This window comes from Pseudazoarcus sp. NS36 (assembly GCF_059703705.1).
This window is the reverse complement of the sequence record NZ_BAAKJA010000005.1, coordinates 227,357-283,996: the sequence shown is the minus strand read 5'-3', so window position 1 is coordinate 283,996 and position 56,640 is coordinate 227,357. Positions and strand designations below refer to the sequence as shown.

General features: G+C 63.5%; 51 protein-coding genes and 1 pseudogene (1 of these 52 running past the window's edge). 16 read left to right on the top strand and 36 right to left on the bottom strand.

The features are described from left to right. Window positions 1-26: 26 nt before the first annotated feature. The 7 genes and pseudogenes from AC6H0R_RS10080 to AC6H0R_RS10050 all read right to left on the bottom strand — a co-directional run bounded on the left by AC6H0R_RS10080 (window position 27) and on the right by AC6H0R_RS10050 (window position 3,957). A complete protein-coding gene (locus AC6H0R_RS10080; RefSeq protein WP_497581230.1) occupies window positions 27-986 on the bottom strand; it encodes a FecR domain-containing protein in 960 nt (319 codons plus the stop codon). Beyond that, on the bottom strand, window positions 983-1,498 hold the full coding sequence (locus AC6H0R_RS10075) for a sigma-70 family RNA polymerase sigma factor (protein WP_497581229.1): 516 nt from the start codon (window positions 1,496-1,498) through the stop codon (window positions 983-985). The genes AC6H0R_RS10080 and AC6H0R_RS10075 overlap by 4 nt, the downstream gene beginning before the upstream one ends. A 422-nt stretch (window positions 1,499-1,920) precedes the next feature. Next, window positions 1,921-2,115, bottom strand: a complete 195-nt coding sequence (locus AC6H0R_RS10070) for a hypothetical protein (RefSeq protein ID WP_497581228.1) — start codon at window positions 2,113-2,115, stop codon at window positions 1,921-1,923. Further along, window positions 2,115-2,270 (bottom strand): hypothetical protein, encoded by a 156-nt coding sequence (locus AC6H0R_RS10065; RefSeq protein WP_497581227.1) that lies wholly within the window; start codon window positions 2,268-2,270, stop codon window positions 2,115-2,117. Before AC6H0R_RS10065 ends, AC6H0R_RS10070 begins: the two co-directional genes overlap by 1 nt. Window positions 2,271-2,772: 502 nt before the next feature. Next, entirely contained in the window at window positions 2,773-2,928 is a 156-nt protein-coding gene (locus tag AC6H0R_RS10060; protein WP_497581279.1) for a hypothetical protein, read from the bottom strand. A 60-nt stretch (window positions 2,929-2,988) separates the two neighbouring features. Beyond that, a pseudogene (locus AC6H0R_RS10055) lies at window positions 2,989-3,150 on the bottom strand (DUF4124 domain-containing protein); the annotation flags it as partial. A gap of 69 nt (window positions 3,151-3,219) precedes the next feature. Further along, a complete protein-coding gene (locus AC6H0R_RS10050; RefSeq protein ID WP_497581226.1) occupies window positions 3,220-3,957 on the bottom strand; it encodes an S-methyl-5'-thioinosine phosphorylase in 738 nt (245 codons plus the stop codon). A gap of 143 nt (window positions 3,958-4,100) precedes the next feature. On the opposite strand from AC6H0R_RS10050, the gene typA reads away from it, so the two are divergent. Continuing rightward, complete coding sequence (gene typA / locus AC6H0R_RS10045; RefSeq protein ID WP_497581225.1) at window positions 4,101-5,915, top strand: translational GTPase TypA; 1,815 nt, start codon at window positions 4,101-4,103, stop codon at window positions 5,913-5,915. Between the two features lie 111 nt (window positions 5,916-6,026). Here the strand turns inward: typA and galU are convergent, their stop codons facing one another. From galU to smc, 4 genes are all read right to left on the bottom strand, one after another. Continuing rightward, entirely contained in the window at window positions 6,027-6,902 is an 876-nt protein-coding gene (galU, locus tag AC6H0R_RS10040) for a UTP--glucose-1-phosphate uridylyltransferase GalU (protein WP_497581224.1), read from the bottom strand. 21 nt (window positions 6,903-6,923) lie between these two features. Then, window positions 6,924-9,272, bottom strand: coding sequence for an NAD-dependent DNA ligase LigA (gene ligA, locus AC6H0R_RS10035; protein ID WP_497581223.1), 2,349 nt, complete (start codon window positions 9,270-9,272; stop codon window positions 6,924-6,926). A gap of 11 nt (window positions 9,273-9,283) precedes the next feature. Beyond that, entirely contained in the window at window positions 9,284-10,408 is a 1,125-nt protein-coding gene (locus tag AC6H0R_RS10030; RefSeq protein WP_497581222.1) for a cell division protein ZipA, read from the bottom strand. Window positions 10,409-10,500: 92 nt separating this feature from the next. Beyond that, the gene (gene smc / locus AC6H0R_RS10025) at window positions 10,501-14,025 is read right to left on the bottom strand and encodes a chromosome segregation protein SMC (RefSeq protein ID WP_497581221.1); all 3,525 of its coding nucleotides are present in this window, start codon (window positions 14,023-14,025) and stop codon (window positions 10,501-10,503) included. Window positions 14,026-14,127: 102 nt separating this feature from the next. Between smc and dapC the strand changes: the two genes are divergently transcribed. The 5 genes from dapC to prmB all read left to right on the top strand — a co-directional run bounded on the left by dapC (window position 14,128) and on the right by prmB (window position 19,553). After that, window positions 14,128-15,330: a succinyldiaminopimelate transaminase gene (gene dapC, locus AC6H0R_RS10020; RefSeq protein WP_497581220.1), complete on the top strand. Its 1,203-nt coding sequence runs from the start codon at window positions 14,128-14,130 to the stop codon at window positions 15,328-15,330. A 26-nt stretch (window positions 15,331-15,356) separates the two neighbouring features. Then, entirely contained in the window at window positions 15,357-16,178 is an 822-nt protein-coding gene (dapD, locus tag AC6H0R_RS10015) for a 2,3,4,5-tetrahydropyridine-2,6-dicarboxylate N-succinyltransferase (RefSeq protein WP_497581219.1), read from the top strand. Between the two features lie 68 nt (window positions 16,179-16,246). Next, window positions 16,247-17,407, top strand: a complete 1,161-nt coding sequence (locus AC6H0R_RS10010; RefSeq protein ID WP_497581218.1) for a PilT/PilU family type 4a pilus ATPase — start codon at window positions 16,247-16,249, stop codon at window positions 17,405-17,407. 45 nt (window positions 17,408-17,452) lie between these two features. After that, a complete protein-coding gene (dapE, locus tag AC6H0R_RS10005; RefSeq protein ID WP_497581217.1) occupies window positions 17,453-18,601 on the top strand; it encodes a succinyl-diaminopimelate desuccinylase in 1,149 nt (382 codons plus the stop codon). Between the two features lies 1 nt (window position 18,602). Beyond that, a complete protein-coding gene (gene prmB, locus AC6H0R_RS10000) occupies window positions 18,603-19,553 on the top strand; it encodes a 50S ribosomal protein L3 N(5)-glutamine methyltransferase (protein WP_497581216.1) in 951 nt (316 codons plus the stop codon). A 29-nt stretch (window positions 19,554-19,582) separates the two neighbouring features. Here prmB and iscX read toward each other — a convergent pair whose 3' ends face one another. The 11 genes from iscX to AC6H0R_RS09945 form a co-directional block, all read right to left on the bottom strand. Next, on the bottom strand, window positions 19,583-19,777 hold the full coding sequence (gene iscX / locus AC6H0R_RS09995; RefSeq protein WP_497581215.1) for a Fe-S cluster assembly protein IscX: 195 nt from the start codon (window positions 19,775-19,777) through the stop codon (window positions 19,583-19,585). Beyond that, window positions 19,777-20,115, bottom strand: coding sequence for an ISC system 2Fe-2S type ferredoxin (gene fdx, locus AC6H0R_RS09990; RefSeq protein WP_497581214.1), 339 nt, complete (start codon window positions 20,113-20,115; stop codon window positions 19,777-19,779). The genes iscX and fdx overlap by 1 nt, the downstream gene beginning before the upstream one ends. Next, window positions 20,112-21,980 carry a Fe-S protein assembly chaperone HscA gene (gene hscA, locus AC6H0R_RS09985; protein WP_497581213.1) on the bottom strand — a complete coding sequence of 623 codons (1,869 nt, stop codon included), beginning with the start codon at window positions 21,978-21,980 and terminating at the stop codon, window positions 20,112-20,114. Before hscA ends, fdx begins: the two co-directional genes overlap by 4 nt. Beyond that, a complete protein-coding gene (gene hscB / locus AC6H0R_RS09980; RefSeq protein WP_497581212.1) occupies window positions 21,980-22,513 on the bottom strand; it encodes a Fe-S protein assembly co-chaperone HscB in 534 nt (177 codons plus the stop codon). The genes hscA and hscB overlap by 1 nt, the downstream gene beginning before the upstream one ends. A 6-nt stretch (window positions 22,514-22,519) precedes the next feature. Then, on the bottom strand, window positions 22,520-22,843 hold the full coding sequence (gene iscA / locus AC6H0R_RS09975; protein WP_497581211.1) for an iron-sulfur cluster assembly protein IscA: 324 nt from the start codon (window positions 22,841-22,843) through the stop codon (window positions 22,520-22,522). 14 nt (window positions 22,844-22,857) lie between these two features. Beyond that, complete coding sequence (gene iscU / locus AC6H0R_RS09970) at window positions 22,858-23,241, bottom strand: Fe-S cluster assembly scaffold IscU (RefSeq protein WP_497581210.1); 384 nt, start codon at window positions 23,239-23,241, stop codon at window positions 22,858-22,860. 30 nt (window positions 23,242-23,271) lie between these two features. Next, entirely contained in the window at window positions 23,272-24,483 is a 1,212-nt protein-coding gene (locus AC6H0R_RS09965) for an IscS subfamily cysteine desulfurase (RefSeq protein WP_497581209.1), read from the bottom strand. Window positions 24,484-24,517: 34 nt separating this feature from the next. Beyond that, complete coding sequence (locus tag AC6H0R_RS09960) at window positions 24,518-25,666, bottom strand: cysteine desulfurase family protein (RefSeq protein ID WP_497581208.1); 1,149 nt, start codon at window positions 25,664-25,666, stop codon at window positions 24,518-24,520. A gap of 8 nt (window positions 25,667-25,674) precedes the next feature. Further along, the gene (gene iscR / locus AC6H0R_RS09955) at window positions 25,675-26,157 is read right to left on the bottom strand and encodes a Fe-S cluster assembly transcriptional regulator IscR (RefSeq protein WP_497581207.1); all 483 of its coding nucleotides are present in this window, start codon (window positions 26,155-26,157) and stop codon (window positions 25,675-25,677) included. A gap of 98 nt (window positions 26,158-26,255) precedes the next feature. Continuing rightward, window positions 26,256-27,068, bottom strand: coding sequence for a serine O-acetyltransferase (gene cysE / locus AC6H0R_RS09950; protein WP_497581206.1), 813 nt, complete (start codon window positions 27,066-27,068; stop codon window positions 26,256-26,258). 40 nt (window positions 27,069-27,108) lie between these two features. Next, window positions 27,109-27,837 carry an RNA methyltransferase gene (locus tag AC6H0R_RS09945; RefSeq protein ID WP_497581205.1) on the bottom strand — a complete coding sequence of 243 codons (729 nt, stop codon included), beginning with the start codon at window positions 27,835-27,837 and terminating at the stop codon, window positions 27,109-27,111. 137 nt (window positions 27,838-27,974) lie between these two features. Between AC6H0R_RS09945 and AC6H0R_RS09940 the strand changes: the two genes are divergently transcribed. From AC6H0R_RS09940 to AC6H0R_RS09930, 3 genes are all read left to right on the top strand, one after another. Then, window positions 27,975-28,763, top strand: coding sequence for an inositol monophosphatase family protein (locus AC6H0R_RS09940; protein ID WP_497581204.1), 789 nt, complete (start codon window positions 27,975-27,977; stop codon window positions 28,761-28,763). Window positions 28,764-28,840: 77 nt separating this feature from the next. Beyond that, window positions 28,841-31,372, top strand: coding sequence for a DNA mismatch repair protein MutS (mutS, locus tag AC6H0R_RS09935; RefSeq protein ID WP_497581275.1), 2,532 nt, complete (start codon window positions 28,841-28,843; stop codon window positions 31,370-31,372). A gap of 4 nt (window positions 31,373-31,376) precedes the next feature. Further along, window positions 31,377-32,129: a fused MFS/spermidine synthase gene (locus AC6H0R_RS09930; RefSeq protein ID WP_497581203.1), complete on the top strand. Its 753-nt coding sequence runs from the start codon at window positions 31,377-31,379 to the stop codon at window positions 32,127-32,129. 1 nt (window position 32,130) lies between these two features. Here the strand turns inward: AC6H0R_RS09930 and dnaQ are convergent, their stop codons facing one another. Genes dnaQ through AC6H0R_RS09915 form a run of 3 tightly spaced genes read right to left on the bottom strand, consistent with a single transcriptional unit; the run spans window position 32,131 to window position 34,050 of the window. After that, window positions 32,131-32,850 carry a DNA polymerase III subunit epsilon gene (dnaQ, locus tag AC6H0R_RS09925; RefSeq protein WP_497581202.1) on the bottom strand — a complete coding sequence of 240 codons (720 nt, stop codon included), beginning with the start codon at window positions 32,848-32,850 and terminating at the stop codon, window positions 32,131-32,133. 13 nt (window positions 32,851-32,863) lie between these two features. Beyond that, window positions 32,864-33,307 carry a ribonuclease HI gene (rnhA, locus tag AC6H0R_RS09920; protein ID WP_497581201.1) on the bottom strand — a complete coding sequence of 148 codons (444 nt, stop codon included), beginning with the start codon at window positions 33,305-33,307 and terminating at the stop codon, window positions 32,864-32,866. A gap of 8 nt (window positions 33,308-33,315) precedes the next feature. Beyond that, on the bottom strand, window positions 33,316-34,050 hold the full coding sequence (locus AC6H0R_RS09915; RefSeq protein WP_497581200.1) for a class I SAM-dependent methyltransferase: 735 nt from the start codon (window positions 34,048-34,050) through the stop codon (window positions 33,316-33,318). Here AC6H0R_RS09915 and gloB point away from each other — a divergent pair. Continuing rightward, window positions 34,049-34,840 carry a hydroxyacylglutathione hydrolase gene (gloB, locus tag AC6H0R_RS09910; RefSeq protein ID WP_497581199.1) on the top strand — a complete coding sequence of 264 codons (792 nt, stop codon included), beginning with the start codon at window positions 34,049-34,051 and terminating at the stop codon, window positions 34,838-34,840. The genes AC6H0R_RS09915 and gloB overlap by 2 nt on opposite strands. A 6-nt stretch (window positions 34,841-34,846) precedes the next feature. Here the strand turns inward: gloB and AC6H0R_RS09905 are convergent, their stop codons facing one another. The 3 genes from AC6H0R_RS09905 to AC6H0R_RS09895 form a co-directional block, all read right to left on the bottom strand. Beyond that, a complete protein-coding gene (locus tag AC6H0R_RS09905) occupies window positions 34,847-35,791 on the bottom strand; it encodes a GGDEF domain-containing response regulator (RefSeq protein WP_497581198.1) in 945 nt (314 codons plus the stop codon). A 188-nt stretch (window positions 35,792-35,979) separates the two neighbouring features. Next, complete coding sequence (locus tag AC6H0R_RS09900) at window positions 35,980-36,459, bottom strand: FKBP-type peptidyl-prolyl cis-trans isomerase (protein WP_497581197.1); 480 nt, start codon at window positions 36,457-36,459, stop codon at window positions 35,980-35,982. Between the two features lie 11 nt (window positions 36,460-36,470). After that, a complete protein-coding gene (locus AC6H0R_RS09895) occupies window positions 36,471-36,884 on the bottom strand; it encodes a peroxiredoxin (protein ID WP_497581196.1) in 414 nt (137 codons plus the stop codon). Between the two features lie 316 nt (window positions 36,885-37,200). Here AC6H0R_RS09895 and lexA point away from each other — a divergent pair, with 316 nt between their 5' ends. The 4 genes from lexA to AC6H0R_RS09875 are packed head-to-tail and all read left to right on the top strand — an operon-like array spanning window position 37,201 to window position 40,617. Further along, complete coding sequence (gene lexA, locus AC6H0R_RS09890; RefSeq protein WP_497581195.1) at window positions 37,201-37,815, top strand: transcriptional repressor LexA; 615 nt, start codon at window positions 37,201-37,203, stop codon at window positions 37,813-37,815. Between the two features lie 13 nt (window positions 37,816-37,828). Next, a complete protein-coding gene (imuA, locus tag AC6H0R_RS09885; RefSeq protein WP_497581194.1) occupies window positions 37,829-38,581 on the top strand; it encodes a translesion DNA synthesis-associated protein ImuA in 753 nt (250 codons plus the stop codon). 23 nt (window positions 38,582-38,604) lie between these two features. Further along, the gene (locus AC6H0R_RS09880; RefSeq protein WP_497581193.1) at window positions 38,605-40,035 is read left to right on the top strand and encodes a Y-family DNA polymerase; all 1,431 of its coding nucleotides are present in this window, start codon (window positions 38,605-38,607) and stop codon (window positions 40,033-40,035) included. Window positions 40,036-40,065: 30 nt separating this feature from the next. Next, window positions 40,066-40,617 carry a hypothetical protein gene (locus AC6H0R_RS09875; protein WP_497581192.1) on the top strand — a complete coding sequence of 184 codons (552 nt, stop codon included), beginning with the start codon at window positions 40,066-40,068 and terminating at the stop codon, window positions 40,615-40,617. Window positions 40,618-40,750: 133 nt separating this feature from the next. On the opposite strand, the gene AC6H0R_RS09870 is transcribed toward AC6H0R_RS09875, so the two are convergent. The 5 genes from AC6H0R_RS09870 to ada all read right to left on the bottom strand — a co-directional run bounded on the left by AC6H0R_RS09870 (window position 40,751) and on the right by ada (window position 46,799). Further along, window positions 40,751-41,380, bottom strand: coding sequence for a hypothetical protein (locus AC6H0R_RS09870; protein WP_497581191.1), 630 nt, complete (start codon window positions 41,378-41,380; stop codon window positions 40,751-40,753). 579 nt (window positions 41,381-41,959) lie between these two features. Beyond that, window positions 41,960-43,036 (bottom strand): hypothetical protein, encoded by a 1,077-nt coding sequence (locus AC6H0R_RS09865; protein WP_497581190.1) that lies wholly within the window; start codon window positions 43,034-43,036, stop codon window positions 41,960-41,962. A gap of 96 nt (window positions 43,037-43,132) precedes the next feature. Next, window positions 43,133-43,651 (bottom strand): gamma-glutamylcyclotransferase family protein, encoded by a 519-nt coding sequence (locus tag AC6H0R_RS09860; protein ID WP_497581189.1) that lies wholly within the window; start codon window positions 43,649-43,651, stop codon window positions 43,133-43,135. A 227-nt stretch (window positions 43,652-43,878) separates the two neighbouring features. Beyond that, window positions 43,879-45,681, bottom strand: a complete 1,803-nt coding sequence (locus AC6H0R_RS09855) for a M61 family metallopeptidase (RefSeq protein WP_497581188.1) — start codon at window positions 45,679-45,681, stop codon at window positions 43,879-43,881. Next, window positions 45,678-46,799 (bottom strand): bifunctional DNA-binding transcriptional regulator/O6-methylguanine-DNA methyltransferase Ada, encoded by a 1,122-nt coding sequence (gene ada / locus AC6H0R_RS09850; RefSeq protein ID WP_497581187.1) that lies wholly within the window; start codon window positions 46,797-46,799, stop codon window positions 45,678-45,680. Before ada ends, AC6H0R_RS09855 begins: the two co-directional genes overlap by 4 nt. A 189-nt stretch (window positions 46,800-46,988) precedes the next feature. On the opposite strand from ada, the gene AC6H0R_RS09845 reads away from it, so the two are divergent. Continuing rightward, window positions 46,989-49,877 carry an autotransporter outer membrane beta-barrel domain-containing protein gene (locus tag AC6H0R_RS09845; RefSeq protein WP_497581186.1) on the top strand — a complete coding sequence of 963 codons (2,889 nt, stop codon included), beginning with the start codon at window positions 46,989-46,991 and terminating at the stop codon, window positions 49,875-49,877. Window positions 49,878-49,880: 3 nt separating this feature from the next. Here AC6H0R_RS09845 and AC6H0R_RS09840 read toward each other — a convergent pair whose 3' ends face one another. Then, complete coding sequence (locus AC6H0R_RS09840) at window positions 49,881-50,825, bottom strand: helix-turn-helix domain-containing protein (protein WP_497581185.1); 945 nt, start codon at window positions 50,823-50,825, stop codon at window positions 49,881-49,883. A gap of 179 nt (window positions 50,826-51,004) precedes the next feature. Here AC6H0R_RS09840 and AC6H0R_RS09835 point away from each other — a divergent pair, with 179 nt between their 5' ends. Beyond that, complete coding sequence (locus tag AC6H0R_RS09835) at window positions 51,005-54,160, top strand: error-prone DNA polymerase (RefSeq protein WP_497581184.1); 3,156 nt, start codon at window positions 51,005-51,007, stop codon at window positions 54,158-54,160. On the opposite strand, the gene AC6H0R_RS09830 is transcribed toward AC6H0R_RS09835, so the two are convergent. Then, the gene (locus AC6H0R_RS09830) at window positions 54,157-56,313 is read right to left on the bottom strand and encodes an EAL domain-containing protein (protein ID WP_497581183.1); all 2,157 of its coding nucleotides are present in this window, start codon (window positions 56,311-56,313) and stop codon (window positions 54,157-54,159) included. The genes AC6H0R_RS09835 and AC6H0R_RS09830 overlap by 4 nt on opposite strands. A gap of 25 nt (window positions 56,314-56,338) precedes the next feature. Then, window positions 56,339-56,640, bottom strand: partial view of an ATP-binding protein gene (locus AC6H0R_RS09825; protein ID WP_497581182.1) — the final stretch only. It continues 2,683 nt past the right edge of the window; only the last 302 of its 2,985 coding nucleotides appear in the window; its start codon lies beyond the right edge, outside the window; it ends in the stop codon at window positions 56,339-56,341.

Here is a 56,640-nt window from a genome sequence, read left to right as displayed (position 1 = left end):
GCAAGAATACTTTCAGACATCCGCGGTCAGCCAACCGGCTCCAGCGAAACCCACCAGCGAGAAAAGCTCGCGAGTCGGACGGGCAGGGAGCGCACCAGCAGATTGAGGCTCTCTTCGGGGTCATCCAGCGCGAACACGCCAGATACTGCGAGTGTGGCCACGGCATCGTTGCAGCCCAGGTGTCCGCGCCGATAGGGCGCAAGCCGGGCCAATACCTCTCGCAGTGGCATCTCGCGCGCCACGAGCAGGCCGTGCTCCCACTGTGATGAGCCCGGTGCAAGTGCCGTGGGGGTGCCAATGACGCGTGTATCGAACAGCGTTTGCTTGCCTGCAGGCAATGCCAGTTTGCTCCCGCCGGCGGTGGCGATCTGAAGGGCGCCTTCGAAGACCGAAACGTGCGTAATCGATGCATCGGTGCGTACCGAGAAACGCGAATTCGTCGCCTGCAGATGACCGTGGCTGGTTGCAAGCAGCAAGGGCGATGCAGTTTGCAGCGGGGTTCGTGGTGTGGTCAGCAGGATCTCGCCCTGCAGCAGTTCGAGACGCTGCGCTCCGTTATGAACCGAGCTTCTGAGCGCACTGCGGGCGTTCAGGATCAGTGCTGTGCCGTCGGTCAGATTCATGCTCCGTCGCTCGGCGGTCGCGGTACGGATGTCCGACCGCAGCATGAGTCGGGCCTCCGGGGCCAGCAATAAGCCGAGCGGGGCGCTTACACCCAGCGCAGCCAGCCCGCCCAAAACCCGCCGACGGGCGATGCGGTCAGCCTGGGCGAGGGTGCGATGTGCCATGCCGGAAGGAATCCTGCGCACGGTATCGATCAAGGACTCGGCACGGGCCCAGGCCGCTGCATGTTCGGGGCTGCGCCCACGCCAGCGTTCAAAGGCCCCACGCAGGGCTGTGGAGTCCTCCGACTGCAGGCGCATGAGCCAATCCACGGCTTCGCCGAGCAGCTCCGGGGCAATCCGGGAAGGCATATCGTGTTTCATGCTTCAAGCAGGCTCGGGGCGTCGAGACATGCCAGCAGTGCCTTGCGCATGTGTCGCTTTACGGTAATCAGAGAGGTGCCGAGCTGTTCGGCGATTTCGACGTAGGACAGGCCATCGACCTGACCGAGCAGAAACACGGCACGCGTACGCGCTTCCATGCCGTGCAGCAGTGCATCGAGCTGCATCAAGGCGTCGAGCGCCAGCATGCGCTCTTCAGCTGACGGCGCAAACTCGGGAGCGATGTGGGCGAGAGTGTCCAGATAGGCGCGCTCGACATCCTGGCGACGCCAGTAGTCGATGACCAAGCCTTTGGCGATGTGGGTCAGCAGCGCGCGCGGCTGCCTGAGGTCGGAAGGAAGCGGTCGGCACAGCAACCGCAGGAATGCGTCGTGGGATACATCGGCAGCGCGATGCGAGCAACCGAGCTTGCGTTGCAGCCATGCTCGCAGCCAGCCGCTGTGGTCTGCATACAGCTGACCGAGTGCTTCGGTTGGGGCGGATTTGGCTGACATGCGAAGTTCCGGAGAGGCGACAGAGAGGAAGGAATAATAACGATTCCTATTCTCTAGATCGTCGCAAACCCTGTCAATTCGTTCGCCAGTGCGGAGAGGGAGTGGTACGCACCAACAGATGATTCTTTAACTTAACATAATACAAATTATCGCGTTTTTCGGGGCGTGAAAGCCAAGGTGAAACCCCTGCAGCCTTGTCCACAAGGTAGTTCTTGTAGTTGACCTCATATCTCGGATTCCTCGGTTGTCCCAAAATCCGCGTCACCAGATGAATTTCAATCATCGGTACGCCCTCAGCAAGCAGCCTCAACTTCTCCGCCCGGATGCGCCTGTGCCAAGTCCTAGACGATGGCCGGGACATCCCACGGCGAACTCTCAGATGCCAGTAAAGATTTGACAGGCCTCTAGCCCATTCCGGAAGCTCAGTCATCGCGCAACGCCGGATCAGGGCCGAAACGACCGATGCAGCCGAACAGCTCGACCGCTTGTTTCCTGAAAGGCAAACGATGCTTCCAGTACCACGGGCCTACGATGCACAACCAGAACCGCCACCAATAGTGATAAGCGAAGCCCTGACGCCTTCGCAGCTCCCTCCAGGTCTCTTGCGTGTCATCCATCACAGATCCCCCGTAAGGGCCGTGACCGCCTCAACCTGGGCCAGCACACCCGGCAAGCCGAGCATGACGGCCTGCAAGGCCACCTGCGATTTCGTGACCCCTAGACAGTCAGCCGCCGCAGAAAGGGCCGCATCCAGCTTCGGCGAGACACTCATGGAAACCCGCTCGCGTGACGAAGTGCTACCAATCGGCAATTCTTCCATGAAGCGAACGTCGGGCGACTGTTCCTGTGTTCCCCCCGTTTTACTGTGGGGGGGGCATCGATCATCGCTGCCGATTGGCGACCGTTTGGTGACCGGTTGGCTCTGGAAGTTCCGAATGCCTGATTTCTTCATGATTGCACCGATTGGCAGCAAGCTGCTTCCGAATGGTTACCAGTTGGTACGGAAAAGGTACGCCCATACGTGCGCGGCGTCAATATGGCGGCAGGTGCGGCCGTCGGCCACAGTCCGCCGCCCTCACCTGCCACCCTCTGAACCGTGCGTAGCTTGGCAGCCGAAATGCCCCACGCAGCCGTCAGCCGTGCCGCGCTGCTGCGTGACAGGTGACCGCTATTCGACGACTTCGGGGCTTGGCAGAAAATGCGCTGGAACCGCGCAATACAAATTATCGCGTTTATTCGGATATCGGAGTGAGCAAAGACAAGGAGTACGACATCTAGAGCAGCGAGCACTTCAGCTCGTGCATCTGGGCGCGAACCTTGCGCCGATCTTCGGCAAGACGTTCTGTTGAGCGCTGGCGCGCCTGCCGATCAATGCTTTCGATCCGCTTGCGAAGCCGCTGGCATTGTTTGGGCTCTTCGGCCGTCTGCACGCCTCCGACGACGCCTGACTGGCGCTGGGGTGTGTTGTCCCGCCGTGGCGCTGGTGCAGTTGCTGGTGCTTGTGCCGGGCTAGTCGGGACGACCGTCAAGCGTTCCTTGAGCTCTCGTTGCTGGGAGGCCTGAGCACACGGATGACTTTGATAGACGGTCCCGGCTGCAGTGTCACATCGGAATACCTGTGCGTGAGCGGACGATGCGGCAAACAGGAACATGGCAAGTGCCAGAGGACGCATGAAAGTACCTCCCGTCAGAAGCCTCAGCGAATGCCTAGTGTGGCCTTGTCAGCAGACGCAGATGTGTTCGAGCACAGAGCGGACGCGCGTCATGGCGTCCTGCAGGACTTCTTCGATCTGCTGGAATGCGATTCCCGTCTCACTGTCGCCGCGACCCGCTGCGTAGTTGGCGACGACGTTGATGGCGGCATACGGGAGGTTGAGTTCGCGCGCGAGTGCGGCTTCCGGCATGCCGGTCATGCCGACGACGTCTGCGCCATCGCGTTCAAGTCGAACGATCTCTGCTGCGGTCTCCAGTCGCGGTCCCTGCGTGGTGGCGTATACGGCGCCGTCCAGCATGGGCTCCCCTGCCCGTTGGGCGGCCGTAAGAATGCGTTTGCGCAGGATCTCGTCGTAGGGATGGGTGAAATCGATGTGATGCACCGGCTCGTCGGGGCGGTCATAGAAGGTTCCTACCCTCCCCCATGTGTAGTCGATGATCTGGTGTGGAACGACCAGTGCGCCAGGCACGAGGTCGGAGCGGATCCCCCCCACCGAGGCAACTGACAGCACGCCGGAAGCGCCTGCTTCCCGCAAGGCCCAGATGTTGGCACGGTAGTTCACGACGTGCGGGGGGATGGTGTGACCGTAACCGTGTCGGGCTAGGAACAGCACGGGTTGGTCGCAGAGCCGGCCGAAAATGATCGGGCCGGATGGCTCGCCGTATGGCGTGCGCATGATCTCGCGCCGCGTGATGTCGAGCGATGACAGGCGGGACAGGCCGCTGCCGCCGATGATGGCAAGCATCCGATTCTCCAGGGAAAAACGGCGTCGATTCTAGCATGTGGGCCGCTGTGCCTTGCCTGCGCTGACGCGCAAGCGAAATGACTCACGGGAGATTCATGTCTCCATGCTAGAATCTCCGGTTTTTCAGACACTTCCAGGTTCCCATGTCACGCGCCATCCGCAACATCGCCATCATCGCCCACGTCGACCACGGTAAGACGACCCTCGTCGACCAGCTTCTCCGCCAGTCCGGCACCTTTGCCGCCCACCAGGCAATGACCGAACGGGTCATGGACTCCGGCGATATCGAGAAGGAACGTGGCATCACGATCCTTTCGAAGAACTGCGCGATCCAGTACGGCGAAACCCACATCAACATCGTTGATACCCCGGGGCACGCCGATTTCGGTGGTGAGGTGGAGCGTGTGCTCTCGATGGTCGATAGCGTGCTGCTGCTTGTTGATGCGCAGGAAGGCCCGATGCCGCAGACGCGCTTCGTGACCCGCAAGGCGCTGGCGCTGGGCCTCAAGCCCATCGTCGTGGTGAACAAGATCGACCGTCCGGGCGCGCGTCCGGACTGGGTCATCGACCAGACGTTTGACCTCTTCGACAAGCTCGGTGCAACCGAAGAGCAGCTCGATTTCCCGGTGATCTTCGCTTCCGGTCTGAACGGCTTTGCGATGGAAAAGCTCGGCGATGAGCGCACTGACATGCGTCCGCTGTTCGAAGCCGTCCTCAAGCACGTTCCGGCGCCGGAAGTGGATGCCGATGGCCCGCTGCAACTGCAGATCTGCTCGCTCGACTATTCGACCTACATGGGTCAGATGGGTATCGGCCGTATCAAGCGCGGTCGCATCCGTCCGAACCAGGAAGTCGTCGTGATGTACGGCGAAGAAAACCGTGGCAAGGGCAAGGTCAGCCAGATCCTGACCTTCAAGGGCCTTGAGCGCTCGCCTGCCGAATTCGCCGAAGCCGGCGACATCGTGCTGGTGGCCGGTATCGATCAGGTCAACATCGGCGTGACTCTGTGCGATCCGGAAAAGCTTGATGGCATGAAGCCGATCGCCGTCGATGAACCGACGCTGACGATGAACTTCATGGTCAACACCTCCCCGCTCGCCGGTCGTGAAGGCAAGTTCGTGACCAGCCGCCAGATCCGTGAGCGTCTGGAAAAGGAACTGCTCAAGAACGTGGCGCTGCGCGTGAACTACACCAGCGACTCGGACGTGTTCGAAGTGTCCGGCCGTGGCGAACTGCACCTCACCATCCTGCTCGAGAACATGCGTCGTGAAGGCTTCGAGATGGCCGTCGGTCGCCCGCGCGTTGTCTTCAAGGACATCGACGGCGTGAAGTCCGAGCCTTATGAAATGCTGACGGTGGACGTCGAGGAAGACCACCAGGGCGGCGTGATGGAAGAGCTGGGACGTCGTCGCGGCGAGCTGCAGGACATGCAGCCGGACGGCAAGGGGCGTGTTCGCCTTGAGTACCGCATTCCGGCGCGCGGCCTGATCGGTTTCCAGGGTGAATTCCTGACCATGACCCGCGGTACGGGCCTGGCCAGCCACGTGTTTGACGACTACGGTCCGATGGGCGGTGCGATGAGTGAGCGCCGCAATGGCGTGCTGGTCTCGCAGAATGATGGCGCGGCCGTGGCATTTGCGCTGTGGAACCTGCAGGATCGTGGCCGCATGTTCGTCAGCCCGGGTGAAGCGCTGTACGAAGGCATGATCATCGGCATCCATAGTCGCGACAACGATCTGGTGGTGAACCCGATCAAGGGCAAGCAGCTGACCAACGTTCGCGCCTCGGGCACTGACGAAGCTGTGCGCCTCGTGCCGCCGATCTCGCTCACGCTGGAATCGGCCATCGAGTTCATCGCCGACGATGAGATCGTCGAGATCACGCCGAAGAACATCCGCCTGCGTAAGCGTCACCTGAAGGAAAGCGACCGCAAGCGCGCGTCCAAGGCTGAGGCCTGATTCAGGCTTGTAGTCCAGACCCTGCAAATGAAAAATGGCGCCGTGAGGCGCCATTTTTCATGGGGGAAACGAATTCGCTGCCGGCAGTTTCCTGCAGAAACCGCCCGGTGTTCAGCTACGGTTGGCGAGATAGTTGCCGAATTCGTCCTTCACCTCAGGGTGGCGCAGGGCGAGCTCGACTGTCGCCTTCAGATAGCCGATTTTCGAGCCACAGTCATAGCGCGTGCCGTTGAATTCGTAGGACAGTACCGCCTCTTCCTTGAGCAGCGCTGCGATGCCGTCGGTGAGTTGCAGTTCGCCGCCTGCGCCCGGCTTGATTGCGCGGATGTGATCGAAAATGCGCGGAGTCAGAATGTAGCGGCCAACCACGGCCTGCGTGCTCGGGGCATCTTCGGCCTTGGGCTTTTCGACGATGCCCGATACGCGCATCACCTGCCCGTCCTTGCCTTCGGTGCTGACGATGCCGTACTGGCGAGTGTGCTCACGCGGTACGTTCATCGTGCCCAGCACCGAACAACGGTGGTAGTTGTAGACCTCGACCATCTGCTGCATCACCGACTTTCCGTCGGGGTTGTCGAGCAGGTCATCCGCCAGCAGCACGGCAAAGGCTTCGTCGTCATCAATCACATGCGAGGCGCACAGCACCGCATGCCCAAGGCCCAGCGCTTCGGCCTGACGGATGTAGATACAGTTCACGTTGGACGGCACCGTGCCCCGCACCAGATCGAGCAGCTCCTTCTTGCCACGCGCCTCCAGTTCGGTTTCGAGCTCGTAGGCCTTGTCGAAGTGATCTTCAATGGCGCGCTTGGTACGCCCGGTGATGAAGATCAGATCGGTGATGCCGGCCGCCACGGCCTCCTCCACCGCATACTGGATCAGCGGCTTGTCGACGATGGGCAGCATCTCCTTGGGGCTGGCCTTGGTAGCGGGCAGGAAGCGCGTGCCCATGCCGGCAACGGGGAAAACAGCTTTGGTGATCTTCTTCATGGTGCGTCCTTGGTGCGTGCTTCAGGATTGGCCGAGCAGTGCGAGCAGCCCCGTCTCGTCGAGCACGGGAATGCCGAGTTCCTCGGCCTTGGCGAGTTTCGAGCCGGCTTCCGCGCCGGCCACGACGTAATGCGTTTTCTTCGACACCGAGCCGGCAACCTTGCCACCCTGCGCTTCAATCCGATCTTTGGCGTCGTCGCGGGTCATGGTCGGCAGCGTACCGGTGAGGACGAAGGTCTTGCCAGCCAGCAGCCCTTGCTGACCCGCGTCCGACGCGGTGCCAATGATCAAGCTCAGGCGCGCAAACTCATCCAGCAGCTCGGTCGCCTCGCCGCTGCGGATGCGCTCAAGTACCGCTGCCGCCTGGCGCACGGACAAGCCACTCTCGTCGGCCAGCCGCCCTGCTGTCCAGGCGTCGTCGCGCAAGTCTGTCAGTGTCGGGTGCAGTTCCGCAACACGCTCTTCGCTGCGCTTGCCAAGGCCGTCGGCGACGACCCCGATGCTGCCATCCTCGTCGCTGATCTGCAGCGGGCGCAACACGGCAAGCACCGCCGCGGCGCTCACCGTGGCGGGCGCGCGTTCCAGCACCGGGTTGCGAATGCCGGATTTCGGGGCGAGCAAGTCAGCGAGCACCTCGCGGTTCGCCCCGTCCTCGAAGAAGCGCTGCACGTTCAGTGCGCTTGCGAGGCCGATGTCCGGTACCAGTTGCAGGCTGGCCAGCGTTGCCCGACCGAGGGCATCGATCGAGCCATAAAATCGGGCCAGTTCGCGTGCGGAGGTTTCGCCGATGCCGGGAATCCCCAGTCCGAACACCAGCCGCTCCAGCGATACCTCGCGACTTTGCCGGATGGCCTCATGCAGGTTGCGCGCCGAGACCTCGGCAAAGCCGTCCAGCGTCTGCAGTCGCTCAGGAGTCAGCGTGTAGAGGTCAGCCGGACTCTTCACCCAGCCCCGATCCACCAGCTGATCGACGATTTTCTCGCCCAGTCCATCAATATCCACGGCCCGACGGCCGGCGAAATGCAGCAGTGCCTGCTTGCGCTGGGCGCTGCAGTGCAGTCCGCCCGAGCACTTGATGACGGCCTCACCTTCGGTTGCGACCGTGGCTGAGCCGCACACCGGACAGTTCGGATGGCGCTCGATGATGTGAAAGCGCGGCAGCTCCGCCGTGCGTCGTTCCAGCACTGGCCCGACCACTTCCGGAATGACGTCTCCTGCCCTGCGCACGATCACCCAGTCGCCGATGCGTACGTCCTTGCGGTCGATCTCGCCCTGGTTGTGCAGCGTGGCGTTGGTCACGGTCACCCCGCCGACGAAGACCGGCGCGAGTCGCGCCACAGGCGTCAGCGCACCGGTGCGTCCGACCTGTACCTCGATGTCGAGCAGTTCGGTCATTTCCTCCTGCGCCGGATACTTGTGCGCCACGGCCCAGCGCGGCTCCCGGCTGACAAAGCCGAGTTCGTCCTGCAAGCCGAAATCGTCGACCTTGTAGACGACGCCGTCGATGTCATACGGCAGGCTGTCGCGCAAGGCGCCGATACGGGCGTGGAAGGCGATCAGCCCGTCGGCGCCGTCCGACATCGCGCGGTGCTCGCACACCGGCAGGCCAAGTTCGGCGAGGCGTTCGAGCATGGCCAGCTGTGAGTCGCCGAGGTCGATGCCGCGATGCTCACCGACGCCGTAGGCGAAGAAGGAAAGCGGCCGCTGTGCCGCGATGCGCGGGTCAAGCTGACGTACCGCGCCGGCTGCGGTATTGCGCGGGTTGATGAACTCCTTTGCTCCGGCTTCGCGCTGGCGCGCGTTGAGGCGTTCGAAGTCGTCGCGGCGCATGTAGATCTCGCCGCGCACTTCGAGCACTTCCGGAGCCGCACCCTGCAGCCGCAGGGGAATCTGGCGAATCGTGCGCACATTGTGTGTCACGTCCTCGCCAGTGCTGCCATCGCCGCGTGTTGCCGCGCGCACCAGCACGCCCTGTTCGTAGCGCAGATTGATCGCCAGCCCGTCGAACTTGAGTTCGGCCAGGTAGCGCACGGGGGGTTCGATCGGCAGGAGCTTGAGGGCATTGCGCACCCGCGTGTCGAACGCGCGCGCGCCGTTCTCGCTGATGTCGGTCTCGGTGCGGATGGACAGCATCGGAACGGCATGTGGCACCGGCTTGAGTTCTGGTGCCGGCGCGCCACCCACACGTTGCGTGGGCGAATCGGGCGTGCGCAATTCAGGTTGCGATTCTTCCAGTGCCTGCAATTCGCGGAAAGCGCGGTCGTACTCGGCATCCGGCACGGTCGGTGCGTCAAGCACGTAGTAGGCGTGATTCCAGGCGTCGAGGCGTTCTCGCAACTCGCGAACGCGCGCGGCGGCAGTGCTGCTCATTGCCGCTCCGTTCAGGCCGAGAACAGGCGTGCGGCCAGCGCGCCTCCGGGCGGGATGCTGCCCTCCTCCATCTGCGCCTGGATGCGCTGGATCTGGCGGCGGATCACTGCGGCCTCGTCGGGGCCGAAGGGTGCCCGGTTGTCGTCGACGATGTCGCCGTCGAGCGATTCGGCCATGACTTCGGCAATGCGCATCATCGAATCGAATACCGTTGCGCCGTTGGCGACCAGCGGCACGTCGATGATGAAGGTCATGCCGTGGGTGTACAGCTCGCCCATGCTGCTGGCGTCGAACAGTTCGGTTTCGTGGTTGCTCAGCATGAACAGCGGCCGGCCTTCTGCGTCGCTGGAGTGGAAGCTGCCATCATCGGCCAGATGCATGCCGCAGGATTCGGCCAGGGCGCGGATGCGCGCACCGGGAAACGGCGCACGCGGCGCGACCAGATTGATGCCGACCTGCACGTCCACGCTTGCGCACAGCTTGTCGGTGTCGGCCGCATTGGACAAAGCCACCGAACGCGCCGGTGCGTTGGCCGGCACGGCGAGGAACTGATCGGCCACACGCTGCACGCCTTCGGTAAAGCTGCGGAATTCATGTTCGTCGACGGCGCCTCGACGGTCGACCATCTGCAGCGCTACGCACAGCCAGTGGAAGTCCCCGGCGCTGTGCGGCGTGAGCGCATGCCAGTGATTGTCTCCGTCGTCGAAACCAAACCAGCGCACGGCCTTGGAGATGTCCCGCAGCTGTTCGCTCTGGGCGGTCCAGAAACGTGCGATATCGAGTTGTTCGATGGCCTCAATGCAGATGATGCAATCCACCCGCGGATCCAGATCGCGCGGAATCTGAGGCAAGGCATGTCGGCCGGTGGGCTGTTCGTCATCGCGCAGGTCTTCGGCCGGCTCCATCGCATCGACGATCGGCTCGAACTCGTCGTCGGCCTCCACGGTGTCGCCGTCCAGACTCGGTTCGATCCGGCGGCGCGGCGCGGCGCCAAGCAGCACATCGGGATGGTCGGAACGGAAGGTGGATTCCGCGAGCTTGCGGTGCTTGCGCTCCTGCCACTTGTTGTAGGCAAGAATGCCGACTACGGCGGCGATACCAAGTGCGATCAGGCCAATCTGCAGTTCGCTGTCCATCGTTGTTCCTGTTAGTGATTCCGTAAGCGATCGGAATCGTCCCGCCCGCGGGCGGTATTACCTTTACGTGCGCCCTGAATTTGTCGCGCTCGTCATGCAGCAGCCGGTTCGGCCAGGCGCAAGGCCGCTTCCATGTCTACTTCGACGACCCGCGAGACGCCCTGCTCCTGCATGGTCACGCCGACCAGTTGCTCGGCGATTTCCATCGTGATCTTGCTGTGGCTGATGAAGACGAACTGCGTCTGCGCCGACATGCGCCGCACCATATTGCAGTAGCGTTCGGTGTTCGCATCGTCCAGTGGTGCATCCACTTCGTCAAGCATGCAGAACGGAGCCGGGTTGAGCTGGAACATCGAGAATACCAGCGCGATCGCGGTCAGCGCCTTCTCACCGCCCGACAGCAGGTGTATCGAGCTGTTTTTCTTGCCTGGCGGTTGCGCGACGATCTGGATGCCGGCATCCAGGATTTCTTCACCGGTCATCACCAGTGCCGCCTGGCCGCCGCCGAACAGCTGAGGAAAGACTTCGCTGAAGTGGCGGTTGACGGTTTCGTAGGTCTGGCGCAGCTGCTCGCGCGTTTCGCGGTCGATGCGGCGGATGGCGTCTTCCAGCGTGCCGATGGCCTCGCTCAGGTCGTCGTTCTGGGCGTCGAGATAGCCGCGGCGCTCTTCTGCGCTGGTGACTTCGTCCAGGGCGGCAAGGTTGACCGGCCCGAGTTCCTCGATGTCACGCGCCAGCCGCGAGACTTCGCGGCTCAGCGTGGTCTCGCGCAGATCGTCACTGAGCAGCGGGCGCAAGGCTTCGATCTCGGCCTTGGCCTCGTCCAGACGCTCCACGAACTGCGCAGCAGCCATCGAGGCGGCCTGCACGGCCAGCCGCAGCTCGCCGATGCGCTCACGCAGCGGCGCTGCCGCGTGTTCGCAGGACAGCCGGTGCTCTTCGATTTCGCGCAGTCGTGCAGTCGCCTCCTCCTGCCCATTGCGGCAGGTGGCCAGCTCGGACTCGCGACGGCTGCGCAAGCCGAGCGCCTCCTGCAGTGCGGCTTCGCACCGTGAGACGTCCGTAGCAGCCAGCGTTTCCTCGTGGGTGTCGGTTTCGGCGGCAATGCGTGTGATCTGCTCGGCGGCCAGCGTTGCGGCGCGAGTGGCCTCTTCCCGCTTGGCCGCGCATTCGCGCAGGGAGAACTGGGCCTCTTGCGCTTCGCGGGCGGCGGATTGTTCCAGCACGCGAACTTCACGCAAGGACTGTTCGCGCTCAGAAAGCACTTCCTGCGCAGCCGACAACCGCTCCTGCTGCATGCCGGCGAGCTCGGCGCAGCGCTCATGTTCGGCTGTGGCGCGGGCGGCGTGAGCGTGTTCGGCTTCTTCCTGGCGCGTCAGGTCGGTCAAGTCGTGATTGATCTGGGCACGACGCTCACTGGCCCGTTCACCGGCCTGAACGAGCTTCAGCAATTCGACCTGCGCGCCATGCAGTTGCTGTTGCAGCGCCTGCGCGTCGCGGCGGGCGATATTGAGGCCGTCCTGCAGTGCTGCGGCGCGCGCTTCGCAGTCTGCGACGGCTGCATGGGTGGCATCGGCCTCTTCCTGCAGGGTCTCGATGCGGGCATCCAGGGTGTCGATTTCACGCTGGCGCTCGATCACTCCATGCGTACGGTCGTCCGGTGCGTGGTGACTCAGGGTGTTGCGTGTGAGGCTGCGCCCTCGTGGGTCGACCAGCATGCAGCCGGCTGTCAGCTCGGTCCGACGCGCGAGCCACGGCGTGAGCGAATCGACCGCAAACGCACTGCAAAGCCAGCCCGACAGCAAGGCGGACACGGCTGAATCCGCACTGCGCACGATGTCCGTGAGCGCGCGGGTGCCGGCTGGTGCAGCGGCCGGCACAGCGGTCGCATCGTCCGCAAAAGCCAGCGTCAGCGATGCCGGCGGCTGATCACCCAGCGTGGTGGCCGCGTGCTCGGCCTCCGCGCCGGTCAGCGCCGAGAAGCGTTCGCCCAGCACCGCTTCGACGGCCTGCTCCCAGCCCGCTTCGACCTCGATATGACGCCACAGTGGTGCCAACGAGGCCAGACCATGCTTCTGGAGCCAGTCGCCGAGTTTGCCGCTGGTCTGCACGCGAGCCTGCAACTGGGCCAGGGCCTCCCGGCGGGCGCGCTGTTCGGTGAGCGTGCGGCGGGCCGTCTGTTCGCGTGCAATGGCCTCTTTCAGTGCGGCCTGCGTATCGGGCCAGCGTGCCTGGTGCTCGGCGACCGTTTGCTGCAGCTCGCCAAGACGCTGTTCGAGTTCGGATACGACGGCTTCGTCGCGTGCGAGGGCTTCGGCGTCAGGGCCGGTGATGCGGCCAGCTTCTTCTTCCAGGCGAGCGCGACGCTGCGCGAGGTTGTCGAGGGCGCGCAGCGCGCTGGCGCGATGGGTTTCTTCCACGCGCAGCTTCTGCTCGGTGGCGGCCAGTTCGCGCCGTGCTTCGGCCACGGCAGCTTCAGCAGCGCTGCGCTCGGCCTCGGTCGCAGGCAGTCGCTCGGCAATCTCGGCATGACGCGCGGCGCTGTGTTCGGCGCGCTGTTCGGCGTTGTCGCGCAGCGCGTCCCAGCGCTCGCCGTCTTGCATTGCCGCGCGTTCGCGCGACTGCCAGTCGGCCAGCGAAGCGGCGAGTTCTCCGAGGCGCTGTTCAAGCCGGCTGCGGGTGTCATTGAGGTGGCGCAGTTCGCTGTCGAGCCGGCTCGCTTCGGCCGAGGCCGCGAACAGCACCGACTGGGCTTCCTGCGTGGCCTCCGAGCAGTGCTGATATTGCTCGCGCGCAGTTTCAACGGCAGTTTCGAGCTCGGCCAGACGTGCGCTGTCGGTCTCCAGCCGGGACGAGGTTGCAGCCAGTTCGCTTTCCATGCGCTGCTGTTCGTCACGCGCTTGCGTCAGCTTGAGCAACCACAGCAGTTGCTGGCGTTGTTCGTGGGCGGCGTGCAGCTCGCGGTAGCGGCTGGCGACGCGGGCCTGTTCGCGCAGGTGTTCGATGCGCTCGCCGAGCTCACCGCGGATGTCTTCGAGACGCGCGAGGTTGTCACGCGCATCCGACAGCCGGCCTTCGGTTTCCTTGCGGCGTTCGCGATATTTGGTGACGCCGGCGGCTTCTTCGAGAAAGCCGCGGATGTCTTCCGGGCGGGCCTCGATGATGCGCGAGATCATGCCCTGCTCGATGATGGCGTAGGCGCGTGGGCCCAGGCCGGTGCCGAGGAAGAGGTCGATGACGTCTTTGCGGCGCACCTGGGTGTTGTTGATGTGGTAGCTGGACTCACCACTGCGATCGAGCACACGTTTGACTGCAATTTCGGCATAACGCGACCACTGCCCCGCGGCGCGGCCTTCGGCATTGTCGAAGACGAGCTCGACGCTGGCGCGCTGTACCGGTTTGCGGGTGGTCGAGCCGTTGAAGATGACGTCGTGCATCGATTCGCCGCGCAGCGCGCTGGCGCGCATCTCGCCGAGCACCCAGCGCACCGCGTCGATGATGTTGGACTTGCCGCAGCCGTTGGGCCCGACTACGCCGACCAGATTGCCCGGCGTGACCACCGTGGTCGGGTCTACGAAGGTCTTGAATCCGGCGAGTTTGAGCTTGGCGAGTCGCACGTTTTCGGCTGCTGGAGCGGGTTCCGGGATGGCGCGCCATGATACCATTGCCGGCCTGTTTCGCCCGCCCGACATCCCTCTCGAAATGCTGCTGCCATTGCCGTGAATCCGAACCTGGACCGCCTCCACCCCTACCCGTTCGAAAAACTGCGCGAACTGCTCGATGGCGCTACGCCGTCGGCCGGACTTGCACCGATCCGTCTGTCCATCGGCGAGCCGCGTCACGCTACGCCGGCCTTCATCAAGCAGACTCTGGCTGACAACCTCGACGGTCTGGCGACCTACCCGACGACGCAGGGCTCGGATGCCTTGCGCGGCGCGATTGCGGCATGGATGAGTCGCCGTTATGGGCTGAAAGACATCAACGCGGCGACACAGGTATTGCCGGTTACCGGTACGCGCGAGGCGCTGTTCGCTTTTGCGCAGTGCGTGATCGACGCCAGCCGGCCGGGCGCCAAGGTGCTGGCGCCGAACCCCTTCTATCAGATCTACGAAGGCGCGGCCTTGCTGGCCGGTGCTGAAGCGCTGTTCATCAACAACCGCCCCGAGAACGACTTTGCCTCGGAGTTCGCGGATGTCCCCGAGAACGTGTGGCGTGACGTTCAACTGGTGTACGTCTGCTCGCCGGGCAACCCGACCGGGCGCGTGATGACGGTGGCCGAATGGGCCGAACTGTTCGAGCTGTCTGACCGCTATGGTTTCGTGCTTGCCTCGGATGAGTGCTATTCCGAGATCTACTTCGACGAGGCCAGCAAACCCGTGGGTGCGCTGCAGGCCGCGGAGCAGCTCGGCCGCAGCGACTTCCGCAACATCGTGATGTTCTCCAGCCTGTCCAAGCGCTCCAATGTGCCGGGGCTGCGATCAGGCTTTGTCGCGGGTGACGCAAAGCTGGTGCGCGCCTTCCACGCCTACCGCACCTATCACGGTTGCGCCATGAGCCCGGCGGTGCAGGCCGCCTCCGTTGCAGCCTGGAACGACGAGGCGCATGTCGAGGGGAACCGCCGGCTGTATCGCGAAAAGTTCGCAACGGTCACGCCCATCCTCGCGCCGTATCTGGATGTGCAGATGCCGGACGCGGGCTTCTACCTGTGGGCTGACGTACGCAAATGCGGGCTGTCGGACACCGAGTTCGCCCGCCGACTGGTGGCCGAATATAATGTGACGGTCCTGCCGGGCAGCTTTCTCGCCCGCGAATCCGGTGGCATCAACCCAGGCGCGGGTTTCATCCGCATCGCGCTGGTGGCCGAAACCACTGAATGCATCGAAGGCGCAGAGCGCATCGCCGCGCTGTGCCGTTCCCTGTAAACCGAAGAAACGGAAATCCCCAATCCATGTCCGCACTGCAGAAGATCATCGACGACGCCTTCGAGGCTCGCGCCACCCTCTCCCCCTCCTCCGCTCCGGCCGAAATCCGCAACGCGGTGAATGAAGTGCTCGCCGGCCTCGACGCAGGCACGCTGCGCGTGGCCGAGAAGCTCGACGGCAAGTGGGTCGTCAATCAGTGGGTCAAGAAGGCGGTGCTGATCTCCTTCCGTCTGTCCGACAACGAAGCGATGCCGGGTGCGTCCACGCAGTATTTCGACAAGGTCCCGACCAAGTTCGCCGACTACACGCCGGAGCAGTTCCGCGAGGGCGGTTTCCGCGTCGTGCCGCCGGCGGTTGCGCGTCGTGGTTCCTTCATCGGCAAGAACGTGGTGCTGATGCCGTCCTACGTGAACATCGGTGCCTATGTGGACGAAGGCTCCATGGTCGATACCTGGGCCACCGTCGGTTCGTGCGCGCAGATCGGCAAGAACGTGCACCTGTCGGGTGGCGTGGGTATCGGCGGCGTGCTGGAGCCGGTGCAGGCCGGCCCGGTGATCATCGAGGACAACTGCTTCATCGGTGCCCGCTCGGAAATCGTTGAAGGCGTGGTCGTCGAGGAAAACGCGGTAATCTCGATGGGCGTGTACATCGGCATGAGCACCCGCATCTATGATCGTGAAACCGGCGAAGTGCATTACGGCCGTGTGCCGGCCGGTTCGGTGGTGGTGCCGGGCAGCCTGCCGTCGGCTGACGGCAAGTACAGCCTGTACTGCGCCGTGATCGTGAAGAAGGTGGACGCCCAGACGCGTTCCAAGACGGCCATCAACGAACTGCTGCGCGGCGCCTGAGCGCCCTGCAGACCGCCGCATGACCCGCGGGGGCGACAAGCCCCTGCCCCTGCAGGAGTGTGCCAGCGATGATTTTCGACAAACTGTTCCAGCTGATGTCCGAGAAGAAGGCTTCGGACATCTTCATCAGTGCAGGCGCCCCGATCCACATCAAGGTTCAGGGCCACACCATGCCGATCAACCAGCAGATCATGGACCCCGCCATGATCCGCAAGATGGTTGAGGAACTGGTTACGCCGGAGCAGCTCGAGCGCTTTGATCAGGATCGTGAGCTGAACGTCTCGCGCGGCGCGCGCAACATCGGCAACTTCCGAATCAATATCTTCTGGCAGCGCAACAGCATCGCGGTGGTGGTGCGCTTCATCCAGGGCGACATCCCGACGCTCGACACACTCGGCCTGCCCTCGGTGCTGGCCGAGACGGTGCTGGAAAAGCGTGGTCTGGTGCTGGTGGTGGGTTCCACCGGTTCGGGCAAGTCGACCACGCTGGCGTCGATGATCGACCACCGCAACCGCAACCAGTCCGGCCACATCCTGACCGTCGAAGACCCGATCGAGTATCTGTTCTCGCACAGCAAGTCGGTCGTCAACCAGCGAGAAGTCGGCATCGATACCCATAGCTGGCATGACGCGCTGCGTAACGCCATGCGTCAGGCCCCCGATTGCATCCTGATCGGTGAGATCCGCGACCGCGAGACCATGCAGGCCGCGCTGGCCTACTCGCAGACCGGTCACCTGTGTCTGGCCACGCTGCACGCCAACAACGCCTATCACGCGCTCAACCGCATCGTTAACTTCTTCCCGCTCGAGAACCGCTCGCTGCTGTATCTCGATCTGGCCGTGGCGCTCAAGTGCATTGTCTCGCAGCGTCTGGTGCGCAAGCCCGACGGGCTGCGCGCGCCGGCCGTCGAGATCCTGATGAACACCCGCCACATCGGTGAGTTGATCGAAGCCGGTAATCTCAACGAGATCAAGGAAGCCATGGAGCAAAGCCTGTCGCCGGGGTCGCAGACTTTCGAGCAGGATCTGTACCGCATGTACCGCGAGAAGCTCATCAGCCTGGATGAAGCGCTGGCTAACGCCGACTCGCCGAGCAACCTGCACTGGCTCATCAACAATGCCCAGGTCAAGGAGGCCCGCGGTGGCAACAAGCCGCGCAGTGGTGATGGTCCCAGCGCTGGCTCCTTCAGCGGCTTCACGCTCAATACCGAAGACTCGCCTCAGCAATGAGGCATCCCTCCGGCACGTGCCGGAGGGCATCCAACGAACAGACCCATGTCCGCATTTGCCGCATCACCTACCCTCGAACTCGCCCGCGCGCTGATCTCGCGCAATTCGGTCACCCCAGAAGACGCAGGTTGTCTGGCCTTGATCGAGCAACGCCTTGCCCCACTTGGTTTCCGCTTTGAGCGCATCGACGTCGGTGGCGTCAGCAACCTGTGGGCGCGCCGCGGTACGGCTGCACCAGTGTTGTGCTTTGCCGGCCATACCGATGTGGTGCCGACTGGCCCGCTCGACAAATGGGATTCCGATCCCTTCCAGCCCGAGATCCGCGACGGCAAGCTGTACGGTCGCGGCGCGGCCGACATGAAGACTTCACTGGCGGCCTTTGTCACCGCCATTGAGGCGTTTCTGGCCGATCACGCCGACCACGCGGGCTCCATCGCGCTGTTGCTCACTTCCGACGAAGAAGGCATTGCCACGCATGGCACCGTCAAGGTTGTCGAGGCCTTGGGCGCACGCGGTGAGACGCTGGACTACTGCATCGTCGGCGAGCCGACTTCGGTCAAGACGCTTGGCGACATGATCAAGAACGGTCGCCGCGGTTCGCTCTCCGGCACCATGCGCGTGAAGGGCAAGCAAGGACATGTGGCCTACCCCCATCTGGCGACCAACCCGATCCACGCTTTCGCCCCAGCACTGGCCGAACTGGCTGCCACGCACTGGGACGACGGCAATGAGTTCTTCCCGCCGACGACCTTCCAGGTCTCCAATATCCACGCCGGTACGGGCGCCAACAACGTCATTCCCGGCGAATGTGAAGTGCTGTTCAACTTCCGGTTCGCCTCGGTCACCACAGCCGACGAACTGAAAGCGCGGGTGCATGAGATCCTCGCCCGTCACGGCGTCGAATACACCATCGACTGGCATCTGTCCGGCAAGCCCTACTTGACCGGGCGCGGCGATCTCGTTGCTGCCCTGTCCGGTGCGATCCGCGACATCTCCGGCCTCGACACCGAGCTGTCGACCACCGGTGGCACGTCTGACGGTCGCTTCATCGCCGACATCTGTCGTGAAGTCGTCGAGTTCGGCCCGATCAACGCCACCATCCACCAGCTCAACGAGTGCGTACCGGTCGATTCCATCGAACCGCTGTCGGCGATCTACGCCCGCACCCTGAAGAACCTCCTTGCGAAGCCCTGAGATGCACGATCAAGACTGCGACGAAAACTGCGACCACCCCGATCACGATCACGTGCATGAGCACGGTCCGCTGGCCGAGCTGGTAACCCTGCGCGACTGGCTGCGTTATGCGGTGACCCGCTTCAACCGCGGCGGCCTGCATTTCGGTCATGGCTGCACGGATGCATATGACGAAGCCGTGTGGTTGCTGCTGCATACCCTGGCCTTGCCGCTGGACCGGCTGGAACCGTTTCTGGATGCCTGCATCACGGCCGAGGAGCGCGAACAGCTGTTTGATGTGATCGAACGTCGTGCGAATGAGCGCATTCCCACCGCCTATCTGGTGAACGAAGCCTGGCTTGGCGACTTCCGCTTCTACGTGGATTCACGTGTGATTGTGCCGCGCTCGTTCTTTGCAGAACTGCTTGGCGACGGCCTTTCGCCGTGGCTGCCGGAGCATGGCGAGGTGCACAACGCCCTCGATCTGTGTACCGGCTCTGGCTGTCTCGCCATCGTGATGGGGCATGTCTTCCCGAACGCCCATGTGGTGGCCGCGGACCTGTCCGAAGACGCACTGGCCGTAGCCCGTCGCAACGTTGAAGACTATGGCATGCAGGATCAGGTCGAGTTGGTGAAGACCGACGTGTTCTCGGGTCTGGTCGGACGGCGCTTCGATCTCATCGTGTCGAATCCGCCCTATGTCACGCGCGAGTCCATGGACGCCCTGCCCGCCGAGTACCTGCACGAGCCACGCATGGCGCTGGCTGCGGGTGAGGACGGCATGGATGTGGTGCGTCACATCATCGCCGGCGCACGCGCACATCTGACGCAGGACGGAGTGCTGGCCGTCGAGGTCGGACACAACCGTGATCTGGTCGAAGCGGCCTTCCCGGATCTGCCCATCGTCTGGCTGCCGACATCCGGAGGCGACGACATGGTGTTTCTGGTGCAGGCAGCAGACCTGCCGCAATGAAAAAACGGCGCCCGCAGGCGCCGTTTTTTTTAGTCCATCTCGTCGATCCAGGCTTGCTGGATGCCTTCGAGGATGCGCTCCCCGCAGTGCTTGGGGTCGTCGTCGAACTCAGGCAGTGCAACCACCCAGTTCATCAGGTCGACAAAATTGACCTTCAGCGGATCGACATCCGGATGACGGTCGGCAAGCTGGATGCCGATTTCCTGTACGTCAGTCCATTTCATCAGTGATGCTCCCGGGCCATGTTGATGGTGTAGCGCGGAATCTCGACCACCAGCGTGGTGTCAGCCACCTTGGCCTGGCAGGACAGGCGCGATTGCGGCTCCAGGCCCCAGGCCTTGTCGAGCAGGTCTTCTTCATCTTCCGTCGCTTCGTTGAGCGAGCTGAAGCCTTCGCGCACGATGACGTGACAGGTCGTGCAGGCGCAGGACTTCTCGCAGGCGTGTTCGATGTCGATGTCGTTGGCCAGCAGGCTGTCGCAGATGGTGGTGCCGGGTTCGGCCTCGATGACCGTGCCGTCGGGGCACAGCTCGACATGCGGCAGTATGATGATCTGGGTCATGTAGTGATCTCGTTTACGTTGCGGCCGGCCAGTGCCGACCGGATGCTCTGGTCCATGCGGCGCGCGGCGAACTCGTCGGTCACGCGCGAGAGATGTTCGATGCCGTCCTTGATGGCGCGGTGGTCTGAGCCTTCACGCAGGCCGCGCAAGTCCGCAATGGCCTGATCAATGACTGAGCGCTCCTCGGCCGACAACAGTTTGCCGTCGACCCACAGCGCATGCTGCGTGGCTTCAATGACGCGGTCGGCTTCGACGACCTGCTCACGCAGGGCGCGCGCGTTCATGTCTTCGCCGGCGTGTTCCATGCCGGCGCGCAACATGTCGGCAATTTCGTCGTCGGAGAGGCCGTAGGACGGTTTTACCGCCACGCTGGCTTCAACGCCGGATGACAGTTCCTGCGCGGACACGGCCAGCAGGCCATCAGCATCGACCTGGAAGGAAACCCGGATGCGCGCAGCGCCGGCGGTCATCGGCGGAATGCCGCGCAGCTCGAAGCGCGCCAGCGAACGGCAGTCCGCCACCAGCTCCCGCTCGCCCTGCACGACATGGATGGCCATTGCAGTCTGGCCATCCTTGAACGTGGTGAATTCCTGCGCACGTGCGATCGGTAGCGTCGAATTGCGTGGCACGACGCGCTCGACCAGGCCGCCCATGGTTTCCAGCCCCAGCGAAAGCGGAATGACGTCGAGCAGCAGCCAGTCATCACCGTCCTGCTTATTGCCGGCCAGCACGTTGGCCTGGATGGCGGCACCCATTGCAACGACGCGGTCAGGATCGAGGTTGTTCAGCGGTTCGCACTGGAAATACTCAGCCACGGCGTGCTGGATCTGCGGCATGCGTGTGGCACCACCTACCATGACCACACCCTTGATGTCCTCGGCCAGAAGATCGGCGTCGCGCAGTGCCTTGCGCACCGGTGCCAGCGTACGCTTGACCAGGTCGGCGCAGAGGCGCTCGAATTCGGCGCGCGAAATCTCGACATCAATGTCTTTGCCGGATGAGAGCGTGGCCTTCACCGACGCCGCTTCTGCATTCGTCAGGGCTTCCTTGGCGGCGCGCGCAGCCGTGAGCAGCGTACGCACATCACGTTCGTCGTTCGGCTCGATGCCGGCGCGCTCGCATACCCATTCGTACAGACGGTGATCGAAGTCGTCTCCGCCCAGCGCGCTGTCACCGTTGGTGGACAGCACCTCGAAGATGCCGCGCGAGAGCTTGAGGATGGAAATATCGAAGGTGCCCCCGCCCAGGTCATACACGGCGTAGACGCCTTCGGAGGCATTGTCGAGGCCGTAGGCCACGGCGGCTGCAGTCGGTTCGTTGAGCAGACGCAGCACATTGAGGCCGGCCAGTTGGGCAGCGTCCTTGGTGGCCTGACGCTGGGCGTCGTCGAAATAGGCCGGTACGGTGATGACCACGCCGCTCAAGTCGCCGCCAAGCGTTGCTTCGGCGCGTTTGGCGAGCGCACGCAGGATGTCTGCCGAAACCTCGACCGGGCTCTTCACGCCCTGGGCCGTGCGGATGCGCAACATGCCTTCGCCTTCGACAAAGTCGTAGGGCTGTGCGGCCGAATGGGTGACGTCACTGCGGCCGCGCCCCATGAAGCGTTTGACCGAAACGATGGTGTTGCGCGGATCCTCGGCCGCGGCGGCCGCCGCGTTGTGACCCACCTCAATGCTGCCGTCAGCGCGGTAACGCACCACGGAGGGAAGGATTACCCTGCCCTGCTCGTCAGGCAGGCAGTCGGTTGATCCGCTGCGCACGGTGGCGACCAGCGAGTTGGTGGTGCCGAGGTCGATGCCTGCCGCAAGCCGATGCTTGTGCGGCTCGGCGGCGAGGCCGGGCTCGGCGATCTGAAGTAATGCCATCAGTTGTCCAGCGCCTCGAGGGCGTCGTCAATTTCGTGTCGGAGCTTGTCGAGGAACATCATGCGGCGCGCAGTATCGGCGGCGGCGGCAAAGTCCTGTGCATCGTCGAGCTGACCTTCCAGCTCGCCAAGCAGCTCGCGCGTCTGGGTACGCAGGCGCTGGTGCAGGTGCTCCAGTTCGCTGGCGTCGGCGGCTGATTCGGCTTCCTCGACGGCTTCACGCCATTCCATCTGTTCCATCAGAAAGGCCGGCGACATCGCGGTGTTGGTTTCCACCCCGACGTCGATCCCGGCCAGTTCGATCAGGTAGCGCGCGCGCGACAGCGGAGACTTGAGCGTACGGAAGGCCTCGTTGACGCGGGTTGCCCACTGCATGGCGCGGCGCCGGTCGGCGTCGGGCAAGTGGGCATGGCGATCGGGGTGAACTCGCGTGTGCAGCTCGTGATACGCCGCCTCAAGCGCCGCCTCCTCAATCCGGAAACGGCGCGGCAATCCGAAAAGCGTGAAGAAGTCCTGCTGCAGGTCGGGAGTCATCAGCGCTCAGACGTTGAAGCTCTCGCCGCAACCGCAAGCGTCCTTGACGTTGGGGTTGTTGAACTTGAAGCCTTCGTTGAGCCCTTCACGCACGAAGTCGAGTTCGGTGCCTTCGAGGTACGGCAGGCTCTTCGGATCGACCACCACGCTCACGCCGTGGCTTTCGAACACGAAGTCTTCAGGCTGCTGCTCGTCGACGAATTCCAGCTTGTAGGCCATCCCCGAGCACCCGCTCGTGCGCACGCCAAGGCGGATGCCAAGGCCCTTGCCGCGCTTCGCGAGGTAATTGCTGACGTGCTGTGCAGCTTTTTCGCTGAGGGTTACACCCATGCTGGTCTCCGTTTTCAGGCTTCGCGCTTCTTTTTGTAGTCGGCCACGGCCGCCTTGATGGCGTCCTCCGCCAGGATCGAGCAGTGGATCTTGACCGGCGGCAGCGCCAGTTCTTCGGCGATCGCGGTGTTCTTGATCTCGAGCGCCTGATCCACGGTCTTGCCCTTGACCCATTCGGTGACCAGCGAGCTCGACGCAATGGCCGAACCGCAGCCATAGGTCTTGAACTTGGCGTCCTCGATGATGCCGTCTGCGCCAACCTTGATCTGCAGCTTCATGACGTCGCCACAGGCCGGTGCGCCGACCATGCCGGTGCCTACGCCGTCGTCGTCCTTGGCGAACGAACCGACGTTGCGCGGGTTCTCGTAGTGGTCCAGAAGTTTTTCGCTGTATGCCATGGTGAATCTCCTTCAGTTACCGGCCGGCTCTCAGTGAGCCGCCCATTGTACGGTATCGAGGTCTACGCCTTCCTGCACCATCTCCCACAGCGGGGACAGTTCGCGCAGCTTGCCGATGCGCTTCCTGAGCAGGTCGATGGTGAAGTCGATTTCTTCGACCGTAGTGAAACGGCCGATCGTGAAACGGATCGAGCTGTGCGCCAGTTCGTCGTTGCGGCCCAAGGCACGCAACACGTAGGACGGCTCCAGGCTGGCCGAGGTGCAGGCCGAGCCGGACGAGACGGCAACATCCTTGATCGCCATGATCAGCGACTCGCCTTCGACATAGGCGAAGGAGATGTTCAGGTTGTGCGGCACGCGGTGTTCCACGTCGCCGTTCACGAACACGGCTTCCATGTCGCTGAAGCCGTTCATCAGGCGGTCACGCAGCGTGCGGATACGCTCCATCTCGCTGTCCATCTCGACGCGTGCAAGGCGGAAAGCCTCGCCCATGCCGACGATCTGGTGCGTGGCCAGCGTGCCCGAGCGCAGGCCGCGCTCATGGCCACCGCCGTGCATCTGCGCTTCCAGGCGCACGCGCGGCTTGCGGCGTACGTACAGCGCGCCGATGCCTTTCGGGCCGTAGGTCTTGTGGGCCGAGAAGGACATCAGGTCGACCTTCAACGTGTTCAGGTCGATGGCGACCTTGCCGGTGGCCTGCGCGGCATCGACGTGGAACACGATGCCCTTGTCGCGACAGAGTTCGCCGATTTCGGCAATCGGCTGCACCACGCCGATTTCGTTGTTGACCATCATGATCGAGATCACGATGGTGTCCGGGCGGATCGCGGCCTTCAGCACGTCGAGGTCGACCAGACCGTTCTCCTGCACGTCGAGATAGGTGGCTTCAAAACCCTGACGCTCGAGCTCGCGCACGGTATCCAGCACGGCCTTGTGCTCGGTCTTGAGCGTGATGATGTGCTTGCCCTTGCCTTGATAGAAGTTGGCCGCGCCCTTGATGGCGAGGTTGTTCGATTCCGTTGCGCCCGAGGTCCACACGATTTCGCGCGGATCGGCACCGACCAGCGCAGCGACTTCTCCGCGCGCGTCTTCGACGGCCTTCTCGGCTTCCCAGCCGTAGGCGTGCGAGCGGCTTGCCGGGTTGCCGAAATGCTCGGTCAGCCAGGGAATCATCTTCTCGGCGACGCGCGGATCGACCGGCGTAGTGGCCGAATAGTCGAGATAGATCGGGAACTTCAGCATCGTGTTTCTCCGTAAAACCGGGTGTTGTCGTGGTTCAGACCGCAATCGCGGCCAGATTTCTCAGTTCCTGCACCTGTCGGGCAAACCCGACGGTAAAGCGTTCAATGTCGTCTGCAGTGGTGTCGCGGCCGAGGCTGACGCGTACTGCATTACGCGCCAGATCGGCATCGATGCCCATCGCCATCAGCGTGTGCGAAGGCTCTGGATTCGCGCTGGAGCAAGCCGAGCCGCTCGCGCAGGCAAAACCGGCCCGGTCGAGCTTTGCGACCAGTGTTTCGCCGTCAATGCCGTCAATGGCGAAAAAGCTGGTATTCGGCAGCCGATCGGCCTTCATGGCGAAAATGCGTGCCCCCAGCCCGGCTAGCGAGGTTTCGAGCTGCTCGCGCAGGTTTGCCAGACGTCGGGCTTCCGCTTCGACACGCGCTACTGCAAGCTCGCAGGCCACGCCAAAGCCAACGATGGCCGCAATGTTCTCGGTGCCGGACCGCAGCCCGCGCTCCTGCCCGCCACCAGCGATCAGCGGTGCAAGCTCTACGCGCTTGTCGGCAATCAGTGCGCCAGCGCCCAGCGGGCCGCCGATCTTGTGCGCCGAAACGGTCATGCCATGCACGCCGAGGCTGCGGAAATTCACTGCGATCTTGCCCAGCGCCTGCACCGCGTCGGTATGGAACCAGGCTCCCGCTCCGCTCGCTTCCGTTGCAAGGCGATCAATGGCCTGCAGCACACCGGTTTCATTGTTGGCGAGCATCACCGACATGATGGCCGGCTTGGCTTGCAGCACATCGGCCCAGTCAGCTGCGTCGATACGTCCCGCGGCATCCACCGCGATTTCGCGCAAGCTCCAGCCGGCACGGCGCAATTGCTTCGCCGGCTCACGCACACAGGGGTGCTCAATGGCACTCACCGCGATGAGACCCGGTTTGCGACAGGCGGCGACACCCTTGATGAACAGGTTGTTGGCTTCCGACCCGCCACTGGTGAACAGCACCTCGGTAGCGTGTGCGCCTGTGGCCGCAGCGACTTGCGCGCGCGCCTCGTCAATCGCGGCGCGCGCCTGACGACCGTACTCATGCCGGCTCGACGCATTGCCGAAGCGGGCATCGAGCCACGGCAGCATGGCCTCGCGCACGGCCGGATCAAGCGGCGAGGTGGCGTTCCAGTCGAGATAGGTCGGCGCAAACATGGTGTGCCTCAGACCGCTGCGGCCTCGCGCAGCGAGATCGTTGCGCGACGGCGTACGTCCTTGATGACGTTCACTTCGGGATCCGCCTTGATCTCCTGATTGACCAGCGCGGCCAGCGTCACCGAGTCAAGGTACTCGTACATGCGCTTGTTCAGGTTGGTCCACAAGTCGTGCGTCATGCAGCGGTGTTCGTCATGACAGTTCTGTTTGCCGCCACACTGCGTGGCATCCAGAGGCTCGTCCACGGCGACGATGATGTCGGCCACGGTGATGCCGCCCATGTCACGCGCCAGCCGATAGCCGCCGCCGGGGCCGCGTACGCTGGAAACCAGTTTGTAGCGGCGCAGCTTGCCGAAGAGTTGCTCAAGATAAGAGAGCGAGATCTTCTGACGCTCGGCGATGCCCGCCAGGGTGACGGGCCCTTCGCCTTCACGCGCTGCAAGATCGATCATCGCAGTGACCGCGAATCGGCCTTTGGTGGTCAGTCTCATGGTGGATCCTCGTGCTGTGCAGCGGGTCGGGTGAATACCTGATGGTTTCGGTCAACTATACGGTTCCCGACAAAAACGGTCAACTTCTACAACCCGCGTCAATCCACCATTTTCGATAGGCGGCCAGCATCGAAATCATCATCTTTTTCAATCGTCTGATCGATCTGGATACCGGCTTTTTGCAGCCGTTCGACGAGCAGATGGAAGCGCTTGTCGGTCTCGACAGTGTGATCAAGCAGCGCATGCAGTGCCTTGGCCAGCGGATCATCCATGCCGCGCGTGACGCCGTAGGCTGAAAAGCCGATCTGCTCGGCCTTCTTCTCGCGTTCGGCATCACGTTCGTCGCGTTCCTCCTTGCGTTCGGTATCGAGAATGCGTGCCGGGTTGCCGACCGCCGTGGCGCCCGCCGGAACAGGTCGGATCACGACGGCATTTGAACCGATCTTGGCGCCATCGCCCACTTCGAACCCGCCCAGCACCTTGGCGCCGGCACCGACCACTACGCCCTTGCCCAAGGTCGGGTGGCGCTTGGCTCCGCGGTACAGGGAGGTGCCACCGAGCGTGACGGCCTGATAGATGGTGCAGTCGTCCCCGACCTCGGCGGTTTCGCCGATGACAACTCCCATGCCGTGATCGATGAACACGCGACGGCCAATGACCGCGCCTGGGTGAATCTCGATGCCCGTCAGAAAGCGGCTCATGTGGCTGACAAAGCGCCCCAGCCAGTACAGCTCGTGCGTCCACGCCCAGTGCGCAAAACGATGCATTGCCAGCGCATGCACGCCGGGATAGCAGGTCAACACCTCCCAGGTCGAACGCGCGGCGGGGTCGCGTTCGCGAACACTGGCGAGATCTTCACGCAAACGGCTGAACATGGACGGTGTCTCCCGGAAAAGCGCTCTGACGCCCATAGCTGCGGGCGGAGCGGGACAATTTCAATAGTCGAGTATTTTAATCAGGTTTGCGCTGCAATGCAGCCACGATGCCGCGCAGGATGTTGATCTCGTCGCGTTCCAGGCGAATGCGTCCAAACAGGCGGCGCAGGCGTGGCAGCAGGCGCCGAGAGGTGGCCGGGTCATAAAAGCCCGAGTCACGCATGGCTTCTTCAAGATGGCCGTAAAAGCCTTCGACATCCTCAAAGCGAGCGGCGTCTTCCGGCGGCACTTGCGGCGCGGATTCGTCAAGCGCAGCCAGCCGCAACTCATAGCAAAGCAGTTGCACAGCGGCCGCGAGGTTGAGCGAGGAATACGCCGGGTTGGCCGGGATCGTGACCGGCATGCCGCACAGCGCCACCTCGTCGTTGGTAAGGCCGCTCGATTCGGTGCCGAACACCAGCGCCACGTCGCCCCCTAAGGCATAGCGCACCAACTCGGGCGCGGCTTCGCGCGGCATCAGCAACGGTAGCGACAGCTCACGTCGACGCGCGGTGAGCGCGGCCGAGAACACCGTGCCTTCGAGTGCATCCGCCAGTGTCGGCACGACCTTGGCGGCGTTGAGCACATCGAGCGCGCCAGACGCGCGTGCGTCGGCGACCGGGTCTGGAAAGGAGTCGGGAGAGACCAGCACGAGGCGTGACAGCCCCATGGTTTTCATTGCGCGCGCAGCGGCGCCGATGTTGCCGGGGTGGCTGGTGCGCGTGAGCACCACGCGAATGCGGTCGAGAAGCGAAGAGTCTTGCATCGGATACCTGATTCAGGTGCTACGGCGCCGTATTCGGGACCGTGCGGAGGGGGTTTGCGGTTAGAATGCGCGGCTATCCGAGATCATCATTTCTGCGGCTTCCAATGGTGAATCCGCAGCAACCGAGAACCCGTTCCATGCATCCGACCCTGAACATCGCCGTCAAGGCAGCCCGCCGCGCCGCGAGTGTGATCAACCGCGCTTCCACGCAACTCGATCTGCTCACCGTGCAATCGAAATCGCCCAATGATTTTGTCACCGAGGTCGATCGCGCTGCCGAAGGCGCAATCATCGAAGTGCTGCGCGAGTCCTATCCGGAGCACGCGATTCTAGCAGAGGAGTCGGGCCGCTCCGGCGACAGCGAGTACTGCTGGATCATCGACCCGCTCGATGGCACGACCAACTTCATCCACGACTTTCCGCAGTACGCGATCTCGATTGCGCTGGCGCGCAACAACGTGCTCGAACAGGCGGTGGTCTTTGATCCCGTGCGCAACGAGTTGTTTACCGCCTCCAAAGGCGGCGGCGCTTTTCTGAACGACCGCCGCATCCGTGTCTCGCGTCGCATCAAGCTGATGGATTCGCTGATCGGCACGGGTTTCCCGTTCCGTCAGAACGACAATATCGAAGCCTATATCGGTGCCTTCCGCGAGCTGTCGCAGAAGACCGCCGGTATCCGCCGCCCCGGTGCGGCGGCGCTGGATCTGGCCTATGTCGCCTGCGGCCGCCTGGACGGATTCTGGGAAGCCGGTCTGAGCAGTTGGGACATGGCGGCCGGCGCGCTGCTGATCATGGAAGCCGGCGGTCTGGTGTCCGACTTCGCCGGTGAAAGCGCCTACCTCGACACCGGTCGCCTGGTAGCCGGTACGCCGAAGGTCTTCGCACAACTGCTGCCGATCGTGCAATCGCACATGGGCAGCAACTGAGCGCCCTGCCCGCCTTGACCCGAGACGCCGCCAAACCCGCCTTCGACGAAGCCTCCATCGCCGGCCATACGCCGATGATGCAGCAGTACCTGCGCCTCAAGGCCCAGTACCCCGACCTGATGTTGTTCTATCGCATGGGGGACTTCTACGAGCTGTTCTTCGAGGATGCCGAGAAGGCCGCACGTCTGCTCGACATCACGCTGACCACACGCGGCCAGTCCAGCGGCCAGCCGATCAAGATGGCGGGCGTGCCCTTCCACGCGGTCGAGCAGTATCTGGCGCGCCTGGTGAGGATGGGCGAATCGGTGGTGATTGCCGAGCAGGTTGGCGAGCCCGGCGCCACCAAGGGGCCGATGGAGCGCGCGGTCAGCCGCATCGTCACGCCCGGTACGCTCACCGACGCGGCACTCCTCGATGACCGCCGCGACGCTCTGCTGCTGGCGCTGACCCTGCAACGCGGCACGTTGGGTCTGGCCTGGCTGAACCTCGCCAACGGCGATCTGCGCGCCATGGAATGCCCGGCCGAGCAGTTGCAGAGCCAGTTCGAGCGCTTGCGCCCGGCCGAGGTGCTCATTCCCGATGGTCTCAGCCTGCCGTTTCTCAACGCCCTCACCCCGCCGCCGCGTCGGCTGCCCGAATGGCAGTTTGATGCAGGCAACGGCGCACGCCTGCTGACCGGCCACTTCGGCACGCAGGACCTGGCTGGCTTCGGCGCCGAGGGGCTCGACACCGGGCTGGCTGCACTCGCCGCGCTCTTCGAGTACGCGCGCGGCACGCAGCGCCAGACGCTGGAACACGTCACTACCCTGCACGTCGAACGCGAATCGGCGTATCTGCGTCTCGATGCGGCCACACGCCGCAATCTCGAACTCACCGAAACCCTGCGCGGCGAAGCCTCGCCCACCCTGCTCTCCTTGCTCGATTGCTGCGCCACCAGCATGGGCTCACGCTGGCTGCGTCATGCGCTGCATCACCCTTTGCGCGACCGCGGGAGCGCGGGCTTGCGTCACGCTGCCGTCGCGGCGCTGATCGGCGAAGGTGATGGACGCTGCCTGGGTGACGTACGTACGGCGCTCAAGGGCATTGCCGACGTAGATCGCATCACGGCCCGCGTAGCCTTGCGCAGCGCGCGTCCGCGCGATCTGTCGGCCCTGCGCGATGCGCTGGCCGCCCTGCCCTCGCTGCAGGCTGCCATCGGCGAATCGGACTCCGAACTGCTGTCGGGCGTACGCGCCGACATCGCCCGCCCGGATGGCGCTTTCGAGCTGTTGTCGCGCGCCATCGACGTCGAACCGGCCGCCATGGTGCGCGACGGTGGCGTGATTGCGCCGGGCTTCGACGCCGAACTGGACGAGTTGCGCGGCATCCAGAGCAACTGCGGCGAATTCCTGATGGCGCTCGAAGCGCGCGAGCGCGAGCGCAGCGGCATTGCCGGCCTGAAGGTCGAATACAACCGTGTGCATGGTTTCTACATCGAGGTCAGCCGCGCCAATTCGGACAAGGTTCCGGACGATTACCGCCGCCGTCAGACGCTGAAGAACGCCGAGCGCTACATCACGCCCGAGCTCAAGGCCTTCGAGGACAAGGCCTTGTCCGCGCAGGATCGTGCATTGGCGCGTGAGAAGATGCTGTACGAAGAGGTGATCGAGGCGCTGGCCGGTGAGATCCCGCCGCTGCAACGCATCGCGCGCGCATTGGCCCTGCTCGACGGGCTCGGCGCCTTTGCCGAGATCGCGCTGCGTTACAACTACAGCCGGCCCGTGTTCGTTGATCAGCCGGGCCTGGAGATCGAGCGCGGGCGACACCCGGTGGTCGAGCGCGAAGTCGACAACTTCATCGCCAACGACTGCCGGCTTGGCCCCACGCGTCGCATGCTGATGATTACCGGCCCGAACATGGGCGGTAAATCCACCTTCATGCGGCAGGTTGCGCTGATCGCGCTGCTGGCGCATGTTGGCGCTTTCGTGCCGGCCGCTGCCGCGCGCATCGGCCCGACGGACGCGATCTTCACGCGTATCGGTGCTTCCGATGACCTCGCCTCCGGGCGCTCGACCTTCATGGTCGAGATGACCGAAGCCGCAGCTATCCTCCACGGCGCCACCGAACACAGTCTCGTGCTGATGGACGAAATCGGCCGTGGCACCTCGACGTTCGACGGCCTGGCGCTGGCGTTTTCGATTGCGCGTCACCTGCTCGCCAACAATCGCTGCCAGACGCTGTTTGCAACGCACTACTTCGAGCTGACGCGTCTCAACGCCGATTTCTCTGAATGCGTGAACGTGCATCTGGACGCGGTCGAGCACGCCCACCGCATCGTCTTCCTGCATGCCGTCGAAGAAGGCCCTGCGAGCCAAAGTTACGGGATCGAAGTAGCCGCGCTGGCCGGCGTGCCGGCGCCGGTCATCCGCGAGGCGCGCAAACGCCTGCGGGCGCTGGAAAACCGTGAGATCGGTGGAGGCCCGCAATCGGACCTGTTTGCCGACCTGCCCGACGACGAACCCGAAGCCCTGTCCCACCCGGCGCTGACCGCACTCGACGAAATCGACCCCGACAGCCTCACCCCGCGCGATGCGCTGGAACGGTTGTACCTGCTCAAGCGCATGCTCTGAAACCGTGGCGACCCAGATTGATGTGAGCGAGGAAGCCGGCGTGCGTTATCTGCACTTCGGTTCCGACTGGATTCAGGGTGCAATGCGCCTGCAGGATCCGAACGCGCTGGAACTGCAATACACGCGCGAAATGATGGCCGGCCTGCTGCTGCGCGACGAAGACTGGCCGCGCACCGCGCTGGCCATCGGGCTGGGCGCTGCGTCGATGACGCGCTTCATCTACCACCACTGCCCGCAGACGCGCTTGAACGTGGTCGAGATCGAGCCGCGCGTGGTGGCCGCGGCGCGCCACTTCTTCGAGTTGCCCGAGCCTGATCTGCGGCTGACGGTGGAGATCGGGGATGGCGCCGAATACATCCAGCGCGGGGAGCGCCGCTTCGACTACATTCTGGTGGATGGCTACGACGCCAAGGCGCGCAGCGGCGCGCTCGATACGCCGGCCTTCTACTCGGCCGTGCGGGCGAGACTGAGTCCACGCGGGTTGATGGCGGTGAATCTGTTCGGCAGCGCGCGTGGTTTCGATGCCAGCCTGGCGCGCATCTGCGACGCCTTCGGTGATCGTGTGCTGGCCTTCCCGTCGTGCGACAGCGGTAACGTCATCGTTTTTGCGGCGGCCGGTGAAGCCATAGCATTGCCACTGGCCGACATGCGCGAACGCGCGCGGGCTCTGAAGGCACGTACCGGTCTTGATCTGCTGCCCACCATCTCACGGCTGGAACAGGCAGGTCAGGTGCCGGGCGGCACCCTGATGTTCTGATTCAGGTCTTTGCCTCAGCTTCTGCGGGCGTCCACAAGCAGCGCCCTCCCGAAGCCTTGGCGACTTCAGCCAGCACGCGCTGGTGGGCTTCGAGCTCACTGCTGTCGGCGCGTAGCACCTTCAACGGTGGACGCTCAGTCAGCACCACGCCCGAATCGCTCGCGTGGGTTGGGCCGGCATCGTCCAGCCCGATGATCAGGCTCTCCTGGCCGCGCGTCATGGCCAGATAGACCTCCGCCAGAATCTCCGCGTCGAGCAGCGCGCCGTGCAGCGTACGGTGGCCGTTATCGATCTCGTAGCGGTCGCACAGCGCGTCAAGCGAGGCCTTCTTGCCGGGGTTCTGCTCCTTGGCCATGCGCAGCGTGTCGACCACGCCGGCGCAGATGGCCGCGAGCTTCTGCCGCCCCAGTCGCGACAGCTCGTTGTCGAGGAAGCCGACGTCAAACGGTGCGTTGTGGATCACCAGCTCGGCGCCCCGCACGAACTCTTCAAACTCCTCGGCAATGTCCGAAAACTTCGGCTTGTCCGACAGAAAATCCAGGCTGATGCCGTGCACGGCTTCGGCCTCGACGTCGATCTCGCGCTCGGGGTTCAGATACACGTGATAGTGCCGGCCGGTGAGGCTGCGGTTGACCATCTCCACGCAGCCGATCTCGATGACGCGATGGCCGTTGCGCCAGTCCAGGCCGGTGGTTTCGGTGTCGAGCAGGACTTGTCTCATGGCGGCTTCTCCCTCAGCTGCTGCGGACCGATTCGACGCCGCGACGTGCCAGTGCGTCGGCCCGCTCGTTCTCGACGTGACCGGCGTGACCTTTCACCCATAGCCATTCGATCTTGTGCGCGCTTGCGGCGCGATCAAGCTCCTGCCACAGGTCGGCGTTCTTCACGGGCTCCTTCGAGGCCGTTTTCCAGCCGCGCGCCTTCCAGCCGTGAATCCACTCCGAAATGCCTTTCTGCACGTACTGGCTGTCGGTGTGCACGCGTGCGGACACCGGCCGCTTGAGCAGCTCCAGCGCGCGGATCACGGCCAGCAGCTCCATGCGGTTATTGGTGGTATGGGCTTCGCCGCCCCAGATTTCCTTCTCGTGCGGTCCGGTGCGCAGAATGGCGCCCCAGCCGCCGGGGCCGGGGTTACCGCTGCAGGCTCCGTCCGTGAAGATGTCGACGCTGTCCGTCATGCCTTGCCTTATGTCCTGTTCTTGTGTGCGATGCGCCGACCACGCGCAATGGGCGCCAATGCCTTCGCAGGTACCTTGCGGTCGCGCCATTTCGGGGTGATCAAACGCATGCCCTGCATGCGCTTGACGGCGTGAATCACGAAGAAGCCACCGCACACCGGCCACCAGCGCTTGCCGGCACGTTCCATGAACTGCCAGCGCTCCTGCCACTTGGGCGAGCGCGCAGGTGGCGCGTGACAGCCGAAGCGGGTGGCCTCGATTTCAAAGCCCAGCAGTGTAAGCCAGTCGCGCAGACGCGGAACCGAAAAGTAATGCCCTCGCCAGGGGTGGTTGCCGCGGCTGCGGGAACACAGCCGGCGCACGCCAAACAGACTGAACGGGTTGAAGCCAACAATGACAATGCTGCCATCGGGCACCAGCACGCGTTCAATCTCGCGCAGGATATGGTGCGGATTACGCGCGAACTCCAGCACGTGTGGCAGCACCACCAGATCGAGGCTGGCCGTCGCAAACGGCAACTCGTTCGGGTTGGCGAGCACGGCTGCGGTTTCGTTCTGATCGCAGGCGAAACGGTGGGAGATGCGATTGGCGCGCAGCAGGTCGTGCGTTGGCAGCCCCACCTGCAATGCGTTATAACCAAACACATCAGCCACCAGGGCGTCGATGCATTCCTGCTCTCGCGTGAGCACGTATCCGCCCTGGGGACTTACGAACCATTCCGACAGGCTTGCATGGGACGACATGAATTTTCCTGCTTCCGGTAACGGCGACCTTGCCGTATTGCCGCTTCCCGCCTTCAACGACAATTACATCTGGGCCCTGCGCCGCGGCAATCTGGCCGTGGTGGTTGATCCGGGCGATGCCCAGGTGGTTGAAGACTGGCTCGCGCGCGACGGCATCGACCTTACCGCAATTCTGATTACGCATCATCACAGCGATCACACCGGCGGGATTGCTGCCTTGACGGCGCAGCGCGATATTCCGGTCTATGGCCCGGCTGCACATGATATTCGTGGGGTTACTGCTGGGGTTTCAGAGGGCGACCTGATCGCCTTGCCGGAGCTTGGCCTGCACTTTGAGGTGCTCGAAGTGCCGGGCCACACCGCGACACATATCGCCTTTCTCGGTCACGACATGCTGTTTCCGGGCGATACCCTGTTTTCTGCGGGCTGTGGGCGTTTGCTGGGCGGCACGGCAGAGCAGCTGCATGCTTCGCTTGAGCGCCTGAAGCAGTTGCCGGGCAATACGCGGGTGTACTGCACGCATGAATATACGCTGTCGAATCTGAAGTTTGCACGTGCGGTAGAGCCGGGCAATGCCGAGCGCGATGCCTGGTTCAAGCACTGCGAGGCATTGCGCTCGGCAGGCAAGCCCACGCTGCCAAGCTCCATAGAGCGCGAATGCGCGATCAATCCGTTTCTGCGTACCGAGAAGCTCGAAGTGATTACGCGTGTGACGGAGCACACAGGCGCGCGGCCACGCGACACGCAGGATTGCTTCACCCGTTTGCGGGCCTGGAAAGACAACTTCTGAGCGGTTTCAGTCGGCCTGAACGATGCGGTCACGCCCGGCGTGCTTGGCCTTGTACAAGGCCTCATCCGAGACGGTGATGAGCATTTCATGGCCCGCCTCGTCACCGCGCTCCGGCACGGCGGTGGCGACTCCGATGCTGATGGTCAGGAAAGGCGATACCGACGAGTAACCATGGGGAATCGCCGCTTCCCGAACAGCCGCGGCCAGGGTGTTTGCGACCTGGATTGCGCCTTCGGAATCGGTTTCCGGCAGGACCACGGCAAACTCTTCGCCGCCATAACGCGCGACCAGATCAGAGGGGCGCTTGAGCGAAGTCTCCAGCAAGCGCGCCAGATCCTTCAGGCACTCATCCCCGGCGAGATGGCCGTTGCCGTCATTGAAAGGCTTGAATTCGTCCACATCAATGAGCAGCAAGGACAGCGGATGTCCACCGCGCGCGGCGCGGCGCCATTCATGCCGCAATGATTCGTCAAAACGCCGCCTGTTGGCCACGCCGGTCAGGCCGTCGATGGCGTTCAGGCGCTCCAGCTCCTGATTGGCTTCGTCGAGCTTGCGGGTCAGCTGGACCAGCGTGGCGCGCATCGTGGAAATGCGCCGCATCGCATCGACCTTTGCCCGCAGCACGATCTCGGAAACCGGCTTGATCAGGTAGTCGTCACCGCCGGCTGCGATGCCGTGGGCGAGGTCTTCATCGTTGGCGCGTGCAGACAAAAAGATGATCGGGGTCCATTCGACCCCCTTTTCGCGCTTGCGAATGCTCCGTGCCACATCGAAACCGTCCAGGTCCGGCATGATCACATCGAGCAGCACGAGATCGGGCTTTTCCCGCATGAAGGCCTTGATGCCTTCCTCGCCGTTGCGCGCATGTACGGTGGAAAGCCCCATCTTGCCAAGCATCTGACAAATCAGCGTTGCGCTGGTGACGGTGTCCTCTACGACCAGTACCTTCATGCGGTGACTTGATCCACTGGGCTGTTTCCCTTGATTGGTGGCGAATTGTGCCATACCAGTCAGTCCCGACAGCGACACACGGCCTCGGTCGTGACAAAAACCACGCTCCTCACGTGGGAGTCACCGCGATGCTTGCAAACCAACAAAAAAGGCCGCTTTCGCGGCCTTTTGATTAACGCTGGTGCAGCTCAGTGATGATGGCCGCCGGCGCCATGCACGTGACCGTGCGAGAGCTCTTCAGCGGTGGCTTGACGCACATCGGCGATCTTGCCGTCGAACACCAGCGACATGCCAGCCAGCGGGTGGTTGCCGTCAACCACGACCTTGCCGTCCTGGATGTCGGTGATGCGATAGACCATATCTTCCTCACCGTCTTCACCGACACGCTCGAAGGCCATGCCGACCTCGATGTTCTCGGGGAACTGCTCGACGCCTTCGATCATGACGAGCTCTTCGTCGTAGTCGCCAAAAGCGTCTTCCGGTTGCAGCTTGAGGGTGAAGCTCTCACCGGTGCTCTTGCCGTGCAGCGCTTCCTCGATGATCGGGAAAATGCCGTCGTAGCCGCCATGCAGATACACCAGCGGGTTCTTGCCGTCGTCGATGAGGTTGCCGTCGCTGTCGGTGACCTTGTAGTCCAGCGTGACAACGGTGTTCTTGATGATTTGCATGTGGGTTCCGTTCAGAGTTTGCTGAGGGTTTGCAGAACTTCAGCAACGTGGCCACCGGGTGCGACGCTGCGAAAGATGTGGCGGATGACGCCCTGCTTGTCGATGATGAAACTTGTTCGTGTCACGCCGGGACGGACAACGCCGTCGGCCGTACGCGACTCCCATACACCGTAGCGTCTGCAGATTGCGACGTCCTCGTCGGACAGCAAACGCACCGACAGACCATGCAGGTCGCGGAACTCGGCGTGCGTCAGGCAATCGTCCGGGCTGACGCCAAGCACGCTGCAATCGAAGCGCTCGAAATCATCCACGTGATCACTGAAATCAACCGCCTGACGGGTACAGCCAGGAGTGTTGTCACGCGGATAGAAGTACAGCACCAGATTGCGTTTGCCATGCATGGCTTCGAGCTCGAAGACTTCCATGTCGGCATCGGGCAGAGCGAAATCCGGGGCCCGATCACCGACTTGCAGTGCCCGAGCCTCCTGACGTCGGCGAGATTCTAGCCCGGAACGGGCCTGAACTCCAGGTAAACGGACCGCAGCTTGGACTGGCATGGTGGTCTCCTCCAGCCCTGATGCGTACCAGGGCTTGTCCCGAGTGGCCAAACACAACACACCCTAAGAGATAGACCAGGCGGCTTGCCTCCTCAAGCCGGTCAGTGCCGCAGACGCGTCTTGCGGGATGCCGATAACTGTTTAAAATTACAGTCTCTCAAACCGATCCAGGACAGGTCTTCGCATGCCCTCTTCCGACCGCGCATTGACCGCACGTCAGCAGGAAATCCTCGACTTCATCCGCGATACCGTCAGCGCCAGCGGCCGTCCGCCCACTCGGGCCGAGTTGTGCACGGCCTTCGGTTTTCGCTCGCCCAATGCCGCCGAGACCCATCTTCGTGCGCTCGCTGCCAAAGGCGCCATCGTGCTGGAAGAAGGCCGTGCGCGCGGCATCCGTCTGGCCGACGGGGGTGGTTTGCCGCTGATCGGTCGGGTGGCTGCCGGTTCGCCGCTGCTCGCCATCGAACACGTCGAATCACGCCATGCCATCGATCCCGCGCTGTTCTCGCCGCGCGCCGACTACCTGCTGCGCGTGCGCGGCATGAGCATGCGCGACGCCGGCATTCTGGATGGCGACTTGCTTGCCGTGCATGCCACGCCCGAAGCGCGCGGCGGCCAGATCGTGGTCGCGCGCGTGCAGGACGAGGTCACGGTCAAGACCTTCCGCCGGCGTGGCGCCATCGTTCAGCTGCTTCCGGCCAACGCCGAGTTCGCGCCCATCGTGGTCGACACCCGGCGCGAGACGCTGGCCATCGAAGGCGTGGTGGTCGGCCTGATCCGCAACGGGCTGCCGGCCTGATCCGGGAGATGCAGTGGCCCTCGCCCTTGAATCACTGCCCGCCGGTCTGGTGTGGACCGGCGAGCACCTCGCCCGCCCCGCGGTGCCTGGCCTGCCGACCGGCTTCGCTGCGCTCGACGCCCAGTTGCCGGGTGGCGGATGGCCGCGCGGCAGCATCGTCGAACTGCTGCTCGATACCCCTGGCGTCGGCGAAATCGAACTGCTGCTGCCGCTGCTTGCACGCGCCGTCGCACCGTCGCTGAACCTGTGGGTAGCTCCGCCCTGGCTGCCCTATGCGCCAGCGCTGGTCGCGCAGGGTCTGGAGCTTGAGCAACTGCTGGTGATTCGCCCCGAAACGCGCGCCGCCGCGCTATGGGCGACGCGTCAGGCGCTCACTTCAACGGCCTGTCACTGCGTGCTGGCCTGGCTCGATCGTCCCGACACCGCAGCGCTGCGCCGCCTGCAACTGGCGGCTGAGGATTCCGGCACGCCGCTGTTCCTGTTCCGCCCCGCTCAGGCCGCGCGTCAGCCCTCCCCGGCCAGCCTGCGCCTGCAGTTGTCCGGCGCTGCGACCGGTCTGCGCGTAGACATCCTCAAACGCCGCGGCCCGGCTGCCGCTGCACCGGTGTTGCTGCCACTCGAACGCTCTCAAATGAAGCTCGGGCTCCTCGAGAACCGTAGCGAGCGGTTGGAGTGCAAGGCGCACGGAGCGCAGGATGCGAGACATATCAATTGGATAGGCGAGCATCCGAGCACCGCGCAACGCAGCAATCTGAGCGCGCAGTAGGTTATCGAGGTGCCCGCCTGACGATGTTGTGGATCGCCCTCACCTTCCCCGATCTGCCGCTGCAGGTCTTCACGCGCGGCTCGTCTGACGACACGGCGCTGGCAGTGGTCGACTACGGCCCGCCGGCGCGCATCCTCGCGGCCAACACCGCTGCGCAGGATCTCGGCGTAGCTGCGGGCGAGCGCCTTTCCGCCGCACGCGCCCTGGCCCCTGACATGCTGCTGCGCGAGCGTGATGCCGCGCTTGAAACCGCCACGCTGCAGGAGCTTGCCGCCTGGGCCGGGCGCTTTACGCCAGCCGTCAGCCTCGCTCCACCGCACACGCTGTTGCTGGAGGTTGCGGCCAGCCTGCGCCTGTTTGGCGGACTCGATCCGCTGCTGCGCGAACTGCGTCACAGCTTGGCCGAACTCGGTCTGCACGCTCACATCGCCGCGGCGCCCACCCCGCTGGCTGCGCACTGGCTAGCGCTGGCACGGCCCGACACGCTGCTTGCAGACAACCCCGGCTGGCAGCGCGCGCTCGATGCCCTGCCGCTGGAGGTCGTGTGCGCCGGCAGCGAGGTTTCAAACGCCACACTGGAACTGCTCACCGGCATCGGCCTGCGCACGCTGGGTGAGGCCCGTCGCCTGCCGCGCGAAGGCCTGGCGCGGCGTCAGGGCGCAGCCCTGATGCGCGCACTGGCGCTGGCGCGCGGTGAAACGCCCGATCCGCGGCCGCGCCATGTGCCGCCCGCCCAGCACACGGCCTGCATTGCCTTGCCGGTGCCGGCGGACACGGTCGAGCCGCTGCTGTTCGTCACGGCGCGGCTGATCGCCGGCCTGACCGCCTGGCTCGACGGCCTGCAGGCGGGTTGCGACCGCTTTGAGCTGCTGCTCGATCACGAAGACGGCGCCACCACCCGCCTCGACATTGTCAGCGGCTCGCCTTCGCGCGACGCCGCGCGGCTGATGCTGCTGGCGCGCGAGCATCTGTCCGTGCTGAATCTGGTTGCGCCCGTCGAGGCCGTGCGCCTGTTTGCCGATGCGCCGGTGGCGCGTCCCGGCCACACGCCCGACCTGTTTGGCGACGCCGGTCAGGTGCGCGAGAACGTCACCCTGCTGCTCGACCGCCTGCGCGCCCGCCTGGGTGACGAAGCCCTGTTTCGCCCCTCGCCGTGGCCTGATCACCGGCCGGAACGGGCCTGCCGAAAGTCACCGGCAATGGGTCGGCCGACAGCGCAGGCTTGCCCGGCCGGCAATCGCCCGGCCTGGCTGCTGGAGACGCCGAAACCACTCATTTCACTGCATGGCCTGCAACTCGTGGCCGGGCCGGAGCGCATCGAATCCGGCTGGTGGGATGGTGACGATGTGTGCCGCGAATACTTTGTCGCCCGCAGCCGCGAAAACGCGCTGTGGTGGGTGTTCCGTGAGTTGCGGGGTGATGGCGACTGGTACGTGCACGGCTATTTTGGATAGACTGCCGGCACATTCCAGCACGGCCACACCATGTTCCCCTTCCCGCAGCGCTGCCCCGACGAAATCGAGGGCGATTTCCGTCGACGTCAGGCTTTTCGTGCCCTGATCATCTTTCTGATCGCCCTGCCGCTCACCCTCGCAGCCTTTCGCAACATCGGCCCGGTGTGGGCGTACATCGAACCGCTGGAAGGCTTCTGGCTGCAGCTCACCACCACCCTGCTCGGCGCAGTGCTGGCCGGTTCGCCACTGATTACTGCGGTGGCGGGTGTGCTTGCTGTATGGCACGGCGTTGAAAGCATCGAGCGGCCACGCAGCCGCGCAACGCCGCTGCTCGACCGGCTGATCATCGCCCTGGGTCTGCTGGTGTGGTTTGCCCCGGCGGTCGGCCTGCTCGGCATGGCGGCCCGCGCCATCGCTACCGGCAGCATCGCCTTCCGCCGCCCGGCGCGCGAATACGTGCTGGCGACTGATCCCATTGCCTTCTGGCAGAGCATGGGGTTCATCCTCATCGTCGCCGTCTGCGTGGCTTACCCTGCTTGGTATTACTGGCGACGGAAGTTTGCGAAGCGCGAGGGTTCTTGATCGCAGTCCATTACGAAAACGTCACGTTGATGACAACCGCAAACGGCGCGTTAAGCGATTGCGGGCCGTCTGAATGTCAGGAAACACGTTGTCCTGTCCCCACAGTCCGCTTGAACGGCGCATAGTTAGCCCCCTACGCCGTGGGCCCCTGAAGCGCAATGATGGGGCCTGGCTTCTCCCAGTCACACTGAGACTTGAAGAAAGCGAAGAACGCCTCTCGGTCGGACGCATTGCTTGATTCGCGTAGACGGGTGATAGCGACATCGAAGTGGCGAACTATTGCGGCATGACAGCGGGAAACATCGATCAGGACCGAGGAAATTTCCCCTTCCAGATCCAGAACGCCGTCCTTCTTCGGAAGGGTTAAAACAATGTCGCGATTCATCTCCGCGAAGTAAACACGCTCGCGGAACATACCGTCGTGGAAGAATCCGCAACGAGCGTCACAGTAGAGAAGTTCACCGATCCGACGCAGAACGGGGCCGGGCACGTCAGAAGATTTGAATACATCCACAAACCCACTACAGAAGAACTCCTTGGAGCGGTTCTTCGAGGACTGGCGCACCGCGTAACTCCAAGCGCCTTCGAAGTATGTGAGGAGAATGCAGAACGCCGAAGGTTGCCCATGCTCCTGAGTGAGAACGTTCTTCGCGGGTACCAATAGCCAGTTACGGACCCGATCCTCATAGACATCGATGACATCGTCGATGGATGGCGAATCAAGCTTCGAGTCCGGGTAAGACGGGCTTATCGAAATGGCCACAGCGCCTCCATAGCGGGATAACGTTGAGCTAAACGGCGCGCCGCTGGCGGCGCGTTCAAGCGATCGAAGGGGGCGATCTTGAGCGCGATGTTATGCCTTTCGAGTGCCATTTGCGTTTGGAGTGACAAGATCGTGCCAACGCTTGTGGCACGGCGGACACAAGTACGACTGGGGCCAACGGTCAGCCTCATCTCCGAAAAGATGGAATGGAGCCCAGTGGTGGTTTTCGGCGCCATCGGCGCCGCATACTTCGCATTTGTGCCGTGGCCGCCTCGGCTCAACTTCGCGCGCCTCAATGCCTGCTGCTAAGACAACCTTCTTTGAGATGAAGTGTGTTGTTCGGTGCCCGCAGTTGCACATGTAGAGGTACTGAATTGACCCGCCTTGGTTTCTGCACTTTACGACCTCCCATGCCTCATTCCAGCCGCACTCTGGGCATGGGTAGTCGGGCCATTCGAAGGACTTTTCAACCATGAAACCTGTGCGTTTTACGGTAGTTGGCGATATCTAAGGGGCTTTAGAGTAGGCTAAAATATAGACCAAATCCCAGTCCAAGATCACCTCATTTCGGGGCAAGAGTCACGCTTCAAATGGCTTGTAGCCGTTTCTCTGAACTGAAACTATGCCGTTAATTGGCATATTCTGAATGCAGAAGGTTCCAGTGCGAATGTCTTGACGACATGCATCAAAGAACGAATTCACCAAATTGCATGCATATCCATGCACAGAGGACAGATCAATCGAGTTGAACTGAGTCAAAATATCTGGCAGCTTGCGAGACGAATCAAGATGAGCGCCGAGAGTGTTTCTTATATCGCGTATTCGCCCCTCAATAAGAGCGTCCCGACTCTTATCAAGCCTTGAAAGGATCTCATAGCCAGCCATGTCAGCCTTCCAGTGGGAAAGCAAAGACTGATCGTATTGATTGTCATGGAAAAGATTGTCGATGAGCGCACACAGGTCCACCATGGCAAGCAACCAGCCTATATCAAAGAGTAATTTTTGGTAATTTGTACTAGGGGGAGCTGTAGCGGCGGTCAAAGAAAAATCGATTTCAAGGAAGTCGATTATAGAAAGAATGGTTTGTGCCTTTTCTTGCGATGAGTGGCAGGCGATCATGGACACCACATTGGGCTTCGACAATCCGAGCCTATCTGACGAAAAGGAAGGAGTTTGAGGGTTCAATGCCAGAAATATAGGGCTTGTGTCGGGAATTGACAGCCGCGCGTAGTCGGAAATATGTCCAAAATTCACACCCTTAACGGACGAAAACGCATTCTGAATTTTTTTGGCGTCTTCGTAAAAGATGGCAATGGTAGTTTGGTCAATATCGTTCCACCAGTTGAGGAGGGATATGAGGTCAAGCGGCTGGCTATGGGCAGCGATCTTGTCACGTATCGTGTCATATGCGTGATCGTAGCTATTGGCCAATACCCCTATCAATTTCTTAATTCGATCTCCGTCGGCTTTCGTAATCAAGTGTTCCTTCCGGAGCTTGTTCTTTGTTCTTCCGGCGAGCTTTAGGATGTTGTCGATCTGTATAAATAGAAAGCGAAGTATCGTGCGCTTGCAATGATCGGTGACTTGCTCGTTGCGGAATAGGTAAGCCGCATCCATGTACAAGAAGCAGGCATTGAGCCTGTTCAGATCATCCATCGTATCAGCGTTCATAGTTCCCCTGCCGCGGCGCTGAGTGCCCTGCGCGGATTTTGCGCAGCTCCGCTCGATTAAAAGGTTATGCGTTTAGCGTTACTACGGCAAGACACCGTCTAGTTCCCTATTGCTCTCGACGATCTTGGATCGAACGTACTGGCAATACTTCGCGGGCATGTTGTGCTCTCGAAGACCAGCCTGGATGTGGCTGACGTAGGTGGCCGAAGTCTTCAAATTGGCTTGGCGGTTCTTCGCGACATAAGTTATGGCACGGACAGTTGTTCCATCGTTGGTAACAACATCGATGAATGCGCGGACGTAGTTAGTACCTTCACCTTCAATTGCATCGAGGGACTTGCGGCCTCTCTCCTTCGCCGTATCGCGCGACAACAAGAAGTCCGGAATTTCGTACATCACACCGTAGATAGTTGTACCCGCATGACTAGGCAGAAGATCTGCCGCCGCGCAGTTGTTCGATTTGCTCCACACCGAGAAAACGAGTTCAAACGGCTCTACGGTCGTTGCGACGCCAATTGCCTTTGCGTCACCTGCAAGCCGGTCATCGCCGTTGAGGCGGGCAACCGACATATTTGAGCCGTACTGGAACACTAGAGCCATGGTGGAATTGTCCGGTGACTAAGACGCAAAAATTTCTCGTTTATCGCTTATGTCCTGCAGTTTCCACCGCTGCGATCGCAGTGGTTGCTTCTTCAGCGGGGCGAGCACATTCGCACTTGCACGTCCCTTTGAGAGTCGAACAGCGTTATGCGCCTTACATCTTAGGGCGTTTTTCCTACAGGAACACTCTTTACCCGCGAGATGGGACTAATGCGCTAACTGCCACCCTAAGTTTCGAGCCAGCCCTGGCGCAGTTTATGCGCGGTGACCGCTGGCTTGCCTTGCAGTGCGAGCTGGGCAAAATCGGTCGGCGCTTCGGCCAGCCTCACCTCGAACTCCATCAGTTCATCACGTCGGAAAGCGTGGGCGCGCACCTTGTCGCCCGCCTTGCGGCGCGACAGCATGGATTCTAGGTCGCTGCCTGTGACCTTGAGACCGTCGATCGCCACCAACACGTCACCGGCCGAAAGCCCTGCCTGCTGCGCCGGGCCGTCGTCGAACACGGCCGAAATCTTCGCTTCCTTGCCAGAGCCCATGCGTACGCCCAGCGTCGGGGTGGCCGAGGCCGCCGTGGCCTTGTAGTCGACGCCAAAGGGCTTGAGCAGGCGCGCCAGCGGCAGGTCGGCGGTGCCGCTGACGCTGCGTTTCAGGTTGTCGGTAATGCGTTTGGCTGCTTCGGCCGAAATGCCGGAGGCGACTTCTGCGACGGCGTCGAACAGGCCGTCTTCGGCTACGCCAACGCCGGTCTGGCCGTAGTTCTTCCACAGCAGGCGCATGACGTCGTCGAGGCTGGTCTTGCCGCCGCTGGCTTCGCGCAACTGCAGGTCCAGCGCCAGCGCGATCAGCGAGCCCTTGGCGTAGTAGCTGACGACGGCGTTGGGGGCGTTTTCGTCCTGGCGGTAGAACTTGGTCCAGGCGTCGAAGGACGATTCGGCCACGCTCTGCTTGAGGCGGCCGCTGCCGCGCAGCACGCGCGAGATGGTGGCGGAGATGAGTTCCAGGTAGTCGGCCGGCGTGATGACGCCGCTGCGCACCAGCGCGAGGTCGTCGTAATACGAGGTGATGCCCTCGAAGGCCCACAGCAGTTGCGTGTAGTTCTCTTGCGTGAGGTCATACGGCGTGAAGGCCGCGGGCTTGATGCGCTTGATGTTCCAGGTGTGGAAATACTCGTGGCTGCACAGGCCGAGGAAGGTCCGGTAATCCTTGCTCTGGCCGACCATGCCGGGATACGGCAGATCCTTGCGGCTGGCCAGCAGTGCGGTCGAGGCGCGGTGTTCGAGGCCGCCGTAGCCGTCGCCGACGATCATGGTCAGGAACACGTAGCGGTCCACCGGCGCGGGTTTGCCGAACAGGTTGATCTGCCAGTCGCAGATCTTCTCGAGGTCGGTGGTGAGGCGCTTGAGGTCGCAGTCGTGGCGGCCGGTGATGACGAAATCGTGCTTGGCCCCGCCAGCCTTGAAGCGGGCGTGGGTGAAGTCGCCCATTTCGACCGGGTGATCGACCAGCTCGTCGTAGTTCTCTGCGCGGTACAGGCCGAAACCGAATTCCTTGGCCGCGCCCTTCTCGCCCTTGGCCGTGCTCAGCGCAGTAGCCACACGCCACTGTGCATAGGCCTTGCCCTTGGGCGGGCGGATGTCGACGAGGCAGGGTTGATCCTCCTGCCCGGCCACGCACAGGAACACGCTGGTGCCGTTGAAGAAGGCGTGGGTCTGGTCCAGATGCGCGGCGCGCACTGACAGGTCCCACGCGTAGACGTCGTAGGTGACGCTCAGCGTTTGTCCGGCCGGGACTTTCGCGGCGCGCCAGGTGTGCTTGTCGAGCTTGGTGAGGCGCACCGGCTTGCCGCTCGCCTCGGCTTCCAGCGTGACGATGTTGCGGGCGAACTCGCGGATCATGTAGCTGCCCGGAATCCACGCCGGCAGGCTGAACTGCTGGCCGGCGGGATCGGGCTGCGTGACCGTGCAGGTAACGCGGAACAGGTGGGCTTCGGGGTGATGCGGGGTGATCGTGTAGCGGATGTGCGGCGTCATGAGCTTCCTGCGGGCGGATCCTCGGGTGGCTCATTGTAGCGAAGCGCGTCGGCCCGTTCGCGCTCAAGCAAGGTCTGCTTGCGCTCCACGCCCCAGCGATAGCCCGACAGACCACCGTCGCTGCGCACCACGCGATGACACGGAATCGCCACCGCCAGCACGTTGGCCGCGCAGGCACTGCCCACGGCCCGCACGGCTTCGGGTGCGCCGATGCGGCGTGCGATCTCGGCGTAGCTCAAGGTCGTGCCGGCCGGGATGTCGCGCAAGGCCTGCCACACCCGCTGCTGGAAAGCGGTGCCGCGGATGTCGAGCGGCAGATGGGTGCCGCGGCCCGGCGCCTCGATCAAGCCGACGATCTGCGCCACGCGCTGCTCGAAAGCCGCATCGGCGCCGATCAGCCTGGCCTGCGGAAAGCGCTGCTGCAGCTCGCGCAGCAGTGTCTCGGCATCGTCACCCAGCGAGATGGCGCAGATACCACGCTCGCTCTCGGCCACCAGAATCGCACCGAGCGAGCACTGGCCGAGCGCAAAGCTGATTTCCGCATCCGCCCCACCGGCGCGATAGGCGCTCGGTGTCATGCCCAGCACGGCCCCGGCCTCTTCGTAGAAGCGCCCACTGGAACCATAGCCGGCATCCACAAAAGCATCGGTCACCGAAACCGCACTGGCCAGGGCCTCGCGCACCCTGCCCGCCTTGAGCGCGCGAGCGTACTCACGCGGCGAGAGTCCGGTGACGGCTTTGAACACACGCTGCAGGTGCGACGCGCTCCAGCCGGACAGCTGCGCGAGTTCGGTCAGCGTCGGCGTGGATTCAGCCGTGTCGATGTGCCGGCACAGCTCGGCCACCCGCGCGGCATCGCGCTCGGCACGCGGCGGCAGATCGGGTCGGCAGCGCTGGCAGGGGCGAAACCCGGCCTGTTCGGCCTCTGCCGTGCTGGCGTGGAAGCGCACGTTCTCGGGGCGCGGCGTGCGTGCGCCGCAACTCGGGCGGCAGTACACGCCGGTGCTCGCCACCGAATACCAGAAGCGCCCGTCGGCAGCCGCGTCGCGCGCCAGCACGGCGGCCCAGCGCGGGTCGCGGGCGGTGTCTTCGGCGCTGCGGCGGCTGCTTGCCTTCATCGGGTGCTCCACGGGTGGTCTCGGGGCGAATGGTTCCACAGTCTCTGCGCGCCGGCACTCCGTTGTTTGCTCTTGAATCCGGCGCTCGTAAAACCGCACGCGCACCTGCACTTTTGCGGAAAGCGGATAGCGGCGCCTTGCCTGTCTCCCTAGATTGGTCGCCTTTACCGATTTCAGGACAAGGCCAAGATGGTGACAGCAGCAACGACGGACTTCGCAAGCGAAAGCGTGCTCGCCAAGGCGATCCGCAACATCGGCAACCCCATGGGGCACAAGGCGCGCTGTGCGACCGTGTCCTTGACCGCTGTCTGCGCGTTGTTTGCCCATGTGCCGCACGCACTGGCGGATTCCTTCGTGATCACCAACGGCCAGGACGTGACGAGCCTGCAGTCGCTCGACGGGGACAACGAGACCGGCATCATCGAGGACGGCGGCAGCGTCACTAGCGGAGTCGATGTGCGGCCTGCGGTCAGCGTCAGCGGTGCGAACGGCACGATTGAGAACAGCGGCCTTGTTCGCGCGACTGCCGAGGATTCGCGCGCCATTCGCGTTTTTGGCGCCAACGCCACCATCACGAATACCAGCACCGGCAGCATCTCGACGGCGGGAGCGAATGGATATGCCATTCAAGCGTCTGGCGACGGACTCGTTGTGCGCAACTACGGCAGCATCAGCACGACCGGGGCATCCGCCAATGGCATTTACTCCGAAGGCGCGGAGGCCCGGATCACCAACAGCGGTGACATCACAACCTCTGGCGGCGGGGCCCACGCAATCAACTCCTCGGGCGATGACGCCACGATCGACACGAGTGGCAGCATTCGCACCGAAGGGGCGCAGGCCTATGGCATCCGCTCCGAAGGTGCCAACGCCCGGATCACCAACAGCGGCAGCATCATCACCTCGAGCTACGGGGCAGACGGCATTCGCTCGGGCGATATCAACGTCGTCATCGAAAATAGCGGGCATATCGGCACCACCGGAGACGAAGCGCACGGCATCAATGCGCTGAACACCAACGCCACAATCACCAACCTCGGAACCATCAGCGTGACCGGGAATCAGTCGTTCGGGATTTCCAGTCAGTCCGATGGCGCCAGCATCCGCAACAGCGGTCGCATTGACACAGACGGCAGCAACACCATAGGCATAAAGTCCCTGGGCGACGACGTCAGTATCGAGAACAGCGGGCAGATTCATACCATCGGGTATGGGAACCACGCGATCCGTACCCAAGGTGAGAATCAGCTCGTTGCGAACAGCGGCAGCATCGTCACCGAGGGAACGCTTTCCTACGGTATCGTCACGACCAACTCGCATGCCGGGATCCGCATCCTCAACAGCGGCGAGATCACCACGCTTGACTATGGCGCGCACGGCATCTTCTCGCAGCCCGATAATATCGCCGCCAGCATCGACAACAGCGGGCGTATCCAAACCTCAGACGGGGGATCGCGTGGTATCGATTCCCGCGGTGTGGATGCCCGGATTTCGAACAGCGGCCATGTCACGACCAGTGGCAACTCGTCGCACGGCATCAACGCCTCGGGCGATGGCGCCACGATCGACACCCGCGGCAGCATTCACACCGCCGGCTCTTACGCCTATGGCATTCGATCGGAAGGTGCCGCCGCCCGGATCACCAACAGCGGCAACATCGGCACCTCGGGCGACAACGCGGACGGCATCCGCTCCGGCAATACCGATGTGGTGATCGACAACAGCGGGCAAGTCAGCACCACTGGCGACGAAGCGCACGGTATCAACGTGCTGAACATCAACGCCCTGATCCGCAATGGCGGCAGCGTGCGTACGACGGGCGACGAAGCCCATGCCGTTTTTCTGGATGGCAACGACGCCACGCTCGACAATGGCGGCCTGATCTCGGCAAGCGGCAGCGGGTCCTTCGCCATCCTGGGCGGCTTTGGCACCCAGACCGTAAACGTTCTGGCGGGCTCACGCATCGAGGGTGCGATTGATCTGGGCGACGGCGTGGATACGGCCAACATCCATGGCGGCGTTGGCTCGGCAGTGCTCACCTTTGCCAACACCGAGAACATCAATCTGCACATCGACAACGCCGTGCGCATCGGTGACAGCGTGGTGGTGGCCGATCCCACCGGCGAATCCGTGCTGGGCCACACCCTCTCCGCCTTGACCAGCGGAGCACACCGCAGCATCAGCCAGCGCAGCGGGCGCACGCCCGCCCTCAAGCCGGTGCAGGTCGCAGCCACGGAACTTGCGCCGGGCGCGCTGCACCAGGAACAGGGGCCGAGCGTGTGGGGCCAGGTGTTCGGCTACAGCGGCGAGCGTGGTGCGGAATCGCAGGTTCAGGCCTACGACCATGACTACCGCGGCTTCATGGCCGGCCATGAGCAAAGCTTTGGCGATACCCGCGTTGGTTTCGTGGGTGGCTTGGCGCGCAGCAAGACCGACAGTGATTCGTTCAAGCGCGACAGCGACAGCCTGTTTGTCGGTGTGTATGGCCACTTCGATCTGGGCGCGGTGCAGCTGACGGCATCGTTGCTGGCCGGGCGTGAGGAACACGACGGCAAGCGTGCCGTACTCGACAACATCGAGGGGCTGGAGACCGCCCGCAGCAACACCGACAGCTATTTCATCAGCCCGTCGCTGACGGTGAGCAGCGCCTTTGTCCTGCGGCCCGGTTTCGAACTGCGCCCGTCGGCCACACTCAGCTACACCGCCGCACGCTACGACGCCTACGCCGAGCGCGGCACCACCAACGCCAACCTCGACGTGCGCCGCCGCAGCCTGCAGACGCTGGCTACCCGCGTGCAGCTCGAAGGCGCATGGCAGATCGACGGGGGCGAACTCACCGCGCGTGCAGGCGCCCTCTCCCGCCGCAGCAACGCCGACGATGTGCAGGCCAGTCTGGCTGGCAGCAACTTCCGCTACGGCGTGGCTTCGGACAGCCGCGTGAGCGGAGGCTTTGTGGGCGTGGGGGCCAGAATTGACCTGAACGAGAGCCTGGAGCTGGTTCTCGACGTCGAGCACGCGCGTTTGAGCGGCGATGAAAACGCCTTCAGCGGCCAGCTGAGCCTTCAGTACCGCTTCTGAGTCTCAGGCTGCGAGCGTGGCCGACGGGCTTTCGGCGAACAGGCGACGGTATTCCTGCGCAAAGCGCCCGAGGTGCAGGAAACCGAAGCGCATCGCAACCTCTGTGACGCGCGTGGTGGCTGGATCGGCAGCGCGCAGCACGGCGCGCACGCGGTTCAGCCGGCACAGGCGCAGATAGGTCAGCGGCGACATGTCGACATAAGCCCTGAAGGCGTACTGCAGGGCGCGCTCCGACACGCCCAGCGCGGCGCACAACTCGACAACGCCGGGAATTACATCGCCGGCCAGGCATTCATCGACCCACTCCCGCGCCTTGCGACAGACGTGAAATGCGCGCTCGCGCTCGACCGGCGAAACTTCGGCGCTGCTGCCCTCGGCCGCTTGCAGCACGACATGCATCAGATCCGTCACAAGGGGTGAATCGGGCCTATGCAGCTGGTGCTCGATTGCTGCCCGAAACGCGGACTGCTGTGCGCCCTGCAGTGGCTGGATGTGTTGTGGCGCCTTTTCCCAGGCTGACGGATCGAGGATGCGCGCTGCCGCGAGGAATGCCTGTTGGCTGAAGCTGATGTAGGCCGTTTCGGCGCCCGCGGGCACATACAGATCGAATTCGGTGTCGGCCGGCATGAAGAACACCGTGCCAGCGCTTTCAGCGCGAAGCTCGGAGAAGCGGAAGCGTGGGTCCGGTGTGCAATACGACAGCGTGCATATGTCAGCCGGTGTGACTCCAAGCTTCTGCACCGCCGTGGCCTGACGCTCGCGCACGATCTGCTGCGCGCCGAGATCGAGCGTATCGAGCTGCGCCAGCTCGCGCCCGTGGCTGAGCTGATAGCACTCCATCGGAATCCACGGCTGCAGCGCAGCCTGCATGGCGGGGTCTTCGACCACGGCGCTGCACAGCGATTGCGATGCAATCACGCTCGGCCCTGCGGTTTGCGATCCCGACATGAAGAATTCCCGGAAAAGGCTTCTGGTGGTGTTGCTGGAGATGCCCGAAGGGGAAGCATAGCGGCAGCCGTGCTGTATTCCGCCTGAATTTTGGCTCCGGCAAGGAACCTCGCCACGTTGGCGCGTGCCTGGGTTCGTTCGATATACTGTATATAAAAACAGTTATCGAAACATTGTTGATGTCACGCCCTGTCGAACTCCACTGTCTGAGCAATTTCAGCTTCCTGCGCGGTGCCTCGCACCCCGAGGAGCTGGTGCAGTGCGCGGCACAGCTGGGCTACGCGGCGCTGGCGCTGACCGACGAGTGCTCGTTTGCCGGCATCGTGCGGGCGCACCGCGAAATCAAACGGTTGGAGCTGCCAACCCGGCTCATTGTCGGTGCCGAGATGCGACTGGTCGACGGACCGCTGCTGGTGCTGTTGGTGCGCAACCGCATGGGGTATGCCGCGCTCTCAAGGCTCATCACGCAGGCACGACGTGCAGCCGCCAAGGGCGAATACCGACTGGCGCGCGAAGACCTGACCCACGGCCTGCCCGGTTGTTTTGCGCTGCTTGTGGCGGAGGATGCAGCATCCACCGAAGCCGACGCGACCTGGTTGCGTGGCGCATTCGGTAAGGATGCGCGACTGGCCATCGAATTGGCCGACGGGCCGGATGACGCAGCGCGACTGTGCGCCCTGCTCCAGGCCGCAGACGCTGCCGGTGTGCCGGCATTGGCCGCAACGGGTGCGCTGATGCACGATTGCGCGCGCCGCAGGCTGGCTGACGTGCTCACCGCCACGCGGCTGCGCTGTCCGCTCGATGAAGCCGGGTTGGCGCTGGCGCCCAATGCCAGCCGTCATCTGCATAGCGCTGAGGCCTTGCGTCGTCGCTATCCGCAAGCGCTACTCGATGAAGCCTGCGCCGTTGCGGCGCATTGCCGCTTCAGCCTCGACGAACTGCGCTACGAATACCCCGACGGACTCGCCCCGCAAGGCCACACGACTGCGAGCTGGCTGCGCAAGCTGGTCGAAGACGGCCTCGTCTGGCGCTACGGTATTGCCCCACGCAGTGACGCAGCGCAGGCGCGCATCCGTGGCCTGATCGAATACGAGCTGGCGCTCATCATCGAGCTTGGCTACGAGGCCTATTTCCTGACCGTGCACGACATCGTGCAGTACGCGCGTCGGCAGAAAATCCTGTGCCAGGGCCGCGGCTCAGCGGCGAACTCGGCGGTGTGCTGGGCGCTGGGCATCACCGAGGTCGATCCGGAGCTGGGCATCATGCTGTTCGAGCGTTTCATCTCGCGCGAGCGCGGTGAGCCGCCGGACATCGACGTCGATTTCGAGCACGAGCGGCGCGAAGAGGTCATCCAGTACATCTACGGCAAATACGGCCGCGAACGCGCGGCACTGGCGGCTACCGTGATCCGCTATCAGGTGCGCGGCGCGTTGCGCGACGTGGGCCGCGCGCTGGGCTTTCCGCTGCATCTGCTGGATCGTCTGTCGAGCGAGCATCAATGGTTCGACGGCCGCAAGGCCAATCCGGAGCGCATCCGCGCCGCCGGGCTGGACCCGGCCGCTCCGAACGTGCGCCTGCTGCTCGAACTCACCTCCGAACTGATCGGCTTCCCGCGCCATCTGTCGCAGCACGTCGGCGGTTTCGTCATCGCGCGTGGGCGGCTCGATGAACTGGTGCCGGTCGAGAACGCGGCGATGGTCGATCGCACCGTCATCCAGTGGGACAAGGATGATCTGGACGCCGTCGGCCTGCTCAAGATCGACGTGTTGGCGCTGGGCATGCTCAGTTGTCTGCGCCGCACGATGGCGCTGGTGTCGGACTGGCGCGGCTGGCAACTTGATCTCGGCAACATCCCGCGCGAGGTGAAGGGCGTGTACGAGATGCTATCGGACGCCGATTCGGTCGGCGTTTTCCAGGTCGAGTCGCGCGCGCAGATGACCATGTTGCCGCGGCTGAAGCCCGAGAAGTTCTACGATCTGGTGGTCGAGGTGGCCATCGTGCGCCCTGGCCCGATCCAGGGCGGCATGGTGCATCCCTACCTGAAGGCGCGCGAGCAGGATGCCCGCAAACAGCCAGTCGCCTACCCCACTTCCGCCGATGCCCGCGTGGATGCAAATGTGCACAAGGTGCTCAAGCGCACGCTGGGCATCCCGATTTTCCAGGAGCAGGTCATGCAACTGGCGGTGGTCGCAGCCGGTTTCACGCCGGGAGATGCCGACAACCTGCGCCGCTCGATGGGTGCCTGGCGACGCAAGGGCGAGCTGGAGCAATACCGTCAGCGTCTGCTCGAAGGCATGGCCGAGCGCGGCTTCGCGCCGGAGTTTGCACAGCGTCTGTGCGACCAGATCGAAGGCTTTGGCAGCTACGGCTTTCCCGAGTCGCACGCGGCGAGCTTTGCGCTGCTGGTGTATTTCTCTTCGTGGCTCAAGCGCTTCCACCCCGCCGCCTTCCTGTGCGGCCTGCTCAACAGCCAGCCGATGGGTTTCTATGCGCCTTCGCAATTGATCCAGGACGCCCAGCGCCACGGCGTTGTCGTGCGTGGGCCCGATGTCTGTGTCAGCGCATGGGATTGCACGCTGGAAGCGGTAGATCACAACATTCCAACGCATGCTCTGCCCGTCCGCCCGGATCCCGCTGCGCGACTCGGTTTGCGGCTGGTGAAAGGGCTCTCGCATGCCTCGGTTGAACGTCTGCTTGCCGCGCGCAGCAAGCAGGCTTTCGCTTCGGTCGACGATCTGGCCGTGCGCGCCAGACTGGAACCCGCCGAACTCGGCAAGCTGGCCTCAGCCGGCGCGCTGGCCTCCCTCGCCGGCCATCGCCGTCAGGCGCTGTGGCAGGCCGCCGCCCTGCAGCACGGCGAAGGGGTGCTGGCGCAAGCACCGGTGCATGAGCAGAGCGCCGAGCTGGCGCCGCCGAGCGAAGGTGAAGCGCTGATTGCCGATTACGCCCGACTCGGTTTCACGCTTGGGCGGCATCCGCTGGCGCTGCTGCGCGAACGTCTGGCCGCAATGCGTTTCGTGACGGCCGCCGACATCATGAACTGCGCCGACCGGCAGCTTGCCCGTGCTGTAGGCATCGTGACGTGTCGCCAACGTCCTGGCAGCGCGAAAGGCACGATGTTCGTCACGCTGGAAGACGAAACCGGGGTGGTGAACGTGATCGTCAGCGTCGAGCTGCTGGAGCGGCAGCGCCGTGATCTGCTCGGTGCGCGCTTGCTGGGGGTGTACGGTCAGATCCGACGTGAGGGCAAGGTCGTGCATCTGATTGCCGGGCGTGTCGTGGACCACTCTGCCCTGCTCGGAAATCTGGCGGCACGCAGCCGTGATTTTCACTAGGCGCGCTGCTTGCGCACCTCGTAGATGATCTCGTCGGCGCGGCTCAGCATGCGCTGGTAGCTGTAGTGATCACCGGCCGTGCAGACCGTGATGCCGCAGCTGAAATCCAGCGTAAAGCCATTGGGGTTGGCCCGTGCGTGCTCTCCTACCCGTGCGCGCAGACGGGCCAAGAGCGCCTCGGCGCCCGCAGCGTCGGTGTCGCTCAGCAGCACTACGAACTCGTCGCCACCGAAACGCCCGACCAGATCGGACCCGCGCAAAGCTTCGCGCAGGATCTGCGCGAAGGCACGCAACATGCGCTCGCCGTCGCCGGCGGTATCGTCGATATCCCAGAACCCGTCAAGATCGCACAGCATCAAGGTCGCATTGCGCTGGTATTTGCAGCAAAGTGCGAGCAACTCGCCGGCACGTGATTCGAACGCGTCGCGATTGAGCAGGCCGGTGATCGGGTCGCCGGTGCTGCGGGCGTCCACCTGCAATTCACCCTCGACCATGCTCGCAAGGTCGCGCAGGACTTGTTCTGCGTGCTTATCGAAGTCCCGACGTACGCGGTCCATCACGCACAACGTGCCCACCCTGGCGCCGTCCGGCATGACCAGCGGGCAACCCGCGTAGAAGCGCAGACCTTCTTGTGTGCAGACCAGCGGGTTGTCACGGAACGCCTCGTCCTCACGGGCATCGGGCACGATGAATACCGCGTCATCCTGGATAGCGTGTGTGCAGAAGGCATGCTCGCGCGGCACTTCGGACAGCTCCACGCCTTGCACGGATTTCATCCACTCACGCTCGGAATCAATCAGACCGACCAGCGCCATCGGCATGTCGAGAAGACGTCGCGCCAGACGCGTGATGCGATCAAAGCGCTCTTCGGCCGGGGTATCGAGCAGGCCCAGCCCATGCAGACTGCGCAGGCGGGATTGTTCGTCCATGCGGCAGCGTTCGGCCACCCAGTTCTGCATGCCGTCGCCATCGAGCGGCGGGCTGATCAGGAAACCCTGCACCAGATCGCAGCCGATCTCACGCAGAAAACGCAGGGTTTCCTCGGACTCGACGCCTTCAGCGGTGGATTCCAACCCGAGGCTGCGCCCCAGATCGATGACCGAACGGGTCACCGAACGGGATTCCTGCGATGCGCGGCAGGTCATCACGAAGGACTTGTCCACCTTGATCTCGGAGAACGGCAGACGTACGAGCTGCAGCATGGACGAGTAGCCGGTGCCGAAATCGTCGATGGCGAGCTGGAAGCCCTTGATGCGCAGGCGCGTCAGAAAGCCCAGCGACGCCGCTTGATTGGCCATGGCGCTGGATTCGGTCAGTTCCAGCACGATGCGTTCGGGCGCAAGGTCGAGCGCATGCATGTGTTCGAGCATGCGCTCGAACAAGGCCTCGTTGGCCAGCGACAACGGCGAGATGTTGATCGACAGGCGCAGACGGGCAAGCCAGTGGCGCGACACCATGGCCTCGGACGGCAGGCCGTGACCTGCCAGCAGGCCGGCGAACCAGGTGAGCGCCCTGCGCGAGAGCTGCTCGGTCAATGCGTCGATGTAGTTGCTTGATTCGGCCAGCGCGATGAACTCGTCGGGCAGCACCAGGCCATGACGCGGATGCTGCCAGCGAGCCAGCGCCTCGAAACCGGCGATTGCCCCCGAGCGGCAGTCGATGCGCGGCTGGTAGACCGGAAACAGCTGGTCCAGGTGCAAGGCCTCGACCAGATCCCCCACGCCAAGCTGCAGCTCGCGAGTGGCGTTGCTGTCCGCAAGCGACGGCATGACTTGTTCGCCGCTCTGGCGCAACAGCAAGGAACGCATTTCGGCCGGGCGAAAAGGCTTGTGCAACACGCCGAGAATGCGCAGACCGTTTTCGCTTGCCGCCCGACTGGCCGCATCCAGCACGCGTTGACCGGACCCGCTGGTGATGATGATGCCGGCACTGCAGCCGGCGCTGGCCAGCGATTCCATGACCTGCACGCCGTCCATGCCCGGCATGACCAGATCGATGGCGATGCAGTCCGGGCGGAATTCGCGCAGGGCGCGGAAGAAATCGTCCGCGTCGACCGTAAGGCGCACCCGATAGCCGGCGGCCTCTGCAATGCCTTCCATGGTGTGGCCGACCATGGGTTCGTCGTCGAGGATGATGAGTCTGGGTTCGGACATCGTGCTCCCGGCTTGCCTTGGCGTGTCAGTGATCAAGCATTTCGCGCAACTTGCGCGCGAGCTCGTCGATACGGAAGGGTTTGCACAGCAGACAAACCCCGGGATCAATCCCGCCAGTAACGCTGAAGGCTTCGTCGGTGTACCCCGAAACATACAGCACCTTCATGTGTGCGCAACGGCGCAGGGCCTGTTCGGCCACCTCACGCCCGCTCAGGCCGCCGGCCAGCTTGACGTCGGTGAGCAGCAGATCGTAGAAGCAGCCGTCTTCGAGACGCGCCAGCGCCGCGGGCCCGTCGATGCAGGCGGTCACGACATAGCCCAGCTGCT

Bases quoted from the DNA above. Each gene is read 5' to 3' on its own strand.
- dapE (WP_497581217.1), top strand. From the start codon at position 17,453: ATGTCCGCATTTGCCGCATCACCTACCCTCGAACTCGCCCGCGCGCTG.
- iscU (WP_497581210.1), bottom strand. From the start codon at position 23,241: ATGGCATACAGCGAAAAACTTCTGGACCACTACGAGAACCCGCGCAAC.
- hscA (WP_497581213.1), bottom strand. From the start codon at position 21,980: ATGGCATTACTTCAGATCGCCGAGCCCGGCCTCGCCGCCGAGCCGCAC.
- AC6H0R_RS09905 (WP_497581198.1), bottom strand. From the start codon at position 35,791: ATGAAGGTACTGGTCGTAGAGGACACCGTCACCAGCGCAACGCTGATT.
- ada (WP_497581187.1), bottom strand. From the start codon at position 46,799: ATGAAGGCAAGCAGCCGCCGCAGCGCCGAAGACACCGCCCGCGACCCG.
- AC6H0R_RS09840 (WP_497581185.1), bottom strand. From the start codon at position 50,825: ATGTCGGGATCGCAAACCGCAGGGCCGAGCGTGATTGCATCGCAATCG.
- dapD (WP_497581219.1), top strand. From the start codon at position 15,357: ATGTCCGCACTGCAGAAGATCATCGACGACGCCTTCGAGGCTCGCGCC.
- dnaQ (WP_497581202.1), bottom strand. From the start codon at position 32,850: ATGAGACAAGTCCTGCTCGACACCGAAACCACCGGCCTGGACTGGCGC.
- AC6H0R_RS09960 (WP_497581208.1), bottom strand. From the start codon at position 25,666: ATGTTTGCGCCGACCTATCTCGACTGGAACGCCACCTCGCCGCTTGAT.
- AC6H0R_RS09845 (WP_497581186.1), top strand. From the start codon at position 46,989: ATGGTGACAGCAGCAACGACGGACTTCGCAAGCGAAAGCGTGCTCGCC.
- hscB (WP_497581212.1), bottom strand. From the start codon at position 22,513: ATGACTCCCGACCTGCAGCAGGACTTCTTCACGCTTTTCGGATTGCCG.
- AC6H0R_RS09945 (WP_497581205.1), bottom strand. From the start codon at position 27,837: ATGCAAGACTCTTCGCTTCTCGACCGCATTCGCGTGGTGCTCACGCGC.
- prmB (WP_497581216.1), top strand. From the start codon at position 18,603: ATGCACGATCAAGACTGCGACGAAAACTGCGACCACCCCGATCACGAT.
- AC6H0R_RS10065 (WP_497581227.1), bottom strand. From the start codon at position 2,270: ATGAGTGTCTCGCCGAAGCTGGATGCGGCCCTTTCTGCGGCGGCTGAC.
- galU (WP_497581224.1), bottom strand. From the start codon at position 6,902: ATGAAGAAGATCACCAAAGCTGTTTTCCCCGTTGCCGGCATGGGCACG.
- mutS (WP_497581275.1), top strand. From the start codon at position 28,841: ATGCAGCAGTACCTGCGCCTCAAGGCCCAGTACCCCGACCTGATGTTG.
- AC6H0R_RS09835 (WP_497581184.1), top strand. From the start codon at position 51,005: ATGTCACGCCCTGTCGAACTCCACTGTCTGAGCAATTTCAGCTTCCTG.
- gloB (WP_497581199.1), top strand. From the start codon at position 34,049: ATGAATTTTCCTGCTTCCGGTAACGGCGACCTTGCCGTATTGCCGCTT.
- iscX (WP_497581215.1), bottom strand. From the start codon at position 19,777: ATGAAATGGACTGACGTACAGGAAATCGGCATCCAGCTTGCCGACCGT.
- typA (WP_497581225.1), top strand. From the start codon at position 4,101: ATGTCACGCGCCATCCGCAACATCGCCATCATCGCCCACGTCGACCAC.
- AC6H0R_RS09900 (WP_497581197.1), bottom strand. From the start codon at position 36,459: ATGCAAATCATCAAGAACACCGTTGTCACGCTGGACTACAAGGTCACC.
- AC6H0R_RS09865 (WP_497581190.1), bottom strand. From the start codon at position 43,036: ATGGATGATCTGAACAGGCTCAATGCCTGCTTCTTGTACATGGATGCG.
- AC6H0R_RS09965 (WP_497581209.1), bottom strand. From the start codon at position 24,483: ATGCTGAAGTTCCCGATCTATCTCGACTATTCGGCCACTACGCCGGTC.
- AC6H0R_RS09830 (WP_497581183.1), bottom strand. From the start codon at position 56,313: ATGTCCGAACCCAGACTCATCATCCTCGACGACGAACCCATGGTCGGC.
- AC6H0R_RS09940 (WP_497581204.1), top strand. From the start codon at position 27,975: ATGCATCCGACCCTGAACATCGCCGTCAAGGCAGCCCGCCGCGCCGCG.
- AC6H0R_RS09915 (WP_497581200.1), bottom strand. From the start codon at position 34,050: ATGTCGTCCCATGCAAGCCTGTCGGAATGGTTCGTAAGTCCCCAGGGC.
- AC6H0R_RS10080 (WP_497581230.1), bottom strand. From the start codon at position 986: ATGAAACACGATATGCCTTCCCGGATTGCCCCGGAGCTGCTCGGCGAA.
- AC6H0R_RS10075 (WP_497581229.1), bottom strand. From the start codon at position 1,498: ATGTCAGCCAAATCCGCCCCAACCGAAGCACTCGGTCAGCTGTATGCA.
- AC6H0R_RS09875 (WP_497581192.1), top strand. From the start codon at position 40,066: ATGTTCCCCTTCCCGCAGCGCTGCCCCGACGAAATCGAGGGCGATTTC.
- fdx (WP_497581214.1), bottom strand. From the start codon at position 20,115: ATGACCCAGATCATCATACTGCCGCATGTCGAGCTGTGCCCCGACGGC.
- AC6H0R_RS09855 (WP_497581188.1), bottom strand. From the start codon at position 45,681: ATGACGCCGCACATCCGCTACACGATCACCCCGCATCACCCCGAAGCC.
- AC6H0R_RS10070 (WP_497581228.1), bottom strand. From the start codon at position 2,115: ATGGATGACACGCAAGAGACCTGGAGGGAGCTGCGAAGGCGTCAGGGC.
- AC6H0R_RS10030 (WP_497581222.1), bottom strand. From the start codon at position 10,408: ATGGACAGCGAACTGCAGATTGGCCTGATCGCACTTGGTATCGCCGCC.
- rnhA (WP_497581201.1), bottom strand. From the start codon at position 33,307: ATGACGGACAGCGTCGACATCTTCACGGACGGAGCCTGCAGCGGTAAC.
- AC6H0R_RS09880 (WP_497581193.1), top strand. From the start codon at position 38,605: ATGTTGTGGATCGCCCTCACCTTCCCCGATCTGCCGCTGCAGGTCTTC.
- lexA (WP_497581195.1), top strand. From the start codon at position 37,201: ATGCCCTCTTCCGACCGCGCATTGACCGCACGTCAGCAGGAAATCCTC.
- AC6H0R_RS10010 (WP_497581218.1), top strand. From the start codon at position 16,247: ATGATTTTCGACAAACTGTTCCAGCTGATGTCCGAGAAGAAGGCTTCG.
- iscR (WP_497581207.1), bottom strand. From the start codon at position 26,157: ATGAGACTGACCACCAAAGGCCGATTCGCGGTCACTGCGATGATCGAT.
- ligA (WP_497581223.1), bottom strand. From the start codon at position 9,272: ATGAGCAGCACTGCCGCCGCGCGCGTTCGCGAGTTGCGAGAACGCCTC.
- AC6H0R_RS09860 (WP_497581189.1), bottom strand. From the start codon at position 43,651: ATGGCTCTAGTGTTCCAGTACGGCTCAAATATGTCGGTTGCCCGCCTC.
- AC6H0R_RS10050 (WP_497581226.1), bottom strand. From the start codon at position 3,957: ATGCTTGCCATCATCGGCGGCAGCGGCCTGTCCCGCCTGTCATCGCTC.
- AC6H0R_RS09895 (WP_497581196.1), bottom strand. From the start codon at position 36,884: ATGGAAGTCTTCGAGCTCGAAGCCATGCATGGCAAACGCAATCTGGTG.
- iscA (WP_497581211.1), bottom strand. From the start codon at position 22,843: ATGGGTGTAACCCTCAGCGAAAAAGCTGCACAGCACGTCAGCAATTAC.
- cysE (WP_497581206.1), bottom strand. From the start codon at position 27,068: ATGGGCGTCAGAGCGCTTTTCCGGGAGACACCGTCCATGTTCAGCCGT.